Raw genomic sequence first — 57,671 nt, 5'->3', positions numbered from 1 at the left:
AGGTTGTTTTTTAAAAACTGACTTTCACAATCTTCTAAAGTGACTGTTTTTTGAGCCAGAACCATCTGATTCATGGCAATCAGCAGGAATAATGCAAATAACTTTTTCATTGTATCATTTTTATTTGATACAAATATGCTATTGAGAGACTTTAAGACACCTTAAGAAAGACCTTAAAAAGTGCTTAAAAATTTATAAGGAGATTTGATTAATGAAAAATCAATTCGAATAAATTGGTCTTTTCTGCAGGTACGCTATAATTGATTTTTGCATTATGAAGCATTAAGATTCGGTTTACAATACGCAAGCCCAGTCCAAAACCGGAAGTTCCTTTTGAATTTTCGCCACGCATAAAAGGCTGAAAAAGATTTTTCTGTTCGTTTTCGCTGAGTGTTTTTCCGGTGTTTAAAACTGAAATCACCAAATGATCTTCTTTAGTACTTATTTTGACTTTTGCCTGTTTGTTATCCGAGTAAACACAGGCATTTTTTAGAACATTACTCACAGCAATTTCCAAAAGGTTTTTATTCCCTTTGATTTCTAAGGCCGTATCGAGATTCTCGCTTTCTTCTATCTCGAAAAGAATAACAAAATCAGGAAAGGTTTTATTTAAATTTTCAATGGCCGAAAATAGCATTTCATCCATTCTGTGAATTTCATTATTTCCAGAACTATTGGTATCTATTTTTGATAATATCAATAATGAATTTATCAGTTCTGACAAATGATTAACATCTGATAAAATGGTGTTTAAAAAAATTTTTCCTTTAAGAGATGTTTCCGAATCGGCAATTGTATTTTCAATTTGTGCCGTTATTCTCGATAAAGGAGTTCTGAGTTCGTGTGAGGCGTGAGCCGTAAATTCTTTTTGTTTTTGATACGAAACCTCAATTCTGTCCATCATAAAATTAAACTCATTGGCAATCAGGTCGATTTCGTTTTTATTGCTTTTGGATTCCACACGGGTGTCCAGATTGTTCTCGTTTATATTTTTAATTTTTTGATGAAAAATACTTAAAGGGTTCATGGCTTTTTTTATCATCAAAGAGGTCAACACCCAGCAAATACAGGTAAAAAAAATGTAGGATATAATTAATGTGTATCTTAAAAAAAGTAATTTTCGTTTGCCATAATCATCTGTCGCCGATATTAAGGCATAAAAATCCCTGTCTTTGGTATCATAAAAAACGCCGTAAACTTCGTAATCGCCCTGCTGCTTAAAAAATGTTTTATGCTTTTTAAGGTATTTTAAATCGTCAACAGACCAGTTAATTTTGGCATCATCAATACTGCTGTAAATCAGTTTAAAATGAGAATCGAAGACCAGCGTTTTTTCATCATACAATTTATTGATTGAATTCTGATCGATCATTTTTAAAAGCTGATCATCAACTTCTTTTACATTTACGAGAAGTTTTATATTTGAAAGTGCTTTTATCTCCAAGCGGTCACGAAACTCTTCTTTTCGAAAATTAGAATACAATACAAAAATCACAGTAGAAGCCAGCCCAAAAAGAATTGTAAAGAGCAGACTTACTAAAAGTGATATCCTGTTTTTTAATGTCATTCCTGGTCGCTTAGATAATATCCGTAACCAATTTTAGTTCGGATTAGTTTTGTTTCGTGGTCTTTATCGATTTTTTTTCGAAGAAAATTAATGTAAACTTCAATGGTATTCTGATTGGTTTCAATATGATAATCCCACAGTTTTTCGGCTATGAATTGTTTTGAAAGCACTTTCCCTTTGGCCTGAGCCAAAATCAGAATCAGTTTAAATTCTTTAGGCGTAAGTTTGATTTCTTCGCCTGCGCGGAATACTTTCATTTCTGATTCTAAAATTTCCAAATCCTGAATTATAATCTTTTCTTCCGTCTGCTGCGGAATTTCCTTTCGTCTTAAAAGAGAAGAAATCCTGGCGTACAACTCTTCAAAATGGAAAGGTTTTACCAGATAATCATCTGCACCGCTATCAAAAGAAGCCAGCTTGTCTTCGATTTCACTAAAAGCGGTCAGCATGATTATGGGCGTTTTTTTATCAACTTCACGAATCTTTTTACAAACTTCGATTCCGTTTATACCGGGAACATTGATATCTAGAATAATCAAATCATAATCATTCGAAAAATATTTCCGGAGCAAAAATCCACCATCATAGTAAGGAACGCACTCGAATTCTTTTGAAGCAAAGAACACAGCTATTTCTTTGGATAAAGTAAAATCGTCTTCGAGCAGTAAAATTTTCATGCTTATTTTTATTAGTTAATCTGACTGTCAAGTCTCTGCCATATGAAGATTTCAGGTTTTACAATGATCCAAGTTCAAAACTTAAAAACAAATCTCAAACCTTCTTCATATAGCCAGCCTTTATGCTCTGATTTTATGTGTTTAAAATCTATATCCAAGCCTGCAACCAAGTCCAAAATTGAACATATCTCCTGAATTACTTTCCAAATCGCTACCTAGAAAAAAAGCATGATTCATATTCAAAGAATGTTTACTTTCATCATACTCAAGATCGCTATTGATTGTTTTTCTATTCATATAACCAAATACTACAAATGGCTCTAAAATAAATCTTGCAAATGAAAATTGATTACCTACAGTTAAATTAATTCCTTTAGCGGTTTTCTTAACTCCAAAATCATCCAAATATTCATCAATATACTCATCTTCATTTATTGGATCAATCGGAACATATTCTATAAAACTATTTCTCTGATTCTCTCTATAAAATACCTGAATACCTGCGTACAACTCACTTCGTTTAGATTTAACTCTTGAGTTAAACAGTTTTTGCAAATAAATTCGTCCTTCGATATTGGTTTTAAATCCTTTTGGCTTTAAAAAAATGGTATCCGTATTTGTAAAATCATAAAGTTGATAGCCAACTTCAATATTCAAACTTGAATAATAATTTATTTTTCTTTCAACAGATAATTGTAAAGTTGGAAATGAAGCAATATCAATTAATTGAACTGGATTAATTTTTATGCCCCAATTTCTTTCTTTTGATTCTTGTGAATAAACACAAGCTGAGAGCATCACAATTAAAATTACTATAGTTCTTTTCATTAATTCTTTTTAATAAATTTCTTTTAAAGTTCAAAAATCAATACAACCAAGTTAACATTACAAATTATCTCTTATTTGAAATAAGAAAAAGTTTCGTTGTTTTCGATTTTCAATAATGATTCATAAATCAGCTGAATCACATTTTCAACATCTTCCTTGTGAACCATTTCAACAGTCGTATGCATATAACGAAGCGGCAACGAAATCAATGCTGAAGCTACGCCTCCATTGCTGTAAGCAAAAGCATCAGTATCCGTGCCAGTAGCTCTGGAAGTCGCATGGCGCTGAAAAGGTATGTTTTTCTCCTCGGCTGTATCGACGATTAATTCTCTCAGATTATTTTGTACCGCCGGAGCGTAAGCAATAACAGGTCCTTTGCCTATTTTAAGATCGCCTTCAACTTTTTTATCAATCATTGGTGTTGTAGTATCATGACAAACATCCGTCACAATAGCAACATTTGGTTTGATTCGCTGCGAAATCATTTCGGCACCGCGAAGACCAATTTCCTCCTGCACAGAATTCACAATATATAAACCAAACGGAAGCGTTTTATTGTTCTCTTTCAATAAACGTGCTACTTCGGCAATCATAAAACCGCCCATTCTATTATCGATGGCACGACAAACAAATTTATTTTCGTTTAAAATCATGAATTCATCTGGATAAGTTATCACGCAACCAACGTGAACACCCATTTCCAGAACCTGCTCTTTTGTTTCACAACCTAAATCAATAAAAATATTGCTTAGTTTCGGAATTTCCTCTTTATCTCGTAAACGTGTATGAATTGCCGGCCATCCGAAAATTCCTTTTACAATTCCTTTTTTGGTATGGATATTTACTCGTTTTGAAGGTGCAATCTGGTGATCAGATCCTCCGTTTCTGATTACATATATCAAACCATCATCTGTGATATAATTTACATACCACGAAATTTCATCAGCATGCCCTTCAATCACTACTTTGAATGGGGCATCCGGATTGATAACACCAACGGCAGTTCCGTAAGTATCCGTAATAAAAGTATCAACATAAGGTTCCAGATAATTCATCCAGATTTTTTGTCCTTCGCTTTCATAACCTGTCGGCGAAGCGTTATTTAGGTAGCTTTCCAGAAAAGCAATTGAGGTATCTTTTAAGATAGATTGTGTGCTCATAAAAATATTTTTTTGCTAATTTATAAATTTGGTATTACAGTTGTGTATATAATGTATAATTTTACACTTAAATATATATTCCATGAGATTTACAACTTATATTTTATGTTTTCTTTTAATTTCTTTTGCTGCGAAAGCACAGATTACGCCTAAAGAGAGTGAAATGGGCTACACGCTTAGAGAGAATGATTCAATTTTGGGTGATACTATTGAGTTGCCTGAAATTATCATTTCAAAAGAGAAGCTGGATCCCGAAGCACAAAAACAATTCCTGATTCTTCAAAACAGAGTTTACAAAGTCTATCCGTATGCAAGATTGGCAGCAGACCGACTAACAGCGCTAAACAATGGAATGGCACGTTTAAAAACCAGCCGTGAGAAGAAAAAATATTTTAAAATCGTTGAAGATTACCTCAATAATGAGTTTGAGGCGAGGTTAAAAAAACTTTCGCGAAAACAAGGGCAAATTTTAGTAAAACTTATCAATCGACAGACTGGAATAACAACATACGAATTGGTAAAAACTTTGAAAAGCGGTTTCAAGGCATTTGTATCAAATGCTACGGCCAATATGTTTGACATTAGTTTAAAAAGAGAATATAAACCCTTTGAAGTCAGCGAAGATTACCTGATAGAGACCATTCTTGTCAGGGCATTTGAATCGGGCAGGTTAGCCAATCAAAAACCTGCAAATCCAATTGATTACGGTGCCCTTGAAACACATTGGGAACAAAAAGTAGAAGAGCTTAATAAGAAATAAGTATTTCGGAAAAATATAAAACCCCGACAGATTTAAAATCTGTCGGGGTTTTGGATTTAAAAACTAAGTTTGTTTATTACTTCAAACCAGCCAGACTCTGCTCTATTGTAGCAATTTTTGCCAAAGCATCGGCCTGTTTTTGTTTTTCTATATTTAAAACTTTTTCTGGAGCTCCATTTACGAATTTCTCGTTAGAAAGTTTTGCTTCAACAGATTTCAGAAATCCTTTGGTATAATTCAATTCTTCTGTCAGTTTTGCTATTTCAGCTTCAACATCGATATTTCCAGTAATCGGAATGAAATATTCATTTGATTTTACACGGAAAGACAATGCACCGTCTACTTTTTCAGAAACATATTCGAAAGCAGAAACGTTTCCTAATTTCGTGATAATTGAATCGAAATAAGTTGAAACATTTTCGCTGTTGATTCCTTTTAATTCGATTGCATCTTTAAACGGAATATTTTTGTCTTTTCTGATTGTTCTAATTCCTGAAATCACTTCAATAGAATTTTCAAAATCGGTAATTAATTTTGTATCGAAAGATTTTAATTCCGGCCAGGTTGAAACAATTAAAGCTTCTTCCGGAGTTCTTTCTGCAATTAACTGCCAAATTTCCTCTGTTAAGAAAGGCATGAAAGGATGTAACAATTTCAAGTTACTTTCTAACATTTCGATCGCTTTAGCGAAAGTTACGCTGTCAATTGGCTGTTGGTAAGCAGGTTTGATCATTTCTAAGAACCAAGAACAGAAATCATCCCAAACTAATTTATAAATAGCCATTAATGAATCTGAAATTCTGTATTTTTCAAAATTGTCTTCAATATCAACTAAAGTCTGCTGTAATTTTGCTTCATACCATTCTATGGCAACTTTTGAAGATTCCGGCTGTGCGATAGTTTCTGAAACTTCCCAGCCTTTAATCAGTTTAAAAGCATTCCAGATTTTGTTTGAAAACCCTTTTCCCTGATTACACAATTCTTCATCAAACATAATATCGTTTCCTGCAGAAGCACTTAAAAGCAATCCTACACGAACTCCATCGGCACCAAAAGCATCAATTAAATCTAAAGGATCAGGAGAATTCCCTAATGATTTAGACATTTTACGACGCTGCTTATCCCGAACTAAACCAGTTAAATATACGTTTGTAAATGGTTTTTCGCCTGCATATTCGTAACCTGCAATGATCATTCTGGCAACCCAGAAAAATAAAATATCCGGACCTGTAACCAAATCATTTGTTGGATAATAATATTTAAAGTCTTCACTTTCAGGATCCATTATTCCGCCAAAAACAGACATCGGCCAAAGCCAAGATGAAAACCAGGTATCTAATGCATCAGAATCCTGACGTAATTCGTCAAAATCTGTAATGATAATTCCTTTTGTTTCTTCTAATATTGCAGCTGCCTCATGTTTGTCATTAGCAACTACAAAATCTTCTTTTCCATCTCCGTAATAATACGCCGGAATTTGTTGTCCCCACCATAACTGACGGGAAATATTCCAATCACGAATGTTGTTTAACCAGTGTGCATATGTATTTTCGAAACGTTTTGGATGCAATTTAATTTCTCCTGTTTCTAAAACCGATTTAATTGCTGGTTTAACCAATTCTTCCATTTTCAGGAACCATTGATCCGATAATCTTGGTTCGATTACGGCTTTGGTTCTTTCTGAAGTTCCCACTTTATTTAAATGGATTTCGGTTTTAGCCAAAGCTCCGCTTTCTTCCAGTTCTTTTGCAATTTCTGTACGAACTACAAAACGGTCTTTTCCCTGATAATGTAATCCGAAGCTGTTTAAAGTCGCATCTTCATTAAATATATCAACGATTTCAAGGTTGTGTTTTTCACCCAACGTTTTATCGTTCATGTCGTGCGCAGGCGTTACTTTCAAACATCCTGTTCCGAATTCTACATCTACATATTCGTCTTCGATAATCGGGATTACTCTTCCGCAAATTGGAACGATCGCTTTTTTACCTTTTAAATGTGTAAAACGCTCATCGTTCGGATTGATACAGATGGCAGTATCTCCAAAAATAGTTTCAGGACGTGTTGTCGCGATGGTCAGGAAATCTTCTGAACCTTCGATTTTATATTTTAAGAAAAATAATTTTCCTTGTTGTTCTTCGTAAATAACTTCTTCGTCAGAAAGAGTTGTTTTCGCTTCCGGATCCCAGTTTACCATTCGGTATCCTCTGTAAATTAATCCTTTGTTGTATAAATCTACAAACGATTTAATTACAGAAGCAGACATATCCGGATCCATAGTGAATTTGGTACGTTCCCAATCGCATGAAGCACCTAATTTCTTAAGCTGTTCTAAGATTGTTCCGCCATATTTATCTGTCCATTCCCAGGCGTGTTTTAGGAATTCTTCGCGGGTCAAATCGTTTTTATTGATTCCTTCTGCTTTTAATTTCGCTACTACTTTTGCTTCAGTTGCAATAGAAGCGTGATCTGTTCCCGGAACCCAGCAGGCGTTGAAACCTTTTAAACGTGCTCTACGAATTAAAACATCCTGAATTGTATTATTCAACATATGTCCCATGTGAAGGACTCCAGTGACGTTTGGCGGCGGGATTACAATGGTGTACGGTGTTCTATGATCTGGTTCTGAATGAAAATAGTTATTTTTCATCCAGTAATCATACCATTTATTCTCAATCGTCTTAGTGTCAAATTGTGCTGGAATTGTCATTTACTAGGGTTGTTTAATCGTTAATTTGTTTAACCGTTTAATCGGTTTTGATCATCGAATTTCAAATTGATTTGTTTTCTTATTTTCTGTTTTAAAAAATCATTTATAAATCAATCTCAACGATTAAACAAATAAACGATTAAACAGTTAAACAAAAAAACTGGTTCAATTTTTGTAATTATAACCGACAGCAAAAGTAAATAATTAAGTACACTATAAAAAGCGAAATAATAATTTGTGTATTAATTAAAAGAAAGTATATTTACTCCTATCTTAAAAACAATTTCAAAATGAAAAATGTTATTAAATTTATTGTAATCGTACTGTTTAGCGTAACGGGTTATTCTCAAAACGGTCCTAAAATTGAATTTTCAGCTCAGGACAACACTATTGATTACGGAAAAATTTCAAAAAGCGATAATCCTGTCAGATCTTTTGAATTTACAAATACCGGAGATGCTCCCTTAACAATAATTTCTGCTCAGTCAACACTAAGCACGATAGTCGTTACAAAACCAAGCGCAGCTATTTTACCTGGCAAAAAAGGGAAAATTGACGTAAAATACAACATGACTGCAGGACCAATCCGTAAAACGATTACCGTTGAAACCAATGCTGTAAATTACCCTGACGGAAGAGTAGCTCTTAAAATTAAAGGTGAAGTTTTATAAAAATAATTTCAACGAAAAATAGTAAAACCGTTTCATTAGTTTGAAACGGTTTTTTTTATGGATTTTTGTTCTCTTAATTTTTTATTTATCAACGCAGTCAATGCTAACAAATTTATATTTCACACGTTCAAAGTCAATTGGTTTGTCTTTTACCAGATACGTTACGCCCATTGTAGTCTGCATTGTTCCGTTTCCTAAAATAAGCTGTTTATCCTTTTTTAAAAATGCCATTGGGTTTTTGAATTTATTATTTTTATTTGTGGCATCATGAAAAGTGTAATCTGCAAATAAAGTATCTCCATGAAATTCACCTGTAATTTCTCCCGTTCTTTCCGGAGTATCCACAACTTTCATTATCATATTACCATTAATTTTTCCGTTTTTTAAAGTATTCAGTTTTAGATCAATGATATCATTTTCATAAGTTGCCTGATAGCATTGTGTACTTACAATCTTTTCTCCATCGGCTTTTGCTGCTTCAGCTGCTTTTTGTTTTTCATCGTTTTTACAGCTTTGTAATGCAATTAAAGGCAAAATCAGGCAAGATAAAACTAGGTTTCTCATAATTGAATATTTTTAATTTCATGATTATCCTCATAAAAATAATAAAAAAGAAGCCAATGAAAAGGCTTCTTAGTTAATTTATTATTCAAAATCTATAAATTTTTAATTACAAATTCAGATCTTCGGTTCAATTCGTGTTCTTCTTCTGAACAGGCATCCTCGGTTTTACACTTTATAATGGGCACAGATTCCCCATACCCTTTTGCTGTAACCCTCTTAGAATCAATACCGGATTGTATGATAAATTCTCTGGTAGAGGTTGCTCTTTTTTGAGATAAATCTTCATTGAATTTAGCATTTCCTCTCGAATCGGTGTGTGATCCAATTTCGATTATCATTCCCGGATATTTTTTCATTAATTCTACTACCCTTCCTAAAACCACTTTTGATTCTTTTCGGATATACCACATATTGTAATCAAAATAGATAGGATCCGTTTTTATAATCAGCCTGTCTTTGTCTTTCACGACATCTTTTTCCTGAGCCAGGATCTGATCAACTTTCTCTTTTTTCTTAACTTCTGCAGCAGCAATTTTATCCTCTTTAGCTTTTTTGTCTGCTTCTTTTAAAGCGATAACAGCCAAAGCCTCTTTTTTCTTATTTTCTTCTTCTATAATAAGTTCCTGTTTTCTTTTATTCTCTGCAATCTGTTTTTCTTCCTGCTTGATAATTTCTAAAGATTTCAATGTCATAGAAGCATCATTATTTGTATTTCTGGTCTTCCCTGAAGTTAACGATTTTGAGTTGTTAGTATAATTTTCCTTAGAAGACAGCACAGTAAAAGAAGTTTCACAAGGCACAGTAAAACTAAATTTCCCGTCGACAGTTGTTGTCACTACATTCAATTGTTTTTTATTTGAATCCTGAAGTTCTACGGTGACATTTTCTAAAGCTAATTTAGTATCAGCATCTGTTATTACTCCTGTAATAAACTGTTTGCAATCTTCAACAATTAACTCCTTAATTTCTTTTAACACATAAATATCATCACTGCCTTTTCCTCCTTTTCTATTGGATGCAAAATAACCTTCCTTTGTATCTGAATCAAAATAGAATGAAAAATCATCTAAATTGGAATTAACAGGCAAACCGACATTTACGGGCTTTTCGTATTCTTTTACTTTAATTTCAGAAACAAAAATATCAAGCGAACCATATCCTAAATGACCTTCAGACGAAAAATAAAGTTTATTGTCTTTTGAAACAAACGGAAACTGTTCTCTTTTATCTGTATTAATAATTGATCCCAAGTTTTTAGGAATATCAAAAGCGCCCTGGTTTATATTTACTGAAAAAATATCAAAAGAACCCACTGTTCCCGGCATATCAGAAGAAAAATACAATACTTTTTCATCAGCACTTAATGCAGGATGCTCTACCGAATAATTCTCACTGTTAAAAGGAAGCGAAATTATATTGGTCCATTTTCCGTTAACCAATTCGGCTTTGAAAATTTGAAGATTTGAAATTTTCTCCACATTTTTTCTTTTACTGCCGTTTTTAGAATTATTACGGGTAAAATAAGTTGTTTTGCCATCTTTTGTAAAAACAGCATTCGACTCATGCATTCCGGTTTTTAATTCATTCGAAAAATAATGCGTAATCTGATCTGGTGAATTGCTATTTTTGATTGGTACAGCTACAAGATTCAAATAGGTCGCATTATCCCATTTATACTTTTTATCAAATAATCCCGGTTTTAGTTTAACTCCCGCAAAAACCAGACTGTCATTATATTTTACTGCTCCAAACTCGGAATTTGGTGTATTTATAGCTAAGTTTTTAATTTCGAAACGATTTCCAATTGCAGAAACATTTTCTAAAGTTTTAGCTTCCTTTTCAAAATTGGCCAAATCTTCACTATTTTCAAATTTTGAGAAATATGTTTTTAAAGCTTCGGTTGCTTCTTCCGCATTTTCTGTCGCTTTGAGGGTTTGAGCATATTTAAAATAATAATTCCTGTCTAAATCTTTATCGTAATTTTTAATTAAAAGTCTGTAATAACGCTGGGCTTTTATCAGATCATTGGTATAATAATACGAATCTGCCAGGTTTTTGATAACCTCCTGAGAAGGTTTTTCTTTAGCTAATTTTTCATATAATGTAATCGCTTCAACGTAATATGTTCTGTCAAAAAAACGTTTGGCTCTTGCCAAATCCTGATCCTGAGCGTTTATAAACTGTATAGAAAATACGAATATAATAACAAATAATCTTTTCATATTTTTCATTTTAAAAGAATCTTGGTGATTTATCGTATCCTTTTCTTAATAAATCTAAATCAAAAAATAGCATAATTTCATGAGTTCCAGAATTGAACTGTCCTAAATTTGATGTCGTATAATCATAAGCGTATCCAATTCTAAGTGAAGGTGTAACATTGATATTCATTAAAGCACTTACGGCGTCATTTACCCTGTACGCAGCCCCGAGTTCAAACTTGTCATCATACAAAACATTGGCTGTGATATCAACTGACACCGGTGCTCCGGAAACAAATCGGGACATAAATGCCGGTTTTAATTTAAATGCATCATTAATATAAAAAACATAACCGGCGGTTAAAAAAGTGTGTATTTGCTCGGATCCGAAAGCGTTTATTCCTGATTTTTCTTCGATGTGTTTTGAACTCAATAAATTTGGGACAGATAATCCGATATAATACTTATCGGTAAAGTAATAAGCTCCTGCTCCAATATTTGGCTTGGTCACATTGATATTTTCGGCGAAAGCCAAATCTGTTGCCGGATCCGTAAAACGAAATCCATTAAAATTAGTCTGTAAAGAAGTAAATCCAGCTTTTAGTCCTAAAGAAAGTTTGTTTTTGCCTTCTAATTGCAGCACATAGGCAAAATCTGCATAGAAATTGTTTTCTTTTTTCGCACCTTCACCAATATCATCCGAAATTAATGAAGCACCAACTTCGATCTTTTCGCTTAAAGCAGTATGTCCAAAAAAAGTAAATGTTTTTGGTGCTCCAACCGCTCCTACCCATTGTGTTCTGTATAAACCTCCTAAATTCAGCATTGCTGATGTACCGCTAGCGTAAGCTGGATTTACTACACTCATATTGCACATATAATGTGTGTACTCAGGATCTTGCTGAGCTGAAGCTGATGTGATATAAAAAAGGAAACTTATAAGAAGTATTATTTTTTTCATTTGAAATATATTAAATGTAAATGAAGATTATCTATTTAAATAAAGACGGCCCTGTTGAGGCGGTTTATTCTCTTTATTAAAATGGATAACATAAAAATAGACTCCGTTTGGTGCTATTCCATCACCCATACCTCCACTTTCAGAATTTCTTCCATCCCAATCCGGCTTATTTTTATTTCCTTTGAATAAGACATTTCCGTATCGGTTATAAATTTCAATTTTGTAATCCGGATATAAAAAATCAATTTTAAGAATTTTAAAAGTATCATTTACATTATCACCGTTTGGCGAAAAACCATCCGGAATAAAAAATGTTTCATATTCAGTATCATCACAATGACTCAGAGAAACTTTCACTTCTAAATGATCTTCAGAATGACAATCTGTTACTGAAGAAAAATCGAAGCCGTAATAAATTGTATTATCTGTCAGAGGTGTTGTAGAAGACAGCAGATTACCATTATTTATGGCATCATACCAGACTATCGTAGACGAAGCATTTGTATTATTAGACAAATCTGAAATCGTAGGATTTTCTAAACCACAAAAATTTTGACCGTCTGTATCTAAAACCGGCGCAGGCAAATTGCTTACTGTTACCGTAATCATCGTAGCTGGTGAAGTACATCCGGCTGCAGAAGTTTCGGTTACCCAATAATCCTCTGATTTTAAAACATAATTAGAAGCCAAAGGCGTAGTAAGTGTTACCGAATTATACCATTTATACCGAGATCCATTAGGAACCAAACTTGCAATAGTTGCTCCATCGGCTTTACAAAAAGGCTGATCAACAGAAGCAGGTGCTATCGGAATAGGATTTATTGCAAAAGCGTCTGAAACTGTTGTTAAATTCACATCACAAGTTGTATCATTATTTACCAGATTTATTATCGAAATCGCGGTTGAGCCTGTATTTGGTAATAAAATAGCCGGAATTACAAAATCTGCTTTTCCATTAGCCACCACTAAAGTAACCGTTTGTGAGGTGGCAATATTACTACCAGATAATACATATGAAACTGTAACATTCGTAAGTAATCCTAAACCGGTTACTGAAGCTGTAAAAGGTTTGTTAAAACAATTATCCAAAACTTCAACTTTTAGATTCGGGACTTCCGGAAGTTTATTTATGATTAAATTTCCACTCAAATTAGCAGTATTTGTACAATAAGGAGTAGCTGCATTGGTAACATTAGTAATTGTAATAACTGAATTGCCACTATTGGAATTTAAGTTGGAAGGAATCGTAAAACTTGCATTTCCCCCTATTACATTAATGGCAGCGACTTGTGCTGTTGCTGTGTTTGATCCGGCAACATTATACAAAATAGTATACGCTCCATCTTCTAATCCGGAAGCATTTGATATTAATGCCTGAGAACTTTTATTCTGACAGGTCACAGCCGGTGTTAAATTCGCCCCGTTTAAAAACGGTGTTTTATAAACATTCAAAACATCTGATAAATTATGAATGATGTTTACACAGCCGCCTTCACTGCTAAATTCATTTATTTTTGTGATGGTTACGGTAAAACTGCCCGACTGCCGAAAATAATTCCGGCTTAAAGGAAAAATTAAAACTCCATTATTAAATGTTGACAATACTGTATGTGAACCTCCATTTGGTCCTGAAACTGTATAATCTATATAGTATTGACCATTTGGAATATTCTGAATTCCCTGGTTTAATATGACCGAATAAGTTGCAGTTTGAATGTCAGACTCGCAAATATCTTTTCTCACTTCTATAGTCGCCCCCGTAAAATCGTATTTCTTTTCAATTTTAATCCTTACAACAGCAGTTTCTATTTTACACACCGGACTTGTTGGTAAAACTGTATAAGTAAAGTTATATTCTCCTATACCATAATTATTAAATATTTGCTGAACATTTATATTATGATCTTTTATAAAAGTAATCTGCCCTGTACCTTTATTATCGGTCCAGGTTCCCCCTGAATCTTCACCAGCAACCCAGTCATTTAAGTCCAGATTAGAATATATTGAAAAATCACTGTCCTCACATAATATTAATTGTGAAGGCTTTCCCGGCTCCGGGGATCTAAAAACAGTTACAAATCCTGTTGAAGAAACAGCCGGGCAATTTCCAATAGCGGCAATAGAATATGTAAATTAATGATTTCCAACACCTAAAACTTCTGCATCAACAATACTATTCACAGGAGTTCCATTTTTATCATACCAATTTCCACGAGATTGCGGACTCAAATAACTATTCGCATTGAATATCTGAAAAAGATTAAATGAATGATCATCACTACAGGCCGAAGCTCTTTCTGCAAAACCTGCATATCCGCCAATAATAACTTCGATAGTTGCTAAATTATCTGTACATCCATTGATTCCTGTAACTGTATAAGTATAGTGATAAATACCACTAACAGCAATCACCTGCGCATTTAAAACTCCTGTGGTTTCATTTAAACCTCCTGAATTATCATCATCTGACCATGTACCGCCGGGAACTGCAGTAACCCCTAATAAAGGAAACAAATCTATTGTCTGACTACTAACATTGGGTATTTCACAAACTTCAAAAGGAGTCAATGAGTCCAGACCCGCACATTGTGCAAAACTTTTAGTAGGAAGTAAAAGAAAAATAAAAAGATAAGAGCTAAAAGCAATTAGAGAAAAGTAGTTTTTAATCATATACTAATTAAATTTTGTTAAAAATACTTAAATTATTCAACAAAACTATCTTATGTAAAAAAAAACAAAATGATAACTATCTAATTATCAAACGAAAAAATAAAATAAATCAAGTAAAAAACTACAATTCATCTTCTAATCGAAACCGAAACTTTAACAATATACTATTTCGTTCAATTTCTAAATTAATCCAAATATCATCTTCTGATTTTAAAAGATTATTAATCTGTTGTAAGGTATACTTATAAGGTTTGTTTCCATTTATACTGATAATTATATCTCCTTTTAACAAACCACATTTTTCGGCAGCTGACTTTTTACGCACATTTACAATTTCATAAATAGGCTTTAATTGAAATTTATATCTAAAATCATTTTTATTATTGCCATTATAATTTTCATCATTTGAAGTACTTACCCTAACCGTTTCTAAGTGTACCGTTTCCTGAACCCATTGCAGACCATTATGCTGGATTGAAATTCCGCTTTTATTGTAGGTGAAAGGCTCATTAAATTTGCTGTTTTTTCGCAGATACATTTTTTTATCTGCATAATCCATAACAATTGTAAACCGTTTTAAGACTTCACCACCAACAGAACCTATTCGATTGACAACCATTTTTACATTTTTTATGGAACTAGAGTCGGGAAAAGAAACAATAGGATTTTTAAAATCAAAATCAGCCAGTGAAAATTCATCTATTTTTGCCCTGTGCCCCTCAATATCACCGCTAAATCCTTTTCCTAAAAAATCCGGAAAATTCTTTTCAGGTAACTTTATTTTATCATTTTCAAAAACCCAGAATGAATCACTGTTTCCAATATCTACAAGTAATTTTGCGGGAATATTTACATTTTTCACTATTGCAGATGCCGTCAAATAAGGCTTTGATCTTTCAACGGTAATAGGGATTGCTTTAAATTTTTTATTTAAAGCAATCCTTATTTTTTCATTATTTTGGTGAACAAAAATTCTTTTCTTTTGATAATTAACCTCTACAATATTATTTTTAAAAAACTTGTACCCAATTATTCCGTTAACCGGAATTCCAATATGGGAAGACAAATTAAATCCCTGATCTAGAATAATATAAACCAAATGATTTGCAGATTTTAAACCATGTGTTTCCAGAATATTGTTAGTTGATTTTAACCCCTCTATTTCCTCCTCACTGCCAAGGCCCCGAAGTTTAATTTTTTCAATATTTTTAAAACTAACCTCTTTTTTATCATCCATGCTGAATAAAATGGTTTCATCTACACCCGAATCTAATAAAAAATTCAGTTCAATACCATTAACTTTTATTGGGATAAAAACCAGGTTATTAATCAGTTTAAAAGGAATTACAACTTTATTTTTGTGCTTGTCCATTAAAAAATCATCCTGAGCTTTTAGTGCAAAAGATGCCAAAAAACCAAAAAATAATAGAATATATTTTTTCATTGACATTTTTTTATTATAAAATTACTAAAAATATTGATTATTGTTACATTTTTATAAGTACCTGTATTGTTGACGTTAAATTCGAAAAAAAAATGCAAATTTGCACTTCAATAATAAAACTCATGCCAACAATTTCACACAAAGGCAAAAACATGCCCGAATCACCGATACGCAAGCTTGCTCCTTATGCAGATAGTGCTAAAAAGCAAGGTAAAAAAGTGTATCATTTAAACATTGGTCAACCGGATATCAAGACACCCGAAGTGGCCATCGAGGCGGTAAAAAATATTGATTTAACTCTTATTGAATACAGCCCTTCAGCGGGATATGAAAGTTATAGAAAAAAATTAGCGAAATTTTACCAACGCCAAAATGTAAATGTTAACACAGAAGACATCATTATAACTACTGGTGGTTCTGAAGCCTTACTTTTTGCACTGGCCACAATTACAGATCCTGGTGATGAAATCATTATCCCAGAACCTTTTTATGCTAATTACCATGCCTTTGCATCTTCTACAAGCGCAACTGTAGTGCCTCTTGTTTCTACAATCGAGAGCGCTTTTGCATTGCCTAGTATAGATGAAGTTGAAAAACTGATTACAACAAAAACAAAAGCGATCTTAATTTGCAATCCCGGAAATCCAACCGGTTATTTATATACTGAAGCAGAAATTAAACAATTAGCAGGCTTAATAAAAAAGCATGATTTGTATCTAATTGCTGATGAAGTTTATCGTGAGTTTTTATATGATGGAGATGATGAACATTTTTCAGTAATGAATTTGGATGATGTCCAGCAAAATGTAATCATGGTCGATTCTGTTTCAAAACGTTACAGCATGTGTGGTGCCAGAATTGGCTGTTTAGTAACAAAAAACAAGCAGGTTTTAGCAACGGTAATGAAATTTGCTCAGGCACGTTTGAGTCCACCCACAATTGAACAAATTGCTTGTGAAGCTGCTATAGATACTCCTCAAAGTTACTTTGATGAAGTAATTTCAGAATATAAAAGCCGCCGTGATACTTTGATTACTGAACTAAACAAAATTGATGGCGTAATCGTAACCAAACCTAAAGGAGCATTTTATTGCATTGCACAATTACCAATACAAAATTCTGAAGATTTTGCCCAATGGCTTTTGGAAAGTTATGATTTAAACGGACAAACTGTAATGGTTGCCCCAGCTGCCGGTTTTTATTCAACCCCGGGAATGGGATTAAATCAGGTTCGAATTGCTTATGTCTTAAACAAAGAAGATTTAATTACTGCAGTTAACATATTAAAAGAAGCACTTATCGTTTACAATAAAAAATAATAAGAGCTAATTATAAACTTGCAAAAGACAATAACTGATTAAGTTATTGTCTTTTGTGTTTTTAATAAACATACATTTGGTTTAAATTTAGATTATATCCAAAAAGGAGCAATTAAATAGTAAAAACGATAGAAAAGGTTTCCTTTTTATTAATTATCTTTACCGCCTTAAAAAGATATACCACATTATAATAGTAGTTTTTAATGATAAATAACGAAGATTTTTTAGACGAAATAGGTGACAATCACTTCAGCAGCAATGCAAAAAACCCATTAAGAGAGGATGCTTTTGATATCACTGATGAAGAAAAAATAGAAAAAATAAAAAAAGATGTTGAAAACATTCTGCAGACACTTGGAATGGATTTGACAGATGACAGCATAAAAGGTACCCCAAACCGAGTTGCAAAAATGTTTGTAAAAGAAATTTTTGGAGGTTTAAATCCTGCAAAACAACCAAAAGCCTCTACTTTTGACAATAATTACAAATACGGTGAAATGTTAGTAGAAAAAAACATTACTGTTTATTCTACCTGCGAACACCACTTATTACCAATTATCGGACGTGCTCACGTTGCTTATATATCCAGCGGAAGAGTTATTGGTCTTTCTAAAATGAACCGTATCGTAGAATATTATGCAAAAAGACCTCAGGTTCAGGAGCGTTTAACGATGCAGATTGTTCAGGAACTTCAAAATGCTTTAGGTACTGAAGATGTTGCCTGCGTTATTGATGCAAAACACCTTTGCGTAAACTCAAGAGGAATTAAAGATATCGAAAGCAGTACAGTAACATCTGAATTCGGTGGAAAATTCAAAGATCCGCAAACGAAAAGAGAATTTTTAGATTATATTAAGTTAGATACGCAATTTTAAGTTTAATCGGTAAAACGTTAATTTGTTTAATCGCTTCATTACAAGTCTAATTTTTAGATTAAACAAATTAACAATTAAATAAAAAACATGTATCTCTTTTCTTTTGAAAAATTAGAAGTCTGGCAAAATTCTCGAGTTTTTATTTTAGAAATTTATAGATTGACAATTGCATTTCCTTCTCACGAATTATTTGGAATAACCTCTCAGATAAAGAGAAGCTCTTCTTCGATTGCTACGAATATTGCTGAAGGAACATCAAGAAACACAAATAAAGACCAGGCTCATTTTTTAACAATTTCATATTCTTCAGCAATGGAAACATTAAATCATTTAATTCTTTCAAAAGATTTAAACTACATTTCAGAACAAGAATACATTCAATGTCGCGAAAAACTTGAAAAATTTGTAATCAAATAAACAATCTAAAAAAATATTATCTTTCACAAGAACAAATCCGATAATCACAATTAAACAAATTAACGATTAAACGATTAAACAGTAAAAATATGTCATTATATACATCACAACCATTAAAAATATACAACTCACTTTCGGGTGAAAAAGAAAATTTCAAACCAATCCATGAAGGAAATGTTGGAATGTATGTTTGCGGACCTACTGTTTACAGCAATGTACACTTAGGAAATGTGAGGACTTTTATGTCATTCGACGTAATTTTCAGGTATTTTCTACATTTGGATTATAAAGTACGTTATGTCCGAAACATTACAGATGTAGGACATATCGTTGATGATGTTGATGAAGGCGAGGATAAAATTGCAAAAAAAGCACGTTTAGAACAATTAGAACCAATGGAAGTCGTTCAGCGTTACACCGTTGATTTTCATGACATTCTTAAAGCTTTCAATTTTTTACCGCCAAGTATCGAACCAACTGCAACTGGACATATTATTGAACAAATTGAAATTATTAAAAAAATAATTGATACCGGAATTGGTTATGTAGCCAACGGATCAGTTTATTTTGATGTTGTCAAATATAACGAAACCAACAATTACGGAATTTTAAGCGGTAGAAATATCGAAGATATGCTAGCCAACACCCGTGATCTTGATGGGCAGTCCGACAAAAGAAATCCACAGGATTTTGCACTTTGGAAAAAAGCAGAACCAGAGCATATCATGAGATGGCCATCTCCATGGAGTGATGGTTTCCCGGGTTGGCACCTTGAATGTACTGCAATGAGCACAAAATATCTTGGAAATCATTTTGACATTCACGGTGGCGGAATGGATTTAAAATTCCCACACCACGAATGCGAAATTGCCCAAAATGAAGCCTGTACAGGTCAGTCTCCGGTAAATTACTGGATGCATGCCAACATGCTTACACTAAACGGTAAAAAAATGGCTAAATCTACCGGAAATAATATCTTACCGGGAGAAATTTTAAGTGGAGAAAATACGGTTTTAAGCAAACCGTTTTCTGCATCTGTAACGAGATTTTTTATGCTTCAGGCACATTACCGTAGTATTTTAGACTTTTCTGATGATGCCATAACTGCTGCCGAAAAAGGATACAAAAGATTAATGGAAGCACTTGATGCTTTACCTGCAATTTCTACAGGCAATTTAAGTTCTATTGATTTCAATAAATGGAAACAATTATGCTACGATGCAATGAATGATGACTTCAATACTCCTATTTTAATTGCACAATTATTTGAAGGAGTTCGTTATATTAATTTACTCAAAGAAGACAAAGAGACCATTTCTGCCGAAGATTTAAAATCATTTTCAACGGCAATCAATGCTTTCGTTTTTGATGTTTTAGGATTAAGTGATGAAAAGGCTGCCGACAGTAATAATGACAAATTAGAAGGTGTTGTAAACATGCTTATCGGAATGAGAAATCAGGCAAGAGCTGATAAAAACTTCGCTCTTTCTGATCAAATCAGAGATCAGTTAATTACTTTAGGCATTCAATTAAAAGATGGGAAAGAGGGCACCAGCTTTTCGATATAAACCAATTCATTCCTAATAAATCATGAAAGTCATAACTCCATTTGTTTTATTAGTACGCTTTTATCAAAATGCTATTTCGCCATTTACACCCTCGTCATGTCGATTTGAACCAACATGTTCAAGCTATATGATTGAAGCCTTGCAAAAACACGGATTATTTTATGGCGGATACTTAGGAATAAAGCGTATTTTGAGTTGCCATCCTTGGGGAAGAACAGGCTACGATCCTGTTCCGGAAAAGAAATGTTCGCACAAACATTAACTTTTAATAAAGACTTACTCTGCTTTAAATATTTATTTTTACTGTATCTAAAAATTATAATACTACATGACACACGCTTTAAACATCGTTTGGAATCCTTCAGAAGGAATCGATTTAGGATTTTTTATGATTCGCTACTACAGCTTAATGTTCGTAATTGCTTTTGTTTTAGGTTGGTTCCTGATGAAAAAGATTTTCGAACGCGAAAACGAATCAATTGACAAACTGGATTCATTATTTGTCTGGACCGTTTTAGCAACTTTGATTGGCGCCCGCTTGGGACAAGTTCTTTTTTACGATGAAGATAATTATTTCAGAAACCATCCTTTAGAGATGTTTTTACCAATTAGGGAAAATAACGGATCTACACTTTTCGGTTTCATCAATGGCTGGGAGTTTGTAGGTTTTCAAGGTTTAGCTAGTCATGGTGCAGCAATTGCAATTATTATTGCCATGTACCTTTACAATAAAAAAATATTACACCGCTCTGTTTTATGGATTTTAGACAGAATTGTTATTCCTGTTGCCAGTGGTGCAGTATTAGTACGTATCGGAAACTTTATGAATTCTGAAATCATAGGTAACGAAACTACTTCCTCGTTCGGAATTCGTTTTCTTCACGATAAAATCAGCAAAGCGAAAGCTGTAAAAGCTACTGGAATTGCAAATCCAAAAGACGCATATACGACCATTGCAACTGATCCAAAATTTGCTGATTTATTAGCTGAGGTTCCTGCAAAGCATCCAACACAATTGTATGAAGCGTTTTGTTACATTTTTGTATTTGCTACCTTATACTTTCTATATTGGAAAACAAATGCGAGACTTAAATCAGGCTACTTATTCGGATTATTTTTAGTTCTTTTATTTGTGGTAAGGTTCATAGTAGAATTTGTAAAAGAAAGCCAAGGAGGTTTTGAAAGTACATTAGGTTATTTCTCAACCGGACAATGGCTAAGTATTCCATTTATAATTATTGGACTTTTCTTCATCATTAGAGCACAAAGAAACCCTATAGCAACATCTTAAACAAATAATTCAATATAAAAAATGCTCAATACGTTTTAGTGTATTGGGCATTTTTTTGTTTCATACCTAACGTAACATTCTCCAATATCTAATTAATTATTAGTAACCCTCTTAATTCTTATCTTTAAAAGCAGAAATTATCGCATATAATAACTTTCTGTCCTGCTGTTCGCTATATCTTTTTCCGGTTAAAGAAAACCAAAAAAAGGATACCGCTCCCATCAGGGCTAAATTAGAAATTTCCTTTTCAAAAAACCTGACTGTAAGTATGTACAAAGCATCAAACCTTTTAAAAAATCTTTTGATACAAATAAACTCGAACGCAAATACATAAACAAGTAGTTACTAACTTCTTTACTAAGAAATCAGAATTATTGATTCTTATTTTTTTTAGTACAATCCATTTTTTCTCTTATAAAAAAATTACGAAAAAAAAAAAAAAATCCAACGAAAGTTGGATCTTTTTATAATTTAAAACTTGTAATTATTCTTTAGTATTATGTTTGTCTTCGATTGTATGTTTCTCATCTTTAGAAATTGTATCAACCAATACTGGTGTAGCGATAAATAACGAAGAGTAAGTTCCTACCACAATACCTACTAACATTGCAAAGATAAATCCTCTAATTGACTCTCCACCAAAGATAAACATCGTTAACAACACAATAATCATCATTAATGAAGTATTCAATGTTCTTGATAATGTAGTATTAATAGAAGCGTTTACGATATCTTCAAAGCTACCTTTACGGTTTCCAACAATAAACTCTCTAACTCTGTCAAATACAATTACAGTATCATTCATAGAGTAACCAATAACGGTAAGAATCGCAGCGATAAAGTGTTGATCCATTTCCATGTGGAAAGGCATGAACTTATAACATAAAGAGTAGATCCCTAATACAAAGATTACGTCATGCGCTACAGCTGCAATCGCACCTAATGAATATTGCCATTTACGGAAAGAAACCATTAAGTAAAGGAAAATTGCTGCCATCGCTCCAAGAACCGCCCAATATGAGTTTGTTTTAATATCTTCAGAGATAGAAGCTCCAACTTTAGAAGATTGTAAAACTCCAACTTTTTTACCGTCAAAAGTATTGGTAAATTTATCATAAGTCACATTAGGAAAATATTTCGCTAATGATTTATACAATATCTGATTCACTTCTTCATCAATAGCTACTCCATCTTCTTTAATTTTATATTTAGTTGTGATTTTCAATTGATCATCATCACCTAAAATTTTAGCTTCAACCGGAGTTCCAAAAGCTGCAGACAATTCATCTGAAACAACTGTAGCATCTACAGGTTTCTCAAATTTTACCTGAAAAGTTCTTCCTCCAACAAAGTCAACCCCTTCATCTAATCCATTCACGAAGAAGATCGAAATTAAACTTACTACCACTACAATTGAAGAGAAAATATAAGTGAATTTTTTGATTTTAATAAAATCAAAGTGGAAATTAGTAAACCAGTTTTTAGTAATATTTGTAGAGAAAGTTAAATCACCTTTTCCGGCAATGTTTCTGTCAATAAAAATTCTTGCAATAAAGATTGACGTAAACAATGACGTTACAATACCAATAAGTAATGTTAAAGCAAAACCTTTGATTGGTCCTGTTCCAAAAATAAACAAAATTGCTCCGGTTAAAACGTGCGTAACGTTTGCATCAATAATAGAACGCATTGCTCCATGCCATCCGTAAGAGGCAGTAACTGCTTCAGATAATGATTTACCTTCACGTAATTCTTCTTTTGCTCTTTCAAATATAATAATGTTCGCATCTACCGCAGTACCCAATGTCAATACGATACCTGCAATACCTGGTAATGTTAATACAAAACCAAAACTTGCCATAATTCCGAACAAGAAAAGTAAATTTAACAATAACGCAAGGTTAGCATACCAACCCGCTTTACCATAATAAAATACCATCCATAAACAAACTAATAAGAATCCTAATATAGATGAAATTGTTCCCGCATCAATTGCTGCCTGTCCTAAAGATGGCCCAACAACAGTCGATTGAATAATATCTGCAGAAGCTGGTAATTTACCTGCATTTAATACGTTTGCTAAATCTTTAGTTTCAGCTACATCAAAAGAACCTGTAATTTCAGATCTTCCTCCAGCAATTGGTCCGCTTGTAACTCCTGGTGCAGAATAAACTACATTATCCAAAACAATAGCAATATAGCTTTTTTGAGAAAAAGCTCTTCCTGTCAATTCTTCCCAAATTTTAGCTCCCTGACTGTTCATTTGCATAGAAACAGCTGGTTTTCCTAATTGGTCAAAAGTATCTTTTGCATCCGTAACTACACCTCCGCTCATAGCAGGAGCATTATCTCTGTTTCCTTTTAAAGCATATAATTCTACAGCTTCAATATCTTTTCCTTTAGCATCTTTTGTAGTAGTTGGTTTGCTCCACACAAATTTTGCATTGTGTTGGTCAGCAGCCAATAAAACTCTAATTTCCGGCCTTTTAAAATACTCGTTAACAATTGCAGTATCTTTTGGCGCAAAATAACCTAAAACCGGTCCACCACCCTGGCCAATCATTTTGTCAAATAATGGATTGTTTCCTTTTTTAGTATCAACTGAATCTTTAGCATCAGTCAATAAAGCATTCAATGAATCTTTAACAACAGCTTTAGTTTCTGTTTTTTTGATTTCAGTCTTTTTTAATGCTTCGTTAGAAGCTACTAAAAAGTTTCCGATTTCTTCAATTTTAAAAGTTTCCCAAAACTCTAATTGAGCTTTTCCTCCTAATAATTTTTTAATTCTGTCAACATCCTTTGCACCTGGAAGTTCAACTAAGATTCTTCCTGTTTCTCCTAATTTCTGAACATTTGGCTGAGTAACCCCAAATTTATCGATACGCTCTCTTAGTACTTTAAAAGCACTTTCAACAGACTCATCAACTTTTCTTTTAATTACTTTTTGAGCCTGAGCATCAGACATTTGAAAATCGATACCACCTTCACCCTGTAAACTTCTGTTTGCAAAAATATCTGGCGAGGCTAATTTTGTAGTTCCGTTTGAATTCGCTTCAAAAGCTTCAAAAAACTTATTTAAATAGGTTTTGTTTCCTTCTAAATTTGCACTTGCATCAGCTAATGATTTATTAAATACAGGGTTTTTAGAATTATTAGCCAATCCTTTCAAAACATCTTTTATAGAAATTTGAAGAATCACATTGATTCCTCCTTCTAAGTCAAGACCTTTATTTAATTGTTTATTTTTTACTTCATTATAAGTAAAATCAGTAAAACCAAGATTCAATACTTTTTCTTTACCAATAGAATCCAAATATTTTAATTCTTTATCAGGATTGTTTCCTGCTAAAACCTTAGCTTCACTTTTGACATTATTAGCCACAAAAGTGAAAGAAAGTTGGTAAATACTTACCAATGCAAATAGAATTGCGAAAAATTTAATAAGTCCTTTATTCTGCATTATTACTAAAAATTAATTATGTTTTATTGTTTATTTTGTTTTAAAGTCCCATAAAATAAGCCCTGACATGATTTTTAAAAACTAAAAAACTAAATCACGAATTACCACATTTTTTTTAAACCGAGCAAATATATAATTCTCGAAAAGATTAACCAATTTATTTATTAATTAATCTCAAAAAAAAGACTGCAAAAGTGCAGCCTTTTTCTTTTTTTTCGAAAATCTTTATATTAAAATCGACTTTAAGGCATCATTCATACTCCTAACCGCATCTGCACTCTTCGCAAACAGCGCTCTTTCATTCTCATTTAATTGAATGTCTAAAATTTCTTCAACTCCATTTTTACCAATTATACACGGTACTCCAATACATATATCTTTTTGCCCGTACTCTCCATCTACAAAAACAGAGCATGCTATCATTTTCTTTTGATCATTCAAAATACTATCTACCAAAAAAGCAACTGAAGCACCAGGAGCATACCAAGCTGATGTCCCTAAAAGTCCTGTAAGCGTAGCTCCTCCTACCATCGTATCGGCCGCAACTTTTTGCAATACTTCTTCTGAAAGGAATTCCGTTACCGGTATTCCATTATAAGAAGCGAGACGAGTTAACGGAATCATAGTGGTGTCACCATGGCCTCCAATTACCATTGCTGAAATATCATTTGCAGGCTTATCTAAAGCTAAAGAAAGATAGGTTCTGAAACGTGAACTGTCTAATGCTCCGCCCATACCAATTATTCTATTCTTAGGCAATCCGGTTGACTTTAAAGCTAAATAGGTCATAGTATCCATTGGATTAGAAACTACAACTATTATGGTATTAGGTGAATGCTTTAATAAATTCTCGGCAACTGTTTTTACAATTCCTGCATTAATACCAATTAATTCCTCACGAGTCATTCCCGGTTTTCTTGGAATTCCTGATGTGATTACGACTACATCACTTCCGGCAGTTTTAGAATAATCATTGGTTACACCTGATACTTTGGTATCAAAACCTGTATTAGTTGCACATTGCATAATATCCAATGCTTTACCTTCGGCAAAACCTTCTTTAATATCCAACAATACAACTTCGCTTGCTATTCCTCTATAAGAAATAACATCCGCACAAGTGGCTCCAACATTTCCTGCTCCTACAATGGTAACTTTCATATTTTATACTTTATTGGTTATTAATTAATTTGTTTATTTATAATCAAAAAATTCGTTTAATCGTTTAGTAAATTTAAACAATTAAACGAATTTACAACTAAATTTTATTAGGCATCAATGTTAGCATAAACTGCATTTTTTTCTATAAATTCTCTACGCGGCGGTACTTCATCCCCCATTAACATAGAAAAAACCCTGTCAGCTTCAGCTAAACTATCAATATTAACCTGGCGAAGAGTTCTGAAATCAGGATCCATTGTAGTTTCCCATAATTGTTCTGCATTCATCTCTCCAAGACCTTTATAACGCTGAATAGCTGCACTACCTCCCATTCTTTCATTCGCCTGATCACGCTGAACATCATTCCATGCATATTCTTTTTTATTTCCTTTTTTAACTAAATACAAAGGTGGAGCTGCAATGTAAACATGACCTTCTTCAATCAATTCTTTCATAAAACGGAAAAAGAACGTTAATATTAAGGTAGAAATGTGACTACCATCGACATCGGCATCACACATGATAATTACTTTATGGTAACGCAGTTTTGAAAGGTTCAATGCTTTACTATCCTCTTCTGTTCCCACAGTAACACCAAGCGCAGTAAAAATATTTCTAATCTCTTCGTTTTCGAACACTTTATGGTGCATTGCTTTTTCAACATTCAAAATCTTACCTCGCAAAGGTAAAATAGCCTGAAAAGCACGATCACGACCTTGCTTGGCCGTCCCACCTGCCGAGTCTCCCTCGACAAGATAAACTTCACATCTTGCAGGATCCTGCTCAGAACAATCTGAAAGTTTTCCTGGCAATCCACCACCACCCATAACGGTTTTACGTTGTACCATTTCACGTGCTTTTTTCGCAGCGTGACGGGCTTGGGCAGCCAAAATTACTTTCTGGATAATGATACGGGCATCATTTGGATTTTCTTCCAAATAATTTTCCAGCATTTCTCCTACAGCCTGAGAAACCGGAGAAACTACTTCTCTATTTCCTAACTTAGTTTTTGTTTGCCCTTCAAATTGTGGCTCGGCAACTTTTACAGAAATAATAGCTGTTAATCCTTCACGGAAGTCATCTCCCGCAATCTCGAATTTCAATTTATCCAACATCCCGGAAGCATCGGCATATTTTTTAAGGGTTCTTGTTAAACCACTTCTAAAACCTTGTAAATGCGTTCCTCCTTCGTGTGTATTAATATTATTTACGTAAGAGAAAATATTCTCTGTATAACTTGTATTATAAATCAAGGCAACTTCAACCGGAATTTCGCCTTTTTCATTATCCATACTGATAACGTGAGAAATAATTGGTTCACGGTTACCATCTAAATAACGGATATATTCTTTTAAACCCTCATCAGAATGGAAAACTTCAACTTTGAATTCGCCCTTATCATCAACTTCTCTTTTATCTGTAAAAGTGATTGTGATTCCTTTATTCAGGAAAGAAAGCTCACGCATACGTGCTGATAGAGTATCATAAGAAAACTCCGTTGTTTGAGTAAAAATAGTATTATCAGGGTAAAATGTCTGACGTGTACCTCTTTTATCTGTTTCTCCGATTTGTTTTACCGGATATAATGATTTTCCTCTTTCGTATTCCTGCTCGTAAATTTTACCGTCTCTAAAAACAGTAGACTTCATATGAACAGAAAGTGCATTTACAACTGAAACCCCAACTCCGTGCAAACCTCCGGAAACTTTATAAGAATCTTTATCGAATTTACCTCCGGCACCAATTTTAGTCATTACTACCTCAAGTGCAGAAACGCCTTCTTTTTTATGTAAATCAACCGGGATACCACGACCGTTGTCTTCAACAGTTACCGAACCGTCTTCGTTTATTGCAACACCAATAGTATCGCAATGTCCTCCCATCGCCTCATCAATAGAGTTATCCACAACTTCATAAACCAAATGGTGCAGCCCTCGAACACCCACATCTCCAATATACATCGATGGACGCATTCTTACGTGCTCCATTCCTTCTAATGCCTGAATACTATCTGCTGAATAATTGTTCTTCTTGATTTCTTCGCTCATATAATTTATTCTAAAAAAATGTAATTATTGTCTTAACACGCAAATATATAAAAACGCAATTTATATACCTCTTAAAAATACCATTTAAAGCCCTAAGTTATTAACACAATTGTCTGAAAAATCAAAATATAAATCTAAAAGCTAACTTTAAATTACAATTTCTTAAATTACAGATTCTAAAATAAGAATAGCACAAAAAACCAAAATAAGCATTAAATGTTATTTCAGTTTTTTAAATTAATTTTCAAATTCAAATTTGAAATATAAAAATAAGTTTAATTCTTAAACATTCACACCGGCTTTTGCGATTTCAGTATCTGCATTTAGATGTGCCGCATTAGCTCTCCCGCTTGGATCAAGGTTATCCTGCCATTTCGGAATCCATTTCCTTACTGTTTGTGCTGCACTGACCTGTGGATAATATTTATGAAAAATAGACCTGTACAAATATGCCTCTTTTGTTGTTGGCGAATTATACGGAAATTCTATACTCGCACCAGCCAATTGTTCATCTGAAACCTGAGAAGCACAATATTCAATTAACTGATCTACCCAATTATAACCCACTCCGTCTGAAAATTGTTCTTTTTGTCTCCATAAAATTTCTGATGGCAAGTAGGGATCTTCTGGTGTATCAAAAGCTTTTCTTAAAATATATTTTTCAACAGCTTCATATGTTTTTGGCTGTTTTTCCTCTGTTTTAATTCGGATTGCAACATCCAGGAAATCTTTATCTAAAAATGGAACTCTGAGTTCTAAACTATGCGCCATTGTCGATTTATCAGCTCTTAATATATCAGCAGTAAACAGCTTTTGAACCCTTTCGATCGTTTCCTTTTGAAACTCTTCTGAAGATGGCGCATTTCTAAAATACAAATGTCCTCCAAAAACTTCATCAGCTCCTTCTCCCGAAAGTATCACTTTTATACCTTTTTCTTTTACTGCTTTAGCGAGCAAATACATTGGCACTCCAGAACGCACTGAAATAATATCATAGGTTTCAATGTGATAAATTAATTTCTCTAGAATTTCAACTCCCTGCTCAACAGTAAAATGAATTTCATGGTGCTCTGTTCCAAGAAATTCCGCTGCTTTTCTTGCCGCAATATTATCCGGAGAATCAGCATCTAAACCTATAGAGAATGAATGTAATTTTTCTTTGCTTCCAGCTAATAATCGCGATGCAATAGCCGAAGTCAAAGATGAGTCTAAACCTCCTGAAAGCAATACTCCAACATTCACATTACCCATTAAACGTTTACGGGTAGATTCAATCAAGGATTCTCTTATCAAATCTAAATCAAGGGGTTGATTTGCATTTTCGTATTCCTCATATTCAGGTTCATAATATTTCACAAAACCCGTTTTTGCTGTATAATAATGACCTGGAGGAAATGTAGAAAACGACTTGCACTGATCCGCAATTGATTTCATTTCGGAAGAAAAATAAATTCTTCCTCTTTCGTCTAGTCCATAATACAAAGGCTTGACCCCTACAGGATCTCTTCCGGCAATATAATCATCACCATCAACAACTACAAATGCGAAATCCCCATCCAGTAAATTACAAAAATCATAACCAAATTCTTCGTATAAATGAACTATTACTTCCGAATCTGATTTTGTTTTAAATGTATGATGTTTTAAAATTCCTTCTCTTAATTCCTGATGGTTATAAATTTCTCCATTATGAACCATCCATGCACTTTTTGACCCCTGAATTGGCTGTTTACCTGAATGCAAATCCATAATAGACATCCGTTCACTAGCCAGAATGCTTCCATTTCCCATAATATGCAAATCACTATCATCAACCCCTCGATGCGACATTCTTTTAGAAAGTTCTTTTACGAGTTGCGGGTCTTTTCCTTTACCTATAACGGCTAATATCCCACCCATACTATTCTGTTTTAATTATGTATTTATTCCTGACTTGATTCTGCAAAATTTCTTCTTTCGGCGAAAGCCAAATATAAAAAATTCAAATAAACATTTAACCTGCAAATAATTAAACTCACAAAAAAACGTTTTAAACAAGTTTTATAAACCAAGAAAACGCCCTCAGAGAGAACGTTTTCTGTACTATTAAGTTCTAAATTAAACTTTATTATTTTTGATAAGCATCATCGTGTACACTTGCAACCGCTCTTCCAGATGGGTCATTCATGTTTTTGAAAGCCTCATCCCACTCCAAAGCAATTTTTGTACTACAAGCGACACTTGCTTCCTGAGGCACGCATAATGCCGCTGCATCACTTGGAAAATGTTCTGTAAAAATGGAACGATAGTAGTATTCTTCTTTTGAAGTTGGTGTTTGTAATGGAAATTTAAATCTCGCATTTGCTAATTGCTCGTCTGAAACTGCTTCTGCTACCACTTCTTTCAAAGTATCAATCCAGCTGTAACCTACTCCATCAGAAAATTGTTCTTTTTGTCTCCATGCTACACTTTCCGGCAACATATCTTCGAAAGCTTTACGAACAACCCATTTTTCCATTGGATGTTCTTTGTTGATCATTTTATCCTGAGGGTTGATGCGCATGGCAACATCCATAAATTCTTTGTCTAAGAAAGGTACACGACCTTCGATTCCCCAGGCAGCTAAACTTTTGTTCGCTCTTAAACAATCGTACATGTGTAATTTACCTAGTTTACGAACGTTTTCTTCGTGGAATTCTCTTGCGTTTGGCGCTTTGTGGAAGTATAAATACCCTCCAAACAACTCATCTGCTCCTTCTCCAGAAAGTACCATCTTGATTCCCATTGACTTAATAACTCTTGCCATTAACCACATTGGAGTCGAAGCTCTTACCGTAGTCACATCATACGTTTCAAGGTTGTAAATCACATCACGAACAGCATCTAAACCTTCCTGAATTGTAAATTTAATTTCGTGGTGAATTGTCCCGATATGTTTTGCGACAACCTGAGCAGCTGCTAAATCAGGAGAACCTTCAAGTCCAACAGAAAAAGAGTGCAATTGCGGATACCACGCATCAGTAGTGTCATCAGACTCAATACGTTTTTGTGCATATTTTTTGGCTACAGCCGAAGTAATAGAGGAATCCAAACCTCCTGAAAGCAATACTCCGTAAGGAACGTCACTCATTAATTGTCTGTGAACTGCTGCTTCTAAAGCTTCCTTAATAGCAGGAATACTCGTTTCGTTATCTTTTACAGCATCATACTCTGTCCAGTCTCTTTTGTACCATTGTACAAATTCACCGTCTTTGCTTGTCATATAATGTCCCGGAGGGAATAATTCAATTTTTGTACAATATCCTTCTAAAGCTTTCAATTCTGAAGCTACATAGAAAGTTCCATCTTGATCCCAACCGATGTACAATGGAATAATTCCCATGTGGTCACGAGCAATAAAGTATTCGTCTTTCTCAACATCATAAATTGCAAATCCGAAGATACCATTCATTTCATCCACAAAATGAGGTCCTTTTTCTTTGTAAAGAGCCAGAATAACTTCGCAGTCACTTTCAGTCTGAAAGTTATATTTTCCTTCAAATTGTTTACGCAATTCTCTGTGGTTGTAGATTTCGCCATTTGCAGCCAAAACCAATTTTTTATCTTCAGTAAATAACGGTTGTTTTCCAGAAGCAGGATCAACAATTGCCAAACGCTCATGCGAAAGAATGGCTTTATCATTGCTATATATCCCGCTCCAGTCCGGTCCGCGGTGACGAATGATTTTAGACATTTCTAATACTTGAGGTCTTAAGGTTTCGGCTTTTTGCTTTAAGTCAAAGGCACATACAATTCCACACATAATTTTATATTTTTTTTCTTTTAATTTTATTTTGATAGGGCAAAGATGAAGTATTAGTTGCAATTGAAAAACACAAATAGCAATATCAATTACAAATAACAATCAAAACAATCAATTTACATACTAAATGTAAAATTTTAATATATAAAAAAGCTCTGAACTTGAAATTTTTAATTTTAAACTTAAATTAAGACACAAAACACAGGGTTTCGAAAATGTTCTTGAATTAAATTTAGTCATTTAAAAAAAACATTAAAATATCCCAAAAGAGAATAATCAAAAATACCTAAAGAATGCTTTTATAACATTTAAATCATTCGAATTATTATGGAAGTGATTTAAAAAAGTAAACAATTCCAATGATTATTAACATTATTATCATCATCCAGTTTTTAAAATTCCCTGCTTGTATCTGAAACTTATACAGCTTATTGTTTTCAGTAACATCTTTGTGCCAAAGTTTATGAAGTTTATAAAAAGCAAAAGCAGCTACAAATAAAGAAAAGCTACATATTAAAAAAAGATAGTCCATTTAATTAATTTCTTCAATCAAATACTTTGTTCCGTTAATCTCAAAAGTAAACCCAACTTTATTGCCCATTAAATGATTCCCTAAAGGCGATTGCGGAGAAAGCGCAATAACGTTTATTCCGTCAATTGTAATTTTAGGTAACGCTACACTTACATACAAATAGATTCCATTTGCTTTTACCAAACTTCCTGAAACAATATTTTCTGTTGTTTTCGTGGAATCAATTTTATCTAAAACTGCTTTCTGGGCTATTGCTTCTTTTAATTTATTAGTTAGTTTTTCCTGCTCGATATGCATCATCGACAAAGCTGTTTCATGTTTGTCTCCGGCAGAACCTTTGGCATCATTTTTAGAATCTTCGGTCAGGCTTGAAATCATATCCCTGAAAACATCTATCCTGTCCTGAACCATTTGTAAATAGTGAGAATGTATTTTTTTCTTGAAAGTCATTTTTTTTAAAGATACTGAGGTTTTAATTCACAAAGATGCAAAGCTTTTTTACAGCCGCAAAACATGTTTCATTTATTTTTCAGTCTCAGATTATACCGACCTTCTTCAGGGGATAAAAAAATTAACACGATGTTTTTTATTTTCTGACAAACAATCTATAATTTTAACACTCATTAATTTTAAATATCAATATGAAAAAATCAACACTTATCACGACAATTGCTTTTGCAGTTACAATGCTTTTATCATCAAATGTGAATGCTCAAAAATTTCCTGATTTAGACAAAAGCCCGATGGATGCGGCATCTTATCCAAATGACTATAAAGTAAGTGCTAAAATTGCTAAAATTACCTACAGCAGACCTCAGTTAAAAGGGAGAAGTGTAAGTGAATTGGCTCCAAATGGAAAAGTTTGGAGAACAGGAGCAAATGAAGCTGCAGAAATTACATTTTACAAAGATGTAAAATTAGGTGACACTAAAATCAAAGCAGGAACATATACCTTCTTTACTATTCCTGAAAAAGATTCTTATACTGTTATTCTCAACAAAGATCTGAATGCTTGGGGTTCTTATACCTACAAAGCCGAAAATGATGTAGCAAGATTAAAAGTACCGGTAACTGAAGGAACTGACTCTTTGGAAGCTTTCTCAATGGTTTTTACAAAAGCAGACAAAGGAATTGTTTTAAACCTAGGCTGGGATAAAGTAAGAGTAGCGGTTCCTTTTACAGAATAACAACTACTGGAATTCAAAAAAAATAGCTTCCTGATTTGGAAGCTATTTTTTTTATATAATGAATTCTCTTAAAAATCAAATTTGTAATTCGCACCGCCCAATACCTGAAATCCTTGTACCGGATAATTCAGCCATTTTTCATAAGCCTGATTTCCAATGTTATTTAATTTTAAAAAGAAAGTCAGACGTTCACTGAATTTATATCCTAAATGGGCATTGGCATCAAAATAGCTTTTTAAAGTAACCAATTCCGGATCAGTCGTCAAATCTAAATTAGCCTGCATGTCTTTACGTTCACCCACATAAAAAACATTCAATCCAGCATACCATTGTTTGGTAATATTTACATCCAGATTAGAACTTAATTTTATTGTTGGCAAGTTCCAGGCTTCTGCTGGCGCATCAGTTTTATAACTATTAAAAGTTCCGTTGATTCCAAAAGTAACATTTTCAGAGAAATCTGCTTTTAATTCTGCATAGAAACGAAATGTTCTGATGTCTTCATAAACCACTCCAAAAGAGTTTCCGTAAGCGTAACTCTCGTTTGAAAAATCTTCTGTGTAATCATTGCTTTTAAACAAAGCCTTGTTTTTTTCATTCAGATAAGAACCTGTCAGATTATAGCTTACATTGTTCGCTAATTTCCCTTTCAAACCTGCAAAAACATTGTATTGAGTACTTGATGGCGTCATATTTAATGTTGGTGATAAAAACGGATTTTCGTTTACAAAATCAGCGTATGAATTCTGATTTAAAGTTCCATTTACTCCCGTGTAGAAAATCATTAAATCTCCAACCAATTTATACGAAGCATTTACTTTTGGGTAGATATAAAACTTGTTTCCACTATTTTCAGAATCCAATGCATAATATAATCCTGCTCCTAATTCTAAAGTCCAGTCGTTTTCATTTACCACAAAACTTGGCTCAATTCCAAAATTGGTCAAACTATATTTTACAGCATCAGTATTGGTTTTGAAATAATTATTTTCGAAACTTCCGCTTACGTGGTCTATAACTACATTCGTATTAATTGAATGATCCATTACATCAACTTTAAAAGTAGGTTTCAGGTAAAAACGATTTTCTGAAGAAGAAAAACTATCTGAAAAGTGTGTGAATTTTGTTGCTATTTTGCTAAAAACACTTTCATTGAATTCAAAATTCCCGCCGACTGAAATTGTGTTATATGTATGTCCCGGGTTTATTTTGTTTATTAAATCAAAACGATCCTGAGGAAGCAAAGACGCACCAAAATCTTTTGGAAGACCGTACCAGTTGTAAATTTGATTTTGATATCCTAACTCCACATTCCATGACATATCTCTGTTGTTTTGACCATAACCAACATTTAATGCCGTGTCATAAAATTCATCATTCAAAAGCACATCTTTAATTCCGCCTTGTGACGAATGATGACGTAACATTCCAGATACAAAATCGTTATTTCCCAAATCCTGATTCACAAATAATTCAGCGTTCAGTGTGCTGTAATTCCCTAATCCAACAGTTGCATAATTATTAAACAGACGCTCCTGTTTTGATTTCTCAACATTTACCGCTTTCCCTTTTGAAGGCGTAAAAGTAGAAGCTACAGGAACTGATAAAATACTATATTTAATAGTTTCTTTTGGCTGATTCCCTTCATCGTCCAGCGAAGGAGTTTCCTTTACTTTATTAGCATCTGATATCGTTGGTGAATACGGTTTTACCACGTTTACCGTTTCTGTTCCAATGTTTTCATTTTTCTTTTGGGCAAATGAAAGCTGAAAAACAAACAGCAAAATCAAAATGATGGTTTTATTCTGGAAATTAATTTTCATATTTTATACTTTTTTGTAAAATGTATTCTGTGAAGTGTAAAATGTAAACTTTAAAAATAGTTCTCAGGTAACATTTCACTTTTCACTTTCACAATTATCTAATTTTATAATTCTTAAATTTTCTAAATTATCAGGCTTCCCATTCACCTTTAGCTACAAACTGGGCTTTTCCTCCTATTTTAATATCAAAATCATTTTCGGTTAATTTCCCTTTAAAATGAATTTGAGAAGGACGGCCGATATAATCTCCCTGATAATTGATTAATTCTAATTCTAGTTTATGATTTTTTAAGAGATAAGCCTGTAAACAGGTACTTGCACTTCCTGTAGCCGCATCTTCAACTAACTGATTGTGTTCGATATACAACATTCTGCTAAATAGTTCTGAACCTTCCAAATAATAAAAATACAACCCTTGGTGAGCTGTTTTACAATTGTTTTTCAGCCATTTATCGGTTTTGTCTTTATCTAAAACCAAATTTCCCAGGGCTCTTTTGCTGCTTAATCCAACCATAATAAAAGCACTTCCGGTTGTCACTTCCTGAATTGGAAATTGATTCTCAAAATCGCTGACTTTTAAATTACTGAACAATGTAAAATCTTCTTTCGAAAAAACATCCCAAAATTTCGGCTGCGCAGCTTTTAACCAAATCAAATCCTGAGATTGGTTAATAGCTATTGGCCCAATCGGTACATTTAACTTTATATTTTCAGGCGAATTTTCAAATATTTTATTCATCAAAACCCACGAAGTTCCAATTATTGGATGACCCGCGAACTGCATTTCATGAGCAGGTGTAAATATTTTAATTTCTGCTTTATTATTTTCTTTATCAAGCTTTGTAACAAAAGTGCTTTCTGCAAAATTAATTTCGCGGGCAATCTTTTGCATTTCTTCTGAACTTAAATTTCCGGCATCTAAAAAAACAGCCAATTGATTCCCGGCATATTTTTTATCTGTAAAAACATCAACTATATAAAAGGGTAAACTCATTTTTTTTCTTTTTTAGAATCAAGAGTAAAGAACAAAGAATATAGACTTCCAATCTTTGCTTCTATCTATATTCTATTCTCTTTGTTCTTGACTCTTATTTGGTGATAGACGAATTGGTTTTAGACTCTTCCAATTTGATTGCGGTTAACTCTCTTTTTGCTTCTTCAACAACATCCGGATAATCTGTAAAATTGTTGATTACGTTATCCAAAATATACGTTGCCTGATAACTGTCTTTTAAACCGTAGAAATTTTTCGCCATTAAAACTAAACCCTTCGCACCATAATATTTATAAGCTGAATAATTTTTTGCCAGTTTTTGAACTGCTGCATTCGATACGTCGAATTTGCCTTCTTTTGTTTTAAAATAAGCATCATAATACAAAGCCTCTGCTGCCAGTTCTCCTTTTGATGTTGCTGACAATTTTGCGTAAGCGGCTTTTGCTTTGTCTTCGTCACCTGTTTGCATTGCTGCTCTTGCTACAATAATTTGTGCATCAGCTTTTACGTTTGCATCTGCTTTAGAATTTTGCAGTACCTTATCGGCATATGTAACTGAGTTACTATAATCTTTTTTATCGTAGTAACATTTCATCAAATTAGCCTGAGCAAAGTTTTGATTCTGAGCCGAATCAGATTCTTCGCTTAAGCGAACTAAAACCGGAATTGCCTTATCACAATCTTTTGCTTTCAGAAAAATCTGAGCCAGTTTATTTAGTGACTGCTCAGTAAATTCATTTCTTGGCTGCGCGGTTACATATTGATAGTTTGCAACCGACTTCGTTTCTGAACCTTCTGTATAAAGTAATTGTGCCAGATAAAAATTAGCTTCCAAAGAATGTAAGCCTGATGGAAATTTACTCACATACCCTGTAAAACCAATGATTGCCTGTTTATTGTTACTTTGACTGTATTGTTTGAAAGCAGCATCATAAGTATCATTATCCAATTCTGCATCTGTTACCGAAACAAAATCCAGCGTTCGAACCCAGGTAGCATATTCATCTACTTTTCCGGAATCGACATAAATCAATCGGGCTGTAGAAACTGCTTCGAGAGCTTCAGGAGTTTTTGGGAACTCAGCAGCTACTTTTTTGAATTTTGTCAAAGCTTGTTCGTCGCGATCTGAATTGTAATAAATCAAACCTTGTCTCAAAATTGATTTTGAAGTAAACAAACCATTATTATATTCTGAAATAAGCTGATCGTAGGTTTTAATAGCCTGGTCATTCTTTTTGTCTGCTACATACGTATTTGCTAATTCGAACAAAACATCATCACGATATTCTGATTTTTTATACATCTGAAGGAAATTATTGAGCTCATCAATTTTCTTGTCGTTTCTGGACATGAACCCATATGAAATCGCTTTTTGAAATTGTGCATAATCGGCATCCACACCTTTTGCACTGATTGCTTTTCCGTATGCTTCCATTGCCTGGGCATATTTAGAAGTTACAAATCGGCAATCTCCCAAACGCAAATATGAATCGTTCAGACGAACTTTATCACCCGGAGCATTATCAATTTGAGCCTGAAATGAATTTCCTGCCTGATCATATTCTTTCAGTTTAAAATACGTGTATCCAATGTTATAATTGATATTTTTATATTCGTCAGTTGTTTTTGCAGCAGCTAAACCTGCGAATTGTTTGTAACTCAATAATGCATTTCTAAAATCATCCGTTACGTATTCAGATTCTGCTTTCCAGAAAGTCGCACGGGCAGTAAATTCTGGGTTCTTTTGTTCTTTAACAGCACCATTGAGCATTTTTAAAGCCTCAGCATAATTAGATTCGTTGTATAATTCTAAACCTCTGTAAAAAAGCACTTTTTGATAGGCCAATTTATTTTCCGGAGTTCTGTTTTTCTCCAGTAACACCAAAGCTTCTTTGTAATTTTTAGTCGAAATATAAGAATCAACCAATAGTTTTTCTACTTCAGAACGGCTAGAATTGTTTGGATATTTTTTTAAGAAATCAAGCAAAATACCAGGAACAGTTTGATACGCATTCCCAATTTCGTAACTTAATTTTGCATAATTTAAAGCAGCATCTTCCTGAATTTGGGCATTAAAATCCATTTCAGAAGCATTTTTAAACGCATTCAAAGCTTCTTGTTTTTTACCTGTGTTAAGATAAGCCAAGCCCAAATGATAATAGGCATTCTGCGCAACAAAATCTTTTCCTTCGATTATTTTATTGAACTGGGAAATTGCCTTTTCATAGTCTTTTTGTTCGTAATAAGCATAGCCTAATTGGTAGAAATCGGTATTATTCCATTTTCCTTTTCGTCCTGCATATTGCTCTAAAAACGGAGTCGCTATGCCGTATTGTTTTAAATTGAAATAACTTTCTCCGATAATTTTATTTAATTCTGATTTTTCAACAGCATTTGATTTAGCCATTGCAGCTTGTCCTAATTCAATTGCTTTTTGAAAATCCCCCAGTTTAAAATTCATATCAGCCTGAAAATACGAAAGCTTTTCCTTGTATTTTTCTTCGCCGGAAACCTCGTCAAAATACTTGGTAGCTTCTTTGTAATCATCGCCTTCATAAGCCATAAAACCTAAATAATATTTGGCTTGCGAACCAAACTCTTCTGAATTTACTACTTTGTTAAAATACGTTGTGGCTTCTTTTTTCTTTTTGGCATTGAAATAACTATACCCTTTTTGGAAATTAAACTTATCCAAATCAGATTTACTCATGTAACTTTCGTCAACCTTGTCAAACCATTGTAATGCTTGTGGATAATCTGCCTGTTCGAAGAAATAATGAGCAACCTCAATATAAGCCTTATTTTGTTTGGTACTTGTTGGATAATCTTCAACAAATTTTTCCATTAATTCGTCAGCATTTGACTGATTGGTTCTTATGGCACAATTGGCAATATAATAAGCACAATCTGATTTAATTTCTTCTGTCGTGGCCTGATTTTTTACATATTCAAAAATATGTTGAGCCGAGGCATATTGTTTGTCATTATATAAAGTCAGTGCTTTATCAAAATCCTTTAAGTCGTAGGTATATATAGCTGATTTTTGTGCCGAAACCATAGCCGAAAAAAGGACTAATGGTATTAAAAAGAACCAGGAAAGTTTACGCATTTTTATTATGTTTAGTATTCAAATGTATCATTTTATACCGTTTATAACGAAACGTTTTGCGCTTTTATTATCAACAAAAATTCTAACTGATGTGATTTAACAGCTTCTTAAGACTTAAAATATTGGTTCTCAAAATTCTTTAAAAACAGAAACTGTATGATTCCCTTAAGGTTATTTATTACAATCCGATCTTTGAAAAACAAAATACGATGATTACCGGAGATCGCATTAAGGATGGAAGCGGCATCCTTTTTGCGGCTCCTTTAGCCGGAAAAAGATATAGCGGACAGCCTGACCCGCTTTTTCTGCGGGGAATGCCCAAAAATTCCAATAAGTTATCTTACCTTACATTTTCTAAGAAATGATTAAAATTTATTTTGAATCCAATCCTTAACTTATTACTTTTACATTCAAATCAATTATTATGTCACAAACCGTACTATCTCTTAAAGATGTCACTATATTTCAGGAAGGAAGAAAAATTTTATCACATATCAATTTAGAAGTTGAACATGGAGAATTTATCTACATAATTGGAAAAACCGGTTCCGGGAAAAGTAGTTTCATGAAAACTTTGTATGGTGATTTACCCCTTTCTGAAGGTGAAGGACATATTGTTGAATTTGATTTGTCTGCTTTAAAGGAAAGTGAGATTCCGTATTTGAGACGTAAAATAGGAATCGTGTTTCAGGATTTCAAATTACTTCCGGACAGAACTGTAAAAGACAACATGCTATTTGTACTTAAAGCAACAGGCTGGGTAGAAAAAGAAGCTATGCAGCATAAAATCGACGAAGTTCTGGATAAGGTTGGCATGAAAGATTTCCTGAACAAAATGCCACATCAGCTTTCCGGAGGTGAACAACAAAGAGTTGCCATTGCAAGAGCTTTGTTAAACGATCCTGAATTTATCCTTGCCGATGAACCAACAGGAAACCTTGATCCTCAAACAAGTTCTGAAGTTTTAGAAGTATTGAAAAAAATCAACTCCAACGGAAAAACCATTATCATGGCTACCCACGATTATGCATTACTGATGAAATTCCCATCTAAAACACTGAAATGTGAGGATGAGCGAATTTTTGAAGTTGTACAACGATCTGTTTAAATTATTTCTTGTAAACATGTGGATTTTCTTTAATACCTTTTTTGAATATTTTCCTAATATTCATTCTTAAAAAAGTATCCATTTTCAAAAGTATATCGGTAAACTTGTGTTCAGGTCTTGCTCTAAAAGAAGTTACGTGAAATTTATCCGTTGCTAAAACCGGGTTTTTTGAAAAATAATAATTCGAAATGCAGCATCTAAATCCGTCATAAACAACCGGTGCAACTGAATGTAACGATTTATTATGAGTAACCATTACTGCCAATCTGTTGAATTTACTATGAATTGTAATTTGATTTTTTTGCAAACCATTAGGCCACAATTCAAGATTACCTCCATATTCTTCTTTCCAGTTGGGAGTTACATAATATAGTAAATTCAATACACGCCAGCGTTCACGGTCTTTATCATGTGAATTATCCAAATGCGGGTTCAGGAATTGTTTGTTTCCCATCATAGAAAGCCCTCCTGCATAAAGAAATTCATCCGGAATTGGATCTTTAATTTGACAAATTTCACCTATTAGCTCTACAATTCTTCTATCCTGAAAAGCATAAATAATTTCTTCTAAAACAGGATTATATAAATTCATTTGAACCGCAACAAATTTATCTTCCTTAATGCTCTTTTTCAGAACCATTTGGTCCTGTTTAGGAAAAACTTTATGCAAGTCAGCTGCCATTTCTTCAGGAAGCAAATTATCCAGAAAAAAATAGCCTATCGCTTCTTTTGATTCTGCAAACTGCTTTGAAAGATGAACTTTTTCATCATTAACTCTTTTATAAATAATTTCAGCAAGCTCAATTCTATTTATAAATTCCATATTTTTGAATGTTTTATTGCGTTACAAATATATCACTAAATAGTTTTCATTAATGCTGTCTATTCTTATTCCGACCTATAATTACAATGTTTATAATCTGGTTTTAGAATTACACAAACAATGTATGGAATTAGGGATTACTTTTGAAATTATTGTAATTGATGACGGGTCAAATACAAGTATTTTAGAAAATGAAAAAATAAATACTTTACAATATTCTCGCTACGAAATGTTACACTCTAATATTGGGAGAAGTAAAATCCGGAATTTATTGGCTCAAAAAGGAAATTATCAATGGTTACTTTTTCTCGATGCAGATGTATTTCCTAAAAACAAAAACTTTATCTCAGCTTACATTCAATGTATAAATAATGAAGAGAAAACAGTTAATGGAGGTTTATTATATCCTGAAAAAAAACCAGAAAGAAACAAACTTTTTCGTTGGATCTATGGAAAGAGAAGAGAAGCATTACCCTTCGAAAAAAGAAAAAAAAATCCTTATTTAAGTTTCTTAACACTCAATTTTTTAATAAATAAATCTGTTTTTGAAAAGGTTTCGTTTAATGAAACAATACCCAATCTTAGACATGAAGACACTTTGTTTTCGTATAACCTGATGCAAAAAAACATTACAATTGAACATATTGGCAACCCTGTATACCATTATGGAATGGATGATTTTGAAATTGCCATCAGAAAGGAAAATGAATCCTTAACCGCTTTAAAATACTTAATCGATAATAAGCTGATATCAAAAGATTACGTTCGGATTTCTAAATTATTTTCGAAGATTAAGAAATTAAATCTAATTCCTATTCTTGTATTATTTCATAAATTGACCAAATACCTTTTTCTAAAAAACCTGGCCGGCAAAAATCCATCATTATATATTTTTGATTTATATCGTTTGGGATATATGTCTAAGCTTGAAAAAAAATTATGATGTTTTCTTTAAATCTTCAAAAAGAGCAATCCAGGTATTCATTATCAACCGAATTTCATATTGTTCTGTAGTTTTTTTTGCGTTTTTACCAAGTTCTAAACGCAGGTCTTTATCTTTCATTAAAAGCTCCAATTTTTCTACAAATAAACCAATATTATCATCTTCAATTAGAAAGCCGTTTTGGTTATTTTCGATAATTTCTCCAGGACCAGAACTACAATCATAAGCTACAGATGGTAAACCACAATTCATGGCTTCTAAAAGAACCATAGGAAAGGCTTCTGAACGGGAAGTCATTAAAAAAACGGAGGACTGATTGTAGCAATCTTCAATATCTGCAACAGGAGAAATGAAATTTATCTTTTTAGCAATTTTCATCTTCTCAGCATTTTTTTGATACTTTAAATCCGCATCCCACTGCCCATATACATCAAGAATCCAGTCTGGATAATTTTTCAGTACTTCTTTCCAGATCAACAATAATCTGTCTAAGCCCTTTTCATAACTATGTCTGCAAACAGCTATTGCCTTTTTGTTTTTTAGACTTGCCTGACTTTCAGAAATAAAACTGACCGGATTTGGAATTACTTTAGAATTGTTAATCTTCCATTCCTTAGCTCCTTTTTCTGTTAGTACAATAAATTTGTCAAATTTTCTGGAGGTAATTCTTTTTAAGAATAAAATAATTTCAGATCTTACCTTATTTAAGAATCCTTTTTTCTGTATTTTTTTCAGATTAACAGAAACATGTGTTTCGAAAACTAATGGTGTTTTAGACTTTATTAGCCAAGGTATAAAAATCCACAAAACAGCATCACAAACAATCACGATATCGGGTTTTTGATCATAAATTATTTTTTTGATTAACTGTAAATATCTCCACAAAAACAAGGCTTTATTTTTACTTTTATCAATCGTAAACCATTGTATTTTAGAGTCAAATGGATAAAAAAAATCCCCATTACAGTCATTTACAGTTAGAATATCAACCTTATAATTCAAAACTGAAACTAAATAATTCGCTTTTAAAGCTACAACCCTCGCAATTCCACCAGAGTTTTTGATATCTGGTGTTATATATAGAATTTTCATTTTTTAGACATTCGGAATTCATCAAAATCCCTTATATAATCATCTTCTTCATAAACCGCAGATGCTAAAACCAAACATACTGCACCCGAAGAAAAATTTTCTAACTCTCTCCATATATTATCTTTTATGAGAAGTCCTTTATCCGGTTTATTTAAAGTAACCGTTTTTATATCATTTCCATCTTTAAGTACCACATCAAAGCTTCCGGAAATAGCAATAAGTACTTGTTGCAGTTTTTTATGCGAATGACCTCCGCGTATGGATGAACTTGGAATATCATACAGATAATAAACTCTTTTTATATCAAACGGAATAACTTCATTTTCAACGACAGCTATATTACCCAATCGGTTTTCTATTTTTGGAATATCTATAATTTCTATTTTCATTATTGGGTATTCGTTTTATTATAAATATCTATTTTCATCAAATCTAACCATTGTTTTCCAATATTGTCTAAAGAAAATTGCTGAATACTGTCGAAAGCATTCTTTTTACAATAGCTGTATAATTCTTTATCTTCTACGAACAAATTCATGGCTTCTGTTAATTTTTCAAGATTTTGATTTTCAACTAAGAGCCCATTTTTTTTGTGTTCAATAATTATGCTCGGACCACAAGAACAATCAAAAGAAATAACTGGTGTATTACTGGCTAAAGATTCTAATAGCACATTGGGAAAACCTTCATTCTTACTGCTAAGCACTAAGAATTTAGCCTTTCTTAAATATTTAAAAGGATTATTTTTAAATCCTAACAAATGAACAAAATTTTGGATATTATTATCTCTAATGACTTTTGTTAAAACATCTTTGTTACCGCTACCAATAATCACTAAATGTATGTCTTTTTGATGTAAAATTGAATCAGCATAACTTAAAATTAATTTATCAAACTGTTTTATGTTATCAGCATATTGACCAATTGCTATTATATAATCATAGTCTGTTTGGATGTTTATATTGCCTTTTTTATTTATTTCATCCAGGTTTACAGAATTGTAAATTGAAGTTATATTTTGTAAATTATATTTATATTCTACAAGCTCTTTAATTTCAGGAACAATTGCTATAGTTGCATAATTTTTCTTATATATTAGTTGTGTCAGCCAAACACTTTTGGGCATATAATAGTCAATCAAAAAACTATGAATCGTTAAAATTGTTTTAGTTTTGTAAATAAATCTGGAAATTACAAATTCCTGAATTACCTTGGTTCTTGGACGAAAATCTATAATAAAATCAAAATTATTTGCTTTCAAATATCTTCGTAAATGAATCAGCCTTTTTAATTTATTTGCAAAATTATTACTTTCGTTTTTAAGCAAGCCCATATTAAAATGTTTTCCTGAATACGGGAATACTACTCCATCCAATACAGTAATAATATGAACCTCGATTCCTTTTTTTTCTAAAAAAATAGACAAATTAGCCATTACTTTTTCACCTCCACCTTTGCTTAAACTAAATCCTACCAATGCAATTTTATATTTTTTCTCAGGCATTGTCCTTCTATTTATTATTTTTGTCTCAAATATAAACATTTATAAAAATTAATGTCAAACAATCCACTTGTAACTGTTATCTGTTTATGTTATAATCACGAAGCTTACGTAACTGAGAGTTTAGACTCTGTTATAAATCAGTCCTACTTACCTATCCAACTTATTATAGTTGATGATTTTAGTACGGATAATTCAAAAGTAGTAATTGAAAATTGGATTCAAAATCATCCTAAAATAAAATTCATTACTAATGAAACCAACTTAGGAAACACCAAATCCTTTAACAAAGCATTGCAAGAAGCTAAAGGAGAATACATAATTGATTTAGCTACCGATGATATTTTATTACCTAATTGTGTAATGACACAAATCAATGCTTTTAAAAATAGTACTTTTAAAAATCTTGGTGTTGTTTATGGAAATGCTGAACTAATTTCAGAAAAAGGTCTATTTAATTCCTTCTACTTTCCTGTTAACGCTCAAAAAAAAGTCATCGAAAAAAGAATTACAGGTGATATTTACCAAAATGTACTTTCCGATTTTTATAGTATTTGTTCTGTCTCTGCAATGATAAAAAAAAGCGTCATAGACCATCTAGAAGGATATGATGAATCCCTAGCCTATGAAGATTTAGATTTCTGGATGCGAGCTTCTCGAATTTATGATTTTGATTTTATAGATGAAGTGATCATGCAGAAACGAATTGTCTCTAATTCTTTAGCAACTAACTTCTATAAAAAAAATGATCCACAAACTAAAAAAATAGATTATTCTACTTACTTAATTTTAAAAAAAGGTATCCAATTAAATCAAAGCATACAAGAAGACCTTGCTATTCAAAAAAGAGTACACAACAGCATTATCAATTGCCTCGAAAATAAAAATTATTGGTTAGTTTTGAAAAATTTTAAACTTAGAATTATTTTAGCATGGAGAAAAAAATTTAAAAAATATATTGTCTAAATTTCTTTAAGGTCAATTACATCCTACGATTTTCAAATTCAATATGAAACTTTAAAATAAATTAGGTATATAAAACAATACTTAAAAAGCCTGATTGTTTGGATTGTCACAAAAGTTTATATTTGTAATGAAATATTTGAAACTCGGCTTATCATAATGAAAATAAATAAATACAAGATTCTTTTTGGAATAATTATTCTTTTCTACAGTTTGATTTTAAGTCAATTTGGTTTTGAAAATTTCGATTCGGGCTATATGTCTAGTTTTTCATGGAGAATAATAAATGGCCAAGATGCATATTCTGATTTTATTTATAAATTCCCCCCAGTTGTAATCTATTTTCATGCTTTGTTTATGAAAATATTACCCGAAACAGGCCAGTTTTTCATGTTCAGAATTCTTAGCTACATATTTTTTGCACTCCAAGTTTTTTTTACCGTATCTGGCTTTAATAATATTTATGATCTAAAAAAATATAGCATTGACAAATGGGCAGTAATGTCTTTTTGCTATATTGTTTCAATACATAATTTCATTTCCTGCCCATGGCCGACGACTGATGGCCTTTTATTTTTTTCAGTTGCTTTTTGGTTATTTTCCATTAACGCCAAACAAAGTTTCAGTTATTTTTTTGCAATTGCTTTTTTTTGCGTTTTATCAGCGTTATCAAAACAATCTTTTTATTTAGTACCACTATTTTTTTTAACTTGGATATTGGTAAAATATGATTACAAAAAAACTCTTTTATTTTTCACTCAGATTGTAATTATCTTAATTATTTTCTTTGTGCTGGTTTACCATTATTTATCACTTGATAATTTCATCAAACAAACAACCGGAGAAACGACACTACATCAACTTTTTTACACAGGAATTCATAATTACATTTATATTCCAATTACTTTATTTTTGATTCTGCTTATCCTTTCCACTGTTTTTATTTTTGGATATAAATACTTTTTTAAACTAAAAGTCCAATCATTGCTTTCTTACTTAAAATGGATTTCAATTACATTATTTATAATTTCAATATCAACCTTTTTTATCCATAAAATAGAGATTGGCAGCAGAATAGCTTTTATAGCCTGTATTATTGCATTATTGTATGTTCTTCTTTATAAAAAAAAAACAATATCATTTGTTTTCCCAATATTGATTTTACTGGCAATAGCCTGGTCAACCTCTATTAGCTGGGGATATCCTTTTCCAATTTTATTTGCAACAGGTATAATTTTAAGTTTTATAGTCTTAATAAAAGATGAATTATTAATACAGCCTAAATATTATTTTTGGATTTGTTTGCCTTTATGTACTGCTGCATTTGCATACAATATAAAACCTTATCGTGAAACTAATATTTTTGAACTTAAATATTCTTTAGAGTCGGTTTCTCCTAAATTGAAATTTATAAAAACAAATAAGAAAAACTTTGAAAAGCATATGGAATTAAAATTATTAATTTCAAAATATGGACAAAACTATATTGTAGCCCCAAGTTTACCATTGGCCAATTATTTATTCAACAATCAAAGTAAACTACCTGGCGATTGGATTATTAATACCGAAATTAACAGACAATTTGGTTTATTTATAAAATTAGCTTCCAATAAAAAAAATTATATTTTTTTAGAAAAATCATTTTTAAATCACGAAGAATGTGTAGGGCCCAAATTAAATGATTTTAGCAGCATAGGAGTTTATATTTACAAAAATTTTAATCAAATAGAAAACACAAAATATTTTATAGTCTACAATTCAGAAAAGAAAAAATGAAAAATTATCTGCAATTAATCCGAGTTGAACAGTATGTGAAAAATCTATTTGTTTTTGCACCACTTTTTTTTTCTGGCGCTTTTTTAGAACGTGAAAAAACAATAATTGTAATTTTTACTTTTTTGTGTTTTTGTATAACAGCAAGCAGTATTTATATTCTCAATGATTATTTTGATGTTAGACAAGATAAATTACATCCTGAGAAATCAAAAAGACCATTAGCTTCCGGAAAGATTACCACAAAAAAAGCTTTCTTATTAATGTTTATTTTAATGTTCATATCCTTGGGAAGTTCCTACTTGATAAGTTTGGAATTATTCAAAGTAATTTTGTTTTATATAATCATGAATATTTTATATTCTAAATGGTTTAAACATATTGCCATTTTAGATATAAACATAATTGCTTTGGGATTTGTATTGCGTTTGTTTGCTGGAGCAGCTGTTTCAAATGTAATTCCTTCTGTCTGGATTTTATTGATCACCTATCTGTTAGCACTTTTCTTAGCTATTGCGAAAAGAAGAACAGATGTTGTTTTAGCACAAAACGGCCAACAAGTCCGCAAAAATATAGAAGGATATAATCTTATTTTTATTGATATAACGCTCGGTATTTTAGCATCTGTACTCATTGTTTGTTATATTTTCTATTGTATTGCTCCCGAGAACCAAATTCATTATAAGTCAAAATTATTATATGTTTCTATAATTTTGGTCATGAATGGTATCTTCAGATATTTGAAATTAAGCTTAGTGGATCAAAGTACTTATTCACCAACTAAAATTGTACTAAATGACACTTTTATACAATTCACAATCTTATCCTGGTCATTATTAATGGGTTACTTATTATATTTTAACCATTGAAAGCAGATACTACTTTGGCTCTTTTTGATTTTGACAAAACACTTTATATAAAAGATAGTTTGGTTGAATTTACGAAATTTTCACAAGGAAATTTACGTTTTTATTTAGGACTGTTATACCTCTCTCCCTATTTAATTTTAATGAAATCAGGAATATTGTCTAATAAAAATGTTAAACAGAAATACATTACATTTTTTTTTAAATCAATAGAGTATGACTGTTTTAAAAAAATGGCAACTGATTTTGCTGTTCAGGAAATTGAAAGAAATTTAAATCCTGAAATATATGAAAAATTTCTAATGCATATAAATGCAAAACATCAAGTATTCATAGTAACTGCCTCTATTCCAGAATGGATAGAACCCTGGAGTCAGAAATTCGGGGTAAAAGTAATTGGCAGTAATTGGGAAATTGCGGACAATAAGATTACCGGAAAATTAGCTACTGAAAATTGTTACGGCAAAGAAAAAGTAAACCGAATAAATGAAACTCTTGATTTGGAAAAATTTGATAAAAATTTATGTTTATGGCTCTGGAAAAGGTGATTCAGAAATGCTACAACTTTTTAAAGAATAACTTATTCTAAAACTTTCACAACTGGTTTTCTAAAATAATTATCGTGATTAATATTATAACTCCCATCATTTTCCAGATTATCTAATAATGATTTATCTTCACTTAAATAAGAAAATAATATCCTGAATATATTAACATTCGTTTTCAGTTTTTCATCATATTGATTATGCATCTCATCATTCCATTTTATAGCAATTAAGTTACTGTAAATTGATTTAATCAATGATTTATCTTTTTCAACAAACATTTGGGGATCACTTACAAGACCAACAAATCCTCCATGATCAGAGGCAATCAAAATTATAGCATGAGGATCCTTCTTATTTATCAAATCAACCATTTCTTTTATCCAGATATTAGCCTGTTCAATATGCTTCAGGTATAAATTACGTTCAGCTTTTTTTCCAGTTCCATCAAAATGTATATGTCCCGGAGTCAGTTTTTGAATAAAATAAAATTTAGGTTGTTTGTTATTCTCATTGATTCTTAAACATTTTTTAAAATCAGAAGAGACATCTTTATGAATAATAAATCCATTATCAAAAAAAGGAATTTCTGAGTTACTGATATTATAAAAGTCATAATTTTGTTTTGTCCAGTTTTGTTGAAAATAACTAACTTCGGTAATAAAAAAAGTTTTATAATTATTATTTTTCAATATAGAAATTACAGGATTATTTCCAACAATTATATTCCTCGAATTTTCAACTTCATATTCACCAAATAAATTATTTCCAAAATAATGATGTTTCATACTGAACATCGATGCATTTGAGACTAAGGTAATAGGATAATTACTCCTGGTATTTGTGTAAACTACAAATGATTTTTCCTTTAACCAATCATACAACACATTTTTATAATTATATGGCGGTAATGACATTACTTCTTCTCCGCTATAGCCATCAGGTTCAATGAAATAAATATTTGGCTTCTTTTTAAATTTAATGCTTTCAATAGCATCAGCTTGGTTCATCCAACTTGTAGTATTAGTCAGATTTTTATAAATTATGATATACCCACACTTAAAAAATGGTATTACTGATAAAAAAACAATAAATAATAGTACTTTTTTATAGTGCTTATAACCTTTTAACGATAAAAGGCATAAAATTATAAGCAATGCAAATAATACTTTTTTCTTTATTGTTAAATAATAAACTTGCGATAAAAAAACACACATTATTTCAATCATCAAAATAAACAACACATGTTTTTTATAAGGTTTCCATTTTTCAAAGCTATTAAATACTTTATAAAAAACATAAGTAGTAACAGTTGGAACCAGCAAAAACAAAAAGCTAAAAAAAAGAAAATGTTGATATGAATTTATAGATTCGTAATTATTGGAATAATAAAAAAACATTGGATAAAAACCGGAAACAAACCCCGCCAGCAAAGGATAATCCTTTTCTCCTTTGATAAAATTGTCAAATTGTGTTTTGATACCAGAATTCATTTTTATGGATTAAGACGTTTCAAACTATATAAAATTCTTTCAGAAGACGCAATTTTCTCTTTCTTTATGATTTCAAAATAAACAGTATATTCTTTTTCGAAATTTTCTTCGTTGTAAAAGTCAAAATGACCTGCGAATTCTCTTTTACTGTCCAATAAAAACTGAACCCACGAATCTGTTCTTGTAGGGAATTCAATCAAAAGGTTCGAAGCCATTTTTGAGAAAAACTGAGCCGAAAATGAAAATGGAATATTTCCGGATAAAGTAATATGATGAATTACGGCCAAAGCGAGGCAAGCATCAAGATTTTGCGCTTTCACTCTATCAACAAAAGAAAAACGCTCTTCGTTATTGAAACCATAATTTGCAGCCGGATTTAATACATCTGCAACGAGCGGTAATATGTTTTTTTCTTTATTTTTTAGTACCTGCCTGTAATTTTGTTCTACTGCATTAGCGTCAACGTCTGCTACAATTAATAACTCTGCCTGCTCTTTTAACTCGCGCGAAAAGGTACCATCATTGCCTCCAATATCAATTAAAGATTTTCCTTTTATGGATAAAAACCAATCCTTAACAAACTCTTTCTTAAATTGATACGCAATATCATTATAATTAATCTGATTGTAATAATGATCCCATTCTGTTTTTTCGTTAACCGATAAATTTAGAATGTAATCATACAAACCGTCAATTAGTTTAATTTGAGAAGCTTTAGATAGATCATTGTTAACTGTTTTCTTGTCAGATTCGTATTTCTTGTCATATTTGGCTAACAAGTGAATATTCATCAATAATGTAGGACTAAAATAGCTTTTGACAGGCAGTAACAGTGACAGTTTTTGTAACGAAAGACCGTCAAGGTTTTGAGACAGCATTTTTAAATGCTCCTGCCCAAAATATTTTGCCAGGACTAAAGGACCTAAAAAGTGCATTATAAACTGTTTGTAAGCCAGCCAGGGATTGTTTTCTTTATAAAAATCAAAAGACAGGGTGTCTATAAAAACAGGTTTCCCTTCATGAAAAGTGATGTTAAACGCTGAAGCATCTTTTAACGTAAAATTATTTTGCAGAGACAGCTTTTGGATTTTCAAAGTCAGCAAAGCCGCATGTTTATATTGTAAAAAACTCCATTCGTAAGGATAAGTTACAAAGGAAATTTTTTGTGCTTCTATAATGATCTGATCTTGGTTTTCCTGAACTGTTTTGTGCGGAATTAAATATTTTTTTTCAAAAAGAGTATCATAGAAACCACTTTCTGTTAAAGATTTGTATTGACTGAAATAAAGCGGTTTTATTACTCTTTTAATGTTTCCGTCTTCTACAAAAACATATCCGGACGGATCCCTAAATGAAGAAGTCGTTCTTGTGTTTTCCATTTATTGCTGATCTTCCTTAGTATCGGTATCATCCATTAAATCATCTTCTGCTTTGTTTTTGATTCCAAAAACAGATTTTATTTTATGTACAACTGTTCTGTAAAACAATAATACTCCTGCTACAGCAGCCGCTAAAAACTGAACAATCAAAGCGCCAGTTCCCGGATCAAAATATAATGGAATCATATTTACGTATTTTTTTTCAAAAATACCTAAATTTAAGTAAATTCATAATGTATATGCCTACAAATTAACTTATACTATTCTTTTTATTTTTTATATTTAATTAAAGCTAATTATTATTGGCATCTTATTTTTTCCTGCCACTACCTGATAAATCTTCTTAGTATCAGAATTATAAAAAAGTTAATCTGCTAAAAAAGAAAATGTAGTTTTCATGCACTATCTATGCTTTATCCATAAAGCTGTCTTGTCATAAAAGTGTGTTTTACTATTTACCGGCAAAGTTCTAATTTTAAAATTATGATCTATAATATCTGATAAAAAACATGTTTTACCTGACATTTTTTTATCTTTGAAACTAAAAGGCTTTATCTTTGGGCCATTAGAAAATCGATACTCGTTATGGAACAGAAAATACATCAGGGAAGAAACGTAAAACGTTTTAGAGAAATGCTAGGCATCAAACAGGAAGCACTGGCTTATGATCTGGGAGATGACTGGAACCAGAAGAAAATTTCTATCCTGGAGCAGAAAGATGTTATTGAAGACAGTCTGCTTAAACAAATATCAAATTCGTTAAGAATCCCTGTTGAGGCATTTCAAAATTTTGATGAGGAGCAGGCAATAAATATTATTTCTAATACATTTCATGACACTCAAGGCTTAATAAATTACAGCCCAACTTTCAATAATAATCCAATCGACAAATTGATTTCACTTCATGAAGAAAAGATCGCACTATATGAGCGTATGCTGAAAGAGAAAGATGAAATGATGGCAAGGCTTGAAAAGCTAATCAATAAATAATCCCTTGTTTTTCGAAGTATTCTTTACTAACGTTGTTCATGTTTGTCAAGTGCTTGGTGTCTACTTACAACAGTTAACCATTTTATAAAGTATACTAAAATAAGTTTAATATAAAAGTAAACCCTCGCAATTTGCGAGGGTTTACTTTTATATACTTTACAGAGTACCCGTTCCTATATGCCACTAAAATGTTTTTTGGCAGTTGCATACTCACCGATACCCCTTGAAACGCATACAATTATCAAGACATTCACGGAAAAAGTCGGGAGACTTTTTTCCTATTTTAACGTGAGTTCGATGTAAACAATAATTAAGCTACAAGCCTGTTGTTTTCAAAATCAATATTTATAGAAGGCTTTTTAGGGAAGAAAGAATAGGCTATTAGTGCTGATAATAAATTAGTTATAAAGTTATCAAAACTTCTGTGTCTTGTATGTTCTATTTGACAAATATTTTTCAATTGATCATAAACAGTTTCAATTAATGAGCGCTTTCTTAGCATAATTTTATCTTGTAAAAGCATCATACTATTTTTCATGTTCTTTTTGATTTTAGTAATCAAATGCACACCATCTATAAAAAGCTGTTCAAACAAATCTTTTCCAATATATCCTTTGTCACCAAAAAGTTTTCCAAAAATTCTTTTGTGAAAGTTATTGCTTTTTAAAGGTTCTCTATCATCAACATTGGCTTGAGTAAAGATAAAATCAAGAATTTCTCCCTTATCATTTATAATTAAGTGTAATTTAAACCCAAAGAACCATCCCGTTGAAGTATGCCCTTTTGTAGCTAAATCTTTGAATGTTTTATGCTGTTTTTCCCGTCTAATATGGCATGCTCTCAAAGGGGTAGAGTCAATTATAGAAATTCCTGTGCATTGACCTAAACAGCAGGTTTTCAAAAATAGGGCCATTGGTACAGCGGTTCTTTTTTGAAGTTCCACAAATCTATTGTAAGACACAAGGTTTGGAAATTCGTTATTCAAATGTTTTCCTATATAAAACAAGTAAAAATGTTTTAAGTTTTTGAAACCCATAGTGTGAAATAGCACTAAAATGGTTATAACTTCACTATCTGACATAATAAATTTTCGGTTTCTTTTCTTTGGAGCCTCTTTTTCTTTTAAGCTATGAGCAGCTATAGTTTTATCAAATTCTTTACAGAATTCGTCTATAAGAAAGTAAATTTCAGTAATTTTATTCGCATCTAACATAGAGGTGGTTTTAAATGTAATTAATTGTTTGTCAGGATTTAATATACATAAACCATCTCTATTTTTCAAATATATCCTTCCTTTTTTATGTCGAACTCACGTTATTTTATGGCTTTCAAGAACTTTTAAAAACCTGCAAAAGTCATGAGACTTTGCTGAGCGGGGATATTTATCGCTTAACCCTTAAAAATACTTTTTTATTATTAGAATGATATTCTAAACAAGGAATTGGAAGATTTAAATTTTCTTTGTCTATTTCATCATAATTACCGCTTGCTAAAATTTTAATTTTTGTTATTCCAATATTTTTTCTAATAAACTCATTGGCTAACATTCTATTATTTAACCCTACATCAAATGTATCTCCATAATAATTAGCATAGAGTAAACCTGTTTTAGTTTCTATTTCAAAAAGCACCTGATATAATCCAGATATTTCAAAAAAGAAATTATTATCCTTATTGTAAATAATTTTATTATAATAGCTTGTATAATTTTCTGGATAAGCACTAAATTTTTGAATATATTCTCGATTATATGTATATGAATCTACTGTATTTCCGAGTCCAGGATTCCTAATTCTTTGCCTTTCAAATATAGGGTTTGGAATAGGAATTTCACATAATATCTCATTTTTAAACCTTATTAAAGTTAATTGAAATTTATTATACTCTTCAAATGCAATATAATTCTCTATGTTACTTTCACAATTAAACTCTTCAGAGGCATCTTCAAATAATCTAAATATTGGTATTGAATAATAATACAAATCTTCTAACTTGTAATTTAGTGATATTGCTGTTTCTTTAACATAAGGAAAAATATCTGCTTCGTTATATTTAATAATCTGCTTATTATATAATACTTTAACACTATCTTCAGCAATTTTATTATAAAAACTTCTATCATAACGAAAAACTATTGTATCAAACAAATCTTGCTTTTTATTTGTTTGAGCGAAAGTACAAATCGTAAAAAAGAATAAAATAATTTTTGTTTTTATGGATGCCATACACTAAATATTTGTTTTACAATTTTCCCACTAATTCCTTGCAATGGTCTATAGTTGTTTAATTGTATTAAATTATGACTAAAATCAAGCATATATGCAGCCCTACTAACAGAAACATTATGACCATTTAATATCCTAAATTAAATTGGACTATCCTACCATTTCCCATTTCGTTTGCAATCCAAGGCATTACACTTTCATTATTCATAGGTCCTACATACTGATTAACGGTATAACCAGCGGCTTCATAATGAGGAATTACCTGATCTAGCATTAATCCTGCTGAGCGAAGTCTCCCGACTTCGTACCCGTTCCTACATATACCGCTACAACGTTTTTTGGCAGTTGTACTCACCGATAACCCTTGAAACGCATACAATGATCAAGACATTCATGGAAAAGTTGGGAGACTTTTATCATATTTTATGGCTTTCAAGAACTTTTAAAAATCCGCAAAGTCTCACGACTTTGCGGAGCGGGTTTGTTGTTTTAACCGCGTTACAAACGCTACGATTTATCTTTTAATTAAGTAGGCACTCGCTATAAGCAAGCGCCAGAGTTGTCGACAAACGAGTGCCAGTGGGTTCAATCGAACTTAACAAGACCGCCACACGAAAGGATTCGTGCGGTAGCTGGGGAAGTAATTTAAACTTTCACTTATGACATTACCATTTTCATCTTTGGCATATCTTCTGGAATATAATAAGTTTTCTGAATTTTCCCCGCCATGTGCTACATGATTTAAAGCACTAACAAAAAAAACCACTTATTGCACCTTGCCAGAAATTTCCTTTTGTTAGGATTGCACCACCACCGCCACTTATTGTAACCAAAAGCAATAGTCCCAAATCCATTAGTCATACGTAATTCTCCACTTAATCCGTAATGCATTGTTTCTTTTGTAACATTCCCTACTGTTTCAGAACTCATACCTCCACTCCAGGGAAGTCTCGCGACTTCGTACCCGTTCCTACATATACCGCTACAACGTTTTTTGGCAGTTGTACTCACCGATAACCCTTGAAACGCATACAATGATCAAGACATTCATGGAAAAGTTGGGAGACTTTTATCATATTTTATGGCTTTCAAGAACTTTTAAAAATCCGCAAAGTCGTGATACTTTGCGGAGCAGGACGATGTATTTTTTTCTACTCTTTGTAGACTCTCTTTGCGGGCACGGAAAAAATTTCCGCCTATCGTTGTCTACATATTTGCGCAATCAGGTATAACCACGGTCGAGCATCATAAGCCATGCTCCTGTACTATTTGTGTGCAGGGTTGATCGCAACACCTTTTTTTTTTTGTAACTTGACCAGATTTCTTTGTAGGCACGAGACTGAGGCATCGCGCTAGCCGTTACTTAATTCTGCTTACGCCAGCCTCATTCACATTTCCCAACTATATCCTCCTATTTCCGAGTTTATATAAAAATTTTCACTTAATTAAAATTACTTTATTAGATTCCATACTTTTATCATAAAGTCTGTAGCCTTTTTGTTTCAAAGCTTAATTGTATTTAAAGTTATAAAGTCAGATATAGTATGTAAGCTTTTATCAGGATATCTAAAAGATATCAACAACTTATCCTCTTCTTTATAATTTTCTATCTCCCAAAAGCAATATTTCGAAATATCTAGATGTAATTTAAACAGGGATTTCAATCGTTATTGTTTCTCCGGCTGGTATCAAGATTAAGTCTGTAATTCCAATATTTTTCTTCTTCTGTTCCATAAAGCATTGAGTTTATTCGATTCTTCATCTAATAAATGTTCATTAAAACAATTAGGTGTATACCAATTTATTGGTGCTTCTTCTGCATTATATGTACACATATAAAGGAAAAAAAACTATTCTCTTTGGCGGACAACATAAATTTCCATTTTTCACTTCGGGAGAATTTAAAATTGGTAAATAATAGTTACACTGAGTATTGTTGATTATCAACATGGTAAGCATTCCATTATTTCTAACAATTTCATTCTGTATTTTTAACTCTATATCATTACTTACTTCTTTTTTTGAAATACAAGAATTCATCATCAAAGAAAAAAATATTAAAGTGATTATTCTCATTTCCATACACTTTGTTAATTTACTAAATTTAAAAAATGATTATATTTATCCTTATTTAAATTAGAAGATCCCATACATTCTTCCCATCCATATGCCTTTGTTTCAGAATAAGCTGG

49 protein-coding genes (1 of these 49 running past the window's edge) are annotated in these 57,671 nt (G+C 32.2%); 16 read left to right on the top strand and 33 right to left on the bottom strand.

Going from position 1 to position 57,671, the window contains the following annotated elements; all coding sequences use genetic code 11:
• The 5 genes from BXU10_RS23990 to BXU10_RS23970 all read right to left on the bottom strand — a co-directional run.
• Positions 1-110, bottom strand: the 5' end (the start) of a protein-coding gene (locus tag BXU10_RS23990) for a TolC family protein (protein ID WP_078229958.1). Its footprint begins 1,138 nt before the window's first position; only the first 110 of its 1,248 coding nucleotides appear in the window; the start codon lies at positions 108-110; the stop codon falls past the left edge of the window.
• Between the two features lie 98 nt (positions 111-208).
• The gene (locus tag BXU10_RS23985) at positions 209-1,567 is read right to left on the bottom strand and encodes a HAMP domain-containing sensor histidine kinase (protein WP_078229957.1); all 1,359 of its coding nucleotides are present in this window, start codon (positions 1,565-1,567) and stop codon (positions 209-211) included.
• Positions 1,564-2,244, bottom strand: coding sequence for a response regulator transcription factor (locus tag BXU10_RS23980; protein ID WP_078229956.1), 681 nt, complete (start codon positions 2,242-2,244; stop codon positions 1,564-1,566). The genes BXU10_RS23985 and BXU10_RS23980 overlap by 4 nt, the downstream gene beginning before the upstream one ends.
• Positions 2,245-2,385: 141 nt before the next feature.
• Positions 2,386-3,072 carry a DUF3575 domain-containing protein gene (locus BXU10_RS23975; RefSeq protein ID WP_078229955.1) on the bottom strand — a complete coding sequence of 229 codons (687 nt, stop codon included), beginning with the start codon at positions 3,070-3,072 and terminating at the stop codon, positions 2,386-2,388.
• 71 nt (positions 3,073-3,143) lie between these two features.
• Complete coding sequence (locus BXU10_RS23970; RefSeq protein WP_078229954.1) at positions 3,144-4,232, bottom strand: M42 family metallopeptidase; 1,089 nt, start codon at positions 4,230-4,232, stop codon at positions 3,144-3,146.
• An 82-nt stretch (positions 4,233-4,314) separates the two neighbouring features.
• Here BXU10_RS23970 and BXU10_RS23965 point away from each other — a divergent pair, with 82 nt between their 5' ends.
• Entirely contained in the window at positions 4,315-4,992 is a 678-nt protein-coding gene (locus BXU10_RS23965; RefSeq protein ID WP_078229953.1) for a DUF4294 domain-containing protein, read from the top strand.
• Positions 4,993-5,068: 76 nt separating this feature from the next.
• On the opposite strand, the gene BXU10_RS23960 is transcribed toward BXU10_RS23965, so the two are convergent.
• Positions 5,069-7,702, bottom strand: coding sequence for a valine--tRNA ligase (locus tag BXU10_RS23960; protein ID WP_078229952.1), 2,634 nt, complete (start codon positions 7,700-7,702; stop codon positions 5,069-5,071).
• Positions 7,703-7,992: 290 nt separating this feature from the next.
• Here BXU10_RS23960 and BXU10_RS23955 point away from each other — a divergent pair, with 290 nt between their 5' ends.
• A complete protein-coding gene (locus BXU10_RS23955; protein ID WP_078229951.1) occupies positions 7,993-8,373 on the top strand; it encodes a DUF1573 domain-containing protein in 381 nt (126 codons plus the stop codon).
• 81 nt (positions 8,374-8,454) lie between these two features.
• Here the strand turns inward: BXU10_RS23955 and BXU10_RS23950 are convergent, their stop codons facing one another.
• From BXU10_RS23950 to BXU10_RS23930, 6 genes are all read right to left on the bottom strand, one after another.
• Complete coding sequence (locus BXU10_RS23950; RefSeq protein ID WP_078229950.1) at positions 8,455-8,937, bottom strand: hypothetical protein; 483 nt, start codon at positions 8,935-8,937, stop codon at positions 8,455-8,457.
• 92 nt (positions 8,938-9,029) lie between these two features.
• Positions 9,030-11,159, bottom strand: a complete 2,130-nt coding sequence (locus BXU10_RS23945) for an OmpA family protein (RefSeq protein ID WP_078229975.1) — start codon at positions 11,157-11,159, stop codon at positions 9,030-9,032.
• Positions 11,160-11,169: 10 nt separating this feature from the next.
• Positions 11,170-12,099, bottom strand: a complete 930-nt coding sequence (locus tag BXU10_RS23940; RefSeq protein WP_078229949.1) for a type IX secretion system membrane protein PorP/SprF — start codon at positions 12,097-12,099, stop codon at positions 11,170-11,172.
• Between the two features lie 27 nt (positions 12,100-12,126).
• Positions 12,127-13,917: a gliding motility-associated C-terminal domain-containing protein gene (locus BXU10_RS23935; RefSeq protein ID WP_223255563.1), complete on the bottom strand. Its 1,791-nt coding sequence runs from the start codon at positions 13,915-13,917 to the stop codon at positions 12,127-12,129.
• A 315-nt stretch (positions 13,918-14,232) separates the two neighbouring features.
• A complete protein-coding gene (locus BXU10_RS25475; RefSeq protein ID WP_223255562.1) occupies positions 14,233-14,769 on the bottom strand; it encodes a hypothetical protein in 537 nt (178 codons plus the stop codon).
• 121 nt (positions 14,770-14,890) lie between these two features.
• Positions 14,891-16,213 carry a PDZ domain-containing protein gene (locus BXU10_RS23930; protein WP_078229948.1) on the bottom strand — a complete coding sequence of 441 codons (1,323 nt, stop codon included), beginning with the start codon at positions 16,211-16,213 and terminating at the stop codon, positions 14,891-14,893.
• A 122-nt stretch (positions 16,214-16,335) separates the two neighbouring features.
• Here BXU10_RS23930 and BXU10_RS23925 point away from each other — a divergent pair, with 122 nt between their 5' ends.
• The 6 genes from BXU10_RS23925 to lgt all read left to right on the top strand — a co-directional run bounded on the left by BXU10_RS23925 (position 16,336) and on the right by lgt (position 21,683).
• Complete coding sequence (locus BXU10_RS23925) at positions 16,336-17,532, top strand: pyridoxal phosphate-dependent aminotransferase (protein WP_078229974.1); 1,197 nt, start codon at positions 16,336-16,338, stop codon at positions 17,530-17,532.
• A 203-nt stretch (positions 17,533-17,735) separates the two neighbouring features.
• Positions 17,736-18,407, top strand: coding sequence for a GTP cyclohydrolase I FolE (folE, locus tag BXU10_RS23920; protein WP_078229947.1), 672 nt, complete (start codon positions 17,736-17,738; stop codon positions 18,405-18,407).
• 87 nt (positions 18,408-18,494) lie between these two features.
• Positions 18,495-18,824 (top strand): four helix bundle protein, encoded by a 330-nt coding sequence (locus BXU10_RS23915; protein WP_123922097.1) that lies wholly within the window; start codon positions 18,495-18,497, stop codon positions 18,822-18,824.
• A gap of 89 nt (positions 18,825-18,913) precedes the next feature.
• Positions 18,914-20,392, top strand: a complete 1,479-nt coding sequence (gene cysS, locus BXU10_RS23910) for a cysteine--tRNA ligase (RefSeq protein ID WP_078229946.1) — start codon at positions 18,914-18,916, stop codon at positions 20,390-20,392.
• Positions 20,393-20,414: 22 nt separating this feature from the next.
• Complete coding sequence (gene yidD / locus BXU10_RS23905; protein WP_078229945.1) at positions 20,415-20,654, top strand: membrane protein insertion efficiency factor YidD; 240 nt, start codon at positions 20,415-20,417, stop codon at positions 20,652-20,654.
• A gap of 66 nt (positions 20,655-20,720) precedes the next feature.
• Positions 20,721-21,683, top strand: a complete 963-nt coding sequence (lgt, locus tag BXU10_RS23900; RefSeq protein ID WP_078229944.1) for a prolipoprotein diacylglyceryl transferase — start codon at positions 20,721-20,723, stop codon at positions 21,681-21,683.
• Between the two features lie 484 nt (positions 21,684-22,167).
• Here lgt and secDF read toward each other — a convergent pair whose 3' ends face one another.
• From secDF to BXU10_RS23865, 6 genes are all read right to left on the bottom strand, one after another.
• Complete coding sequence (gene secDF, locus BXU10_RS23895) at positions 22,168-25,143, bottom strand: protein translocase subunit SecDF (protein WP_078229943.1); 2,976 nt, start codon at positions 25,141-25,143, stop codon at positions 22,168-22,170.
• Positions 25,144-25,368: 225 nt separating this feature from the next.
• Positions 25,369-26,304, bottom strand: coding sequence for a malate dehydrogenase (gene mdh, locus BXU10_RS23890; RefSeq protein WP_078229942.1), 936 nt, complete (start codon positions 26,302-26,304; stop codon positions 25,369-25,371).
• Positions 26,305-26,411: 107 nt separating this feature from the next.
• On the bottom strand, positions 26,412-28,352 hold the full coding sequence (gene gyrB, locus BXU10_RS23885; protein WP_078229941.1) for a DNA topoisomerase (ATP-hydrolyzing) subunit B: 1,941 nt from the start codon (positions 28,350-28,352) through the stop codon (positions 26,412-26,414).
• A gap of 282 nt (positions 28,353-28,634) precedes the next feature.
• On the bottom strand, positions 28,635-30,251 hold the full coding sequence (gene asnB, locus BXU10_RS23880) for an asparagine synthase B (protein WP_078229940.1): 1,617 nt from the start codon (positions 30,249-30,251) through the stop codon (positions 28,635-28,637).
• 208 nt (positions 30,252-30,459) lie between these two features.
• A complete protein-coding gene (gene asnB / locus BXU10_RS23875) occupies positions 30,460-32,133 on the bottom strand; it encodes an asparagine synthase B (protein WP_078229973.1) in 1,674 nt (557 codons plus the stop codon).
• Positions 32,134-32,665: 532 nt separating this feature from the next.
• On the bottom strand, positions 32,666-33,115 hold the full coding sequence (locus BXU10_RS23865) for a hypothetical protein (RefSeq protein ID WP_078229938.1): 450 nt from the start codon (positions 33,113-33,115) through the stop codon (positions 32,666-32,668).
• Between the two features lie 191 nt (positions 33,116-33,306).
• Between BXU10_RS23865 and BXU10_RS23860 the strand changes: the two genes are divergently transcribed.
• A complete protein-coding gene (locus tag BXU10_RS23860; protein ID WP_078229937.1) occupies positions 33,307-33,852 on the top strand; it encodes a DUF2911 domain-containing protein in 546 nt (181 codons plus the stop codon).
• A gap of 68 nt (positions 33,853-33,920) precedes the next feature.
• On the opposite strand, the gene BXU10_RS23855 is transcribed toward BXU10_RS23860, so the two are convergent.
• From BXU10_RS23855 to BXU10_RS23845, 3 genes are all read right to left on the bottom strand, one after another.
• Positions 33,921-35,675 carry a TonB-dependent receptor gene (locus tag BXU10_RS23855; protein ID WP_078229936.1) on the bottom strand — a complete coding sequence of 585 codons (1,755 nt, stop codon included), beginning with the start codon at positions 35,673-35,675 and terminating at the stop codon, positions 33,921-33,923.
• Between the two features lie 130 nt (positions 35,676-35,805).
• Positions 35,806-36,669 (bottom strand): PhzF family phenazine biosynthesis protein, encoded by an 864-nt coding sequence (locus BXU10_RS23850; RefSeq protein ID WP_078229935.1) that lies wholly within the window; start codon positions 36,667-36,669, stop codon positions 35,806-35,808.
• Between the two features lie 94 nt (positions 36,670-36,763).
• Positions 36,764-39,778: a tetratricopeptide repeat protein gene (locus tag BXU10_RS23845; RefSeq protein WP_078229934.1), complete on the bottom strand. Its 3,015-nt coding sequence runs from the start codon at positions 39,776-39,778 to the stop codon at positions 36,764-36,766.
• Between the two features lie 424 nt (positions 39,779-40,202).
• Between BXU10_RS23845 and BXU10_RS23840 the strand changes: the two genes are divergently transcribed.
• The gene (locus BXU10_RS23840; RefSeq protein ID WP_078229933.1) at positions 40,203-40,886 is read left to right on the top strand and encodes a cell division ATP-binding protein FtsE; all 684 of its coding nucleotides are present in this window, start codon (positions 40,203-40,205) and stop codon (positions 40,884-40,886) included.
• A 1-nt stretch (position 40,887) separates the two neighbouring features.
• On the opposite strand, the gene BXU10_RS23835 is transcribed toward BXU10_RS23840, so the two are convergent.
• Positions 40,888-41,709 carry a 2OG-Fe(II) oxygenase gene (locus BXU10_RS23835; RefSeq protein WP_189328126.1) on the bottom strand — a complete coding sequence of 274 codons (822 nt, stop codon included), beginning with the start codon at positions 41,707-41,709 and terminating at the stop codon, positions 40,888-40,890.
• Between the two features lie 52 nt (positions 41,710-41,761).
• Between BXU10_RS23835 and BXU10_RS23830 the strand changes: the two genes are divergently transcribed.
• Positions 41,762-42,652 carry a glycosyltransferase family 2 protein gene (locus tag BXU10_RS23830; RefSeq protein ID WP_078229932.1) on the top strand — a complete coding sequence of 297 codons (891 nt, stop codon included), beginning with the start codon at positions 41,762-41,764 and terminating at the stop codon, positions 42,650-42,652.
• On the opposite strand, the gene BXU10_RS23825 is transcribed toward BXU10_RS23830, so the two are convergent.
• The 3 genes from BXU10_RS23825 to BXU10_RS23815 are packed head-to-tail and all read right to left on the bottom strand — an operon-like array spanning position 42,647 to position 45,248.
• On the bottom strand, positions 42,647-43,744 hold the full coding sequence (locus BXU10_RS23825; protein WP_078229931.1) for a glycosyltransferase family 4 protein: 1,098 nt from the start codon (positions 43,742-43,744) through the stop codon (positions 42,647-42,649). The genes BXU10_RS23830 and BXU10_RS23825 overlap by 6 nt on opposite strands.
• On the bottom strand, positions 43,741-44,133 hold the full coding sequence (locus BXU10_RS23820; protein ID WP_078229930.1) for an FdtA/QdtA family cupin domain-containing protein: 393 nt from the start codon (positions 44,131-44,133) through the stop codon (positions 43,741-43,743). The genes BXU10_RS23825 and BXU10_RS23820 overlap by 4 nt, the downstream gene beginning before the upstream one ends.
• Positions 44,133-45,248: a glycosyltransferase gene (locus tag BXU10_RS23815; RefSeq protein WP_189328125.1), complete on the bottom strand. Its 1,116-nt coding sequence runs from the start codon at positions 45,246-45,248 to the stop codon at positions 44,133-44,135. Before BXU10_RS23815 ends, BXU10_RS23820 begins: the two co-directional genes overlap by 1 nt.
• Positions 45,249-45,299: 51 nt before the next feature.
• Here BXU10_RS23815 and BXU10_RS23810 point away from each other — a divergent pair, with 51 nt between their 5' ends.
• The 4 genes from BXU10_RS23810 (at position 45,300) to BXU10_RS23795 (ending at position 49,395) form a co-directional block, all read left to right on the top strand.
• Positions 45,300-46,211 (top strand): glycosyltransferase, encoded by a 912-nt coding sequence (locus tag BXU10_RS23810; protein WP_078229928.1) that lies wholly within the window; start codon positions 45,300-45,302, stop codon positions 46,209-46,211.
• Positions 46,212-46,997: 786 nt separating this feature from the next.
• Positions 46,998-47,984: a hypothetical protein gene (locus BXU10_RS24860; RefSeq protein WP_123922096.1), complete on the top strand. Its 987-nt coding sequence runs from the start codon at positions 46,998-47,000 to the stop codon at positions 47,982-47,984.
• Positions 47,981-48,850 carry a decaprenyl-phosphate phosphoribosyltransferase gene (locus tag BXU10_RS23800; RefSeq protein WP_078229926.1) on the top strand — a complete coding sequence of 290 codons (870 nt, stop codon included), beginning with the start codon at positions 47,981-47,983 and terminating at the stop codon, positions 48,848-48,850. The genes BXU10_RS24860 and BXU10_RS23800 overlap by 4 nt, the downstream gene beginning before the upstream one ends.
• Positions 48,847-49,395: an HAD-IB family phosphatase gene (locus tag BXU10_RS23795; protein WP_078229925.1), complete on the top strand. Its 549-nt coding sequence runs from the start codon at positions 48,847-48,849 to the stop codon at positions 49,393-49,395. The genes BXU10_RS23800 and BXU10_RS23795 overlap by 4 nt, the downstream gene beginning before the upstream one ends.
• 32 nt (positions 49,396-49,427) lie before the next feature.
• Here BXU10_RS23795 and BXU10_RS23790 read toward each other — a convergent pair whose 3' ends face one another.
• From BXU10_RS23790 to BXU10_RS23780, 3 genes are read right to left on the bottom strand one after another with little or no spacing between them, the layout of a single operon-like run.
• Positions 49,428-50,885: a hypothetical protein gene (locus tag BXU10_RS23790; RefSeq protein ID WP_078229924.1), complete on the bottom strand. Its 1,458-nt coding sequence runs from the start codon at positions 50,883-50,885 to the stop codon at positions 49,428-49,430.
• Between the two features lie 2 nt (positions 50,886-50,887).
• Positions 50,888-52,264, bottom strand: coding sequence for a nodulation protein NoeA (locus BXU10_RS23785; RefSeq protein WP_078229923.1), 1,377 nt, complete (start codon positions 52,262-52,264; stop codon positions 50,888-50,890).
• Entirely contained in the window at positions 52,265-52,450 is a 186-nt protein-coding gene (locus tag BXU10_RS23780; protein ID WP_078229922.1) for a hypothetical protein, read from the bottom strand. It lies immediately after the preceding gene.
• A gap of 399 nt (positions 52,451-52,849) precedes the next feature.
• Between BXU10_RS23780 and BXU10_RS23770 the strand changes: the two genes are divergently transcribed.
• On the top strand, positions 52,850-53,254 hold the full coding sequence (locus tag BXU10_RS23770) for a helix-turn-helix domain-containing protein (protein ID WP_078229920.1): 405 nt from the start codon (positions 52,850-52,852) through the stop codon (positions 53,252-53,254).
• A 310-nt stretch (positions 53,255-53,564) separates the two neighbouring features.
• Here the strand turns inward: BXU10_RS23770 and BXU10_RS23765 are convergent, their stop codons facing one another.
• From BXU10_RS23765 to BXU10_RS25105, 5 genes are all read right to left on the bottom strand, one after another.
• Positions 53,565-54,467 carry an IS982 family transposase gene (locus tag BXU10_RS23765; protein ID WP_078227759.1) on the bottom strand — a complete coding sequence of 301 codons (903 nt, stop codon included), beginning with the start codon at positions 54,465-54,467 and terminating at the stop codon, positions 53,565-53,567.
• A gap of 169 nt (positions 54,468-54,636) precedes the next feature.
• The gene (locus BXU10_RS23760) at positions 54,637-55,479 is read right to left on the bottom strand and encodes a hypothetical protein (RefSeq protein ID WP_078227857.1); all 843 of its coding nucleotides are present in this window, start codon (positions 55,477-55,479) and stop codon (positions 54,637-54,639) included.
• Positions 55,480-55,606: 127 nt separating this feature from the next.
• Positions 55,607-55,834, bottom strand: a complete 228-nt coding sequence (locus BXU10_RS23755; RefSeq protein WP_123922003.1) for a hypothetical protein — start codon at positions 55,832-55,834, stop codon at positions 55,607-55,609.
• Between the two features lie 386 nt (positions 55,835-56,220).
• Positions 56,221-56,490 carry a hypothetical protein gene (locus tag BXU10_RS23750; protein ID WP_123922095.1) on the bottom strand — a complete coding sequence of 90 codons (270 nt, stop codon included), beginning with the start codon at positions 56,488-56,490 and terminating at the stop codon, positions 56,221-56,223.
• Positions 56,491-57,173: 683 nt separating this feature from the next.
• Positions 57,174-57,314 (bottom strand): hypothetical protein, encoded by a 141-nt coding sequence (locus tag BXU10_RS25105; RefSeq protein ID WP_189328124.1) that lies wholly within the window; start codon positions 57,312-57,314, stop codon positions 57,174-57,176.
• Between the last annotated feature and the right edge of the window lie 357 nt (positions 57,315-57,671).

The organism is Flavobacterium sp. LM4 (assembly GCF_002017935.1).
GTDB lineage: Bacteria > Bacteroidota > Bacteroidia > Flavobacteriales > Flavobacteriaceae > Flavobacterium > Flavobacterium chungangense.
This window is presented reverse-complemented; position numbering and strand designations above follow the sequence as displayed.

What these genes read in the sequence shown, in the direction of transcription:
- BXU10_RS23985 (WP_078229957.1), bottom strand. Translation starts at nt 1,567, where the DNA reads ATGACATTAAAAAACAGGATATCACTTTTAGTAAGTCTGCTCTTTACA.
- BXU10_RS23980 (WP_078229956.1), bottom strand. Translation starts at nt 2,244, where the DNA reads ATGAAAATTTTACTGCTCGAAGACGATTTTACTTTATCCAAAGAAATA.
- BXU10_RS23975 (WP_078229955.1), bottom strand. Translation starts at nt 3,072, where the DNA reads ATGAAAAGAACTATAGTAATTTTAATTGTGATGCTCTCAGCTTGTGTT.
- BXU10_RS23970 (WP_078229954.1), bottom strand. Translation starts at nt 4,232, where the DNA reads ATGAGCACACAATCTATCTTAAAAGATACCTCAATTGCTTTTCTGGAA.
- BXU10_RS23965 (WP_078229953.1), top strand. Translation starts at nt 4,315, where the DNA reads ATGAGATTTACAACTTATATTTTATGTTTTCTTTTAATTTCTTTTGCT.
- BXU10_RS23960 (WP_078229952.1), bottom strand. Translation starts at nt 7,702, where the DNA reads ATGACAATTCCAGCACAATTTGACACTAAGACGATTGAGAATAAATGG.
- BXU10_RS23955 (WP_078229951.1), top strand. Translation starts at nt 7,993, where the DNA reads ATGAAAAATGTTATTAAATTTATTGTAATCGTACTGTTTAGCGTAACG.
- BXU10_RS23950 (WP_078229950.1), bottom strand. Translation starts at nt 8,937, where the DNA reads ATGAGAAACCTAGTTTTATCTTGCCTGATTTTGCCTTTAATTGCATTA.
- BXU10_RS23945 (WP_078229975.1), bottom strand. Translation starts at nt 11,159, where the DNA reads ATGAAAAGATTATTTGTTATTATATTCGTATTTTCTATACAGTTTATA.
- BXU10_RS23940 (WP_078229949.1), bottom strand. Translation starts at nt 12,099, where the DNA reads ATGAAAAAAATAATACTTCTTATAAGTTTCCTTTTTTATATCACATCA.
- BXU10_RS25475 (WP_223255562.1), bottom strand. Translation starts at nt 14,769, where the DNA reads ATGATTAAAAACTACTTTTCTCTAATTGCTTTTAGCTCTTATCTTTTT.
- BXU10_RS23930 (WP_078229948.1), bottom strand. Translation starts at nt 16,213, where the DNA reads ATGAAAAAATATATTCTATTATTTTTTGGTTTTTTGGCATCTTTTGCA.
- BXU10_RS23925 (WP_078229974.1), top strand. Translation starts at nt 16,336, where the DNA reads ATGCCAACAATTTCACACAAAGGCAAAAACATGCCCGAATCACCGATA.
- folE (WP_078229947.1), top strand. Translation starts at nt 17,736, where the DNA reads ATGATAAATAACGAAGATTTTTTAGACGAAATAGGTGACAATCACTTC.
- BXU10_RS23915 (WP_123922097.1), top strand. Translation starts at nt 18,495, where the DNA reads ATGTATCTCTTTTCTTTTGAAAAATTAGAAGTCTGGCAAAATTCTCGA.
- cysS (WP_078229946.1), top strand. Translation starts at nt 18,914, where the DNA reads ATGTCATTATATACATCACAACCATTAAAAATATACAACTCACTTTCG.
- yidD (WP_078229945.1), top strand. Translation starts at nt 20,415, where the DNA reads ATGAAAGTCATAACTCCATTTGTTTTATTAGTACGCTTTTATCAAAAT.
- lgt (WP_078229944.1), top strand. Translation starts at nt 20,721, where the DNA reads ATGACACACGCTTTAAACATCGTTTGGAATCCTTCAGAAGGAATCGAT.
- secDF (WP_078229943.1), bottom strand. Translation starts at nt 25,143, where the DNA reads ATGCAGAATAAAGGACTTATTAAATTTTTCGCAATTCTATTTGCATTG.
- mdh (WP_078229942.1), bottom strand. Translation starts at nt 26,304, where the DNA reads ATGAAAGTTACCATTGTAGGAGCAGGAAATGTTGGAGCCACTTGTGCG.
- gyrB (WP_078229941.1), bottom strand. Translation starts at nt 28,352, where the DNA reads ATGAGCGAAGAAATCAAGAAGAACAATTATTCAGCAGATAGTATTCAG.
- asnB (WP_078229940.1), bottom strand. Translation starts at nt 30,251, where the DNA reads ATGGGTGGGATATTAGCCGTTATAGGTAAAGGAAAAGACCCGCAACTC.
- asnB (WP_078229973.1), bottom strand. Translation starts at nt 32,133, where the DNA reads ATGTGTGGAATTGTATGTGCCTTTGACTTAAAGCAAAAAGCCGAAACC.
- BXU10_RS23865 (WP_078229938.1), bottom strand. Translation starts at nt 33,115, where the DNA reads ATGACTTTCAAGAAAAAAATACATTCTCACTATTTACAAATGGTTCAG.
- BXU10_RS23860 (WP_078229937.1), top strand. Translation starts at nt 33,307, where the DNA reads ATGAAAAAATCAACACTTATCACGACAATTGCTTTTGCAGTTACAATG.
- BXU10_RS23855 (WP_078229936.1), bottom strand. Translation starts at nt 35,675, where the DNA reads ATGAAAATTAATTTCCAGAATAAAACCATCATTTTGATTTTGCTGTTT.
- BXU10_RS23850 (WP_078229935.1), bottom strand. Translation starts at nt 36,669, where the DNA reads ATGAGTTTACCCTTTTATATAGTTGATGTTTTTACAGATAAAAAATAT.
- BXU10_RS23845 (WP_078229934.1), bottom strand. Translation starts at nt 39,778, where the DNA reads ATGCGTAAACTTTCCTGGTTCTTTTTAATACCATTAGTCCTTTTTTCG.
- BXU10_RS23840 (WP_078229933.1), top strand. Translation starts at nt 40,203, where the DNA reads ATGTCACAAACCGTACTATCTCTTAAAGATGTCACTATATTTCAGGAA.
- BXU10_RS23835 (WP_189328126.1), bottom strand. Translation starts at nt 41,709, where the DNA reads ATGGAATTTATAAATAGAATTGAGCTTGCTGAAATTATTTATAAAAGA.
- BXU10_RS23830 (WP_078229932.1), top strand. Translation starts at nt 41,762, where the DNA reads ATGCTGTCTATTCTTATTCCGACCTATAATTACAATGTTTATAATCTG.
- BXU10_RS23825 (WP_078229931.1), bottom strand. Translation starts at nt 43,744, where the DNA reads ATGAAAATTCTATATATAACACCAGATATCAAAAACTCTGGTGGAATT.
- BXU10_RS23820 (WP_078229930.1), bottom strand. Translation starts at nt 44,133, where the DNA reads ATGAAAATAGAAATTATAGATATTCCAAAAATAGAAAACCGATTGGGT.
- BXU10_RS23815 (WP_189328125.1), bottom strand. Translation starts at nt 45,248, where the DNA reads ATGCCTGAGAAAAAATATAAAATTGCATTGGTAGGATTTAGTTTAAGC.
- BXU10_RS23810 (WP_078229928.1), top strand. Translation starts at nt 45,300, where the DNA reads ATGTCAAACAATCCACTTGTAACTGTTATCTGTTTATGTTATAATCAC.
- BXU10_RS23800 (WP_078229926.1), top strand. Translation starts at nt 47,981, where the DNA reads ATGAAAAATTATCTGCAATTAATCCGAGTTGAACAGTATGTGAAAAAT.
- BXU10_RS23790 (WP_078229924.1), bottom strand. Translation starts at nt 50,885, where the DNA reads ATGAATTCTGGTATCAAAACACAATTTGACAATTTTATCAAAGGAGAA.
- BXU10_RS23785 (WP_078229923.1), bottom strand. Translation starts at nt 52,264, where the DNA reads ATGGAAAACACAAGAACGACTTCTTCATTTAGGGATCCGTCCGGATAT.
- BXU10_RS23780 (WP_078229922.1), bottom strand. Translation starts at nt 52,450, where the DNA reads ATGATTCCATTATATTTTGATCCGGGAACTGGCGCTTTGATTGTTCAG.
- BXU10_RS23770 (WP_078229920.1), top strand. Translation starts at nt 52,850, where the DNA reads ATGGAACAGAAAATACATCAGGGAAGAAACGTAAAACGTTTTAGAGAA.
- BXU10_RS23765 (WP_078227759.1), bottom strand. Translation starts at nt 54,467, where the DNA reads ATGTTAGATGCGAATAAAATTACTGAAATTTACTTTCTTATAGACGAA.
- BXU10_RS23760 (WP_078227857.1), bottom strand. Translation starts at nt 55,479, where the DNA reads ATGGCATCCATAAAAACAAAAATTATTTTATTCTTTTTTACGATTTGT.
- BXU10_RS25105 (WP_189328124.1), bottom strand. Translation starts at nt 57,314, where the DNA reads ATGTGTACATATAATGCAGAAGAAGCACCAATAAATTGGTATACACCT.